Annotated in this window: 59 protein-coding genes, 1 pseudogene and 1 riboswitch (1 of these 61 only partly in view); of the genes and pseudogenes, 56 read left to right on the top strand and 4 right to left on the bottom strand. The window is 40.2% G+C overall.

The annotated features are described in order from the left end of the window. The 42 genes from IE222_RS14200 to IE222_RS13995 form a co-directional block, all read left to right on the top strand. On the top strand, nt 1-573 hold the end of the coding sequence (locus IE222_RS14200) for an amidohydrolase (protein ID WP_191273896.1). 1,080 nt of this gene lie to the left of the window's left edge; 573 of the gene's 1,653 nt are visible here — the last part of the coding sequence; its start codon lies beyond the left edge, outside the window; the stop codon is at nt 571-573. Between the two features lie 33 nt (nt 574-606). Then, entirely contained in the window at nt 607-1,881 is a 1,275-nt protein-coding gene (locus tag IE222_RS14195) for an MFS transporter (protein WP_191273894.1), read from the top strand. Between the two features lie 174 nt (nt 1,882-2,055). Further along, entirely contained in the window at nt 2,056-3,123 is a 1,068-nt protein-coding gene (locus IE222_RS14190; protein WP_191273893.1) for a permease, read from the top strand. A gap of 165 nt (nt 3,124-3,288) precedes the next feature. Next, entirely contained in the window at nt 3,289-4,509 is a 1,221-nt protein-coding gene (locus IE222_RS14185) for a DUF438 domain-containing protein (RefSeq protein WP_191273892.1), read from the top strand. A gap of 147 nt (nt 4,510-4,656) precedes the next feature. After that, on the top strand, nt 4,657-6,087 hold the full coding sequence (locus IE222_RS14180; RefSeq protein WP_191273891.1) for a sensor histidine kinase: 1,431 nt from the start codon (nt 4,657-4,659) through the stop codon (nt 6,085-6,087). After that, nucleotides 6,084-6,656, top strand: a complete 573-nt coding sequence (locus IE222_RS14175; protein WP_191273890.1) for an ANTAR domain-containing response regulator — start codon at nt 6,084-6,086, stop codon at nt 6,654-6,656. The genes IE222_RS14180 and IE222_RS14175 overlap by 4 nt, the downstream gene beginning before the upstream one ends. A gap of 246 nt (nt 6,657-6,902) precedes the next feature. Continuing rightward, a complete protein-coding gene (eutH, locus tag IE222_RS14170) occupies nt 6,903-8,162 on the top strand; it encodes an ethanolamine utilization protein EutH (protein WP_191273889.1) in 1,260 nt (419 codons plus the stop codon). 30 nt (nt 8,163-8,192) lie between these two features. After that, a complete protein-coding gene (gene eutS / locus IE222_RS14165) occupies nt 8,193-8,534 on the top strand; it encodes an ethanolamine utilization microcompartment protein EutS (RefSeq protein ID WP_066383705.1) in 342 nt (113 codons plus the stop codon). Between the two features lie 15 nt (nt 8,535-8,549). Further along, nucleotides 8,550-9,050, top strand: coding sequence for a EutP/PduV family microcompartment system protein (locus tag IE222_RS14160; protein ID WP_191273888.1), 501 nt, complete (start codon nt 8,550-8,552; stop codon nt 9,048-9,050). Nucleotides 9,051-9,200: 150 nt separating this feature from the next. After that, nucleotides 9,201-10,655, top strand: a complete 1,455-nt coding sequence (locus IE222_RS14155) for an ethanolamine ammonia-lyase reactivating factor EutA (protein WP_191273999.1) — start codon at nt 9,201-9,203, stop codon at nt 10,653-10,655. Between the two features lie 17 nt (nt 10,656-10,672). Next, nucleotides 10,673-12,046, top strand: a complete 1,374-nt coding sequence (locus IE222_RS14150; protein WP_191273887.1) for an ethanolamine ammonia-lyase subunit EutB — start codon at nt 10,673-10,675, stop codon at nt 12,044-12,046. A 6-nt stretch (nt 12,047-12,052) separates the two neighbouring features. Continuing rightward, the gene (gene eutC, locus IE222_RS14145) at nt 12,053-13,078 is read left to right on the top strand and encodes an ethanolamine ammonia-lyase subunit EutC (protein ID WP_191273886.1); all 1,026 of its coding nucleotides are present in this window, start codon (nt 12,053-12,055) and stop codon (nt 13,076-13,078) included. A 12-nt stretch (nt 13,079-13,090) separates the two neighbouring features. Beyond that, nucleotides 13,091-13,744, top strand: a complete 654-nt coding sequence (gene eutL, locus IE222_RS14140; protein ID WP_191273885.1) for an ethanolamine utilization microcompartment protein EutL — start codon at nt 13,091-13,093, stop codon at nt 13,742-13,744. Nucleotides 13,745-13,800: 56 nt separating this feature from the next. Beyond that, nucleotides 13,801-15,291, top strand: coding sequence for an aldehyde dehydrogenase family protein (locus IE222_RS14135; RefSeq protein WP_370465051.1), 1,491 nt, complete (start codon nt 13,801-13,803; stop codon nt 15,289-15,291). A gap of 20 nt (nt 15,292-15,311) precedes the next feature. Next, nucleotides 15,312-15,605: a BMC domain-containing protein gene (locus IE222_RS14130; RefSeq protein ID WP_066383679.1), complete on the top strand. Its 294-nt coding sequence runs from the start codon at nt 15,312-15,314 to the stop codon at nt 15,603-15,605. Nucleotides 15,606-15,706: 101 nt separating this feature from the next. Then, complete coding sequence (gene pduL, locus IE222_RS14125) at nt 15,707-16,357, top strand: phosphate propanoyltransferase (RefSeq protein ID WP_191273883.1); 651 nt, start codon at nt 15,707-15,709, stop codon at nt 16,355-16,357. After that, nucleotides 16,354-17,034 carry a hypothetical protein gene (locus IE222_RS14120; RefSeq protein WP_191273882.1) on the top strand — a complete coding sequence of 227 codons (681 nt, stop codon included), beginning with the start codon at nt 16,354-16,356 and terminating at the stop codon, nt 17,032-17,034. Before pduL ends, IE222_RS14120 begins: the two co-directional genes overlap by 4 nt. After that, nucleotides 17,035-17,316 (top strand): EutN/CcmL family microcompartment protein, encoded by a 282-nt coding sequence (locus IE222_RS14115; protein WP_127487619.1) that lies wholly within the window; start codon nt 17,035-17,037, stop codon nt 17,314-17,316. 2 nt (nt 17,317-17,318) lie between these two features. Beyond that, nucleotides 17,319-17,720, top strand: coding sequence for a BMC domain-containing protein (locus IE222_RS14110; RefSeq protein ID WP_191273881.1), 402 nt, complete (start codon nt 17,319-17,321; stop codon nt 17,718-17,720). A gap of 37 nt (nt 17,721-17,757) precedes the next feature. Further along, a complete protein-coding gene (mdh, locus tag IE222_RS14105; RefSeq protein ID WP_191273880.1) occupies nt 17,758-18,705 on the top strand; it encodes a malate dehydrogenase in 948 nt (315 codons plus the stop codon). A 226-nt stretch (nt 18,706-18,931) separates the two neighbouring features. Then, the gene (locus tag IE222_RS14100) at nt 18,932-20,029 is read left to right on the top strand and encodes an ABC transporter substrate-binding protein (protein WP_191273879.1); all 1,098 of its coding nucleotides are present in this window, start codon (nt 18,932-18,934) and stop codon (nt 20,027-20,029) included. Beyond that, nucleotides 20,019-20,852: an alkaline phosphatase family protein gene (locus IE222_RS14095; RefSeq protein WP_191273878.1), complete on the top strand. Its 834-nt coding sequence runs from the start codon at nt 20,019-20,021 to the stop codon at nt 20,850-20,852. The genes IE222_RS14100 and IE222_RS14095 overlap by 11 nt, the downstream gene beginning before the upstream one ends. 86 nt (nt 20,853-20,938) lie before the next feature. Continuing rightward, nucleotides 20,939-21,784, top strand: a complete 846-nt coding sequence (locus IE222_RS14090; protein WP_370465050.1) for an ABC transporter permease — start codon at nt 20,939-20,941, stop codon at nt 21,782-21,784. After that, a complete protein-coding gene (locus IE222_RS14085) occupies nt 21,781-22,560 on the top strand; it encodes an ABC transporter permease (protein ID WP_191273877.1) in 780 nt (259 codons plus the stop codon). Before IE222_RS14090 ends, IE222_RS14085 begins: the two co-directional genes overlap by 4 nt. Then, the gene (locus tag IE222_RS14080) at nt 22,561-23,565 is read left to right on the top strand and encodes an ABC transporter ATP-binding protein (protein WP_191273876.1); all 1,005 of its coding nucleotides are present in this window, start codon (nt 22,561-22,563) and stop codon (nt 23,563-23,565) included. Next, complete coding sequence (locus tag IE222_RS14075) at nt 23,562-24,365, top strand: DeoR/GlpR family DNA-binding transcription regulator (RefSeq protein WP_191273874.1); 804 nt, start codon at nt 23,562-23,564, stop codon at nt 24,363-24,365. Before IE222_RS14080 ends, IE222_RS14075 begins: the two co-directional genes overlap by 4 nt. Beyond that, the gene (locus tag IE222_RS14070) at nt 24,355-25,353 is read left to right on the top strand and encodes a histidinol phosphate phosphatase domain-containing protein (protein ID WP_191273872.1); all 999 of its coding nucleotides are present in this window, start codon (nt 24,355-24,357) and stop codon (nt 25,351-25,353) included. Before IE222_RS14075 ends, IE222_RS14070 begins: the two co-directional genes overlap by 11 nt. A 120-nt stretch (nt 25,354-25,473) precedes the next feature. Continuing rightward, nucleotides 25,474-25,950, top strand: a complete 477-nt coding sequence (locus IE222_RS14065) for an MgtC/SapB family protein (protein ID WP_223282702.1) — start codon at nt 25,474-25,476, stop codon at nt 25,948-25,950. A gap of 201 nt (nt 25,951-26,151) precedes the next feature. Then, nucleotides 26,152-27,531 (top strand): branched-chain amino acid transport system II carrier protein, encoded by a 1,380-nt coding sequence (gene brnQ, locus IE222_RS14060; RefSeq protein WP_191273871.1) that lies wholly within the window; start codon nt 26,152-26,154, stop codon nt 27,529-27,531. A gap of 192 nt (nt 27,532-27,723) precedes the next feature. Next, the gene (locus IE222_RS14055; protein ID WP_191273869.1) at nt 27,724-28,257 is read left to right on the top strand and encodes an NADPH-dependent FMN reductase; all 534 of its coding nucleotides are present in this window, start codon (nt 27,724-27,726) and stop codon (nt 28,255-28,257) included. A 60-nt stretch (nt 28,258-28,317) separates the two neighbouring features. Then, nucleotides 28,318-29,196, top strand: a complete 879-nt coding sequence (locus tag IE222_RS14050) for a LysR family transcriptional regulator (protein ID WP_191273867.1) — start codon at nt 28,318-28,320, stop codon at nt 29,194-29,196. Between the two features lie 97 nt (nt 29,197-29,293). Then, nucleotides 29,294-29,662, top strand: coding sequence for a CidA/LrgA family protein (locus IE222_RS14045; protein WP_191273865.1), 369 nt, complete (start codon nt 29,294-29,296; stop codon nt 29,660-29,662). Further along, entirely contained in the window at nt 29,662-30,354 is a 693-nt protein-coding gene (locus IE222_RS14040; RefSeq protein WP_223282714.1) for an LrgB family protein, read from the top strand. The genes IE222_RS14045 and IE222_RS14040 overlap by 1 nt, the downstream gene beginning before the upstream one ends. Nucleotides 30,355-30,568: 214 nt before the next feature. Beyond that, nucleotides 30,569-32,155 carry a long-chain-fatty-acid--CoA ligase gene (locus IE222_RS14035; protein WP_191273861.1) on the top strand — a complete coding sequence of 529 codons (1,587 nt, stop codon included), beginning with the start codon at nt 30,569-30,571 and terminating at the stop codon, nt 32,153-32,155. 121 nt (nt 32,156-32,276) lie between these two features. Continuing rightward, a complete protein-coding gene (locus IE222_RS14030) occupies nt 32,277-32,762 on the top strand; it encodes a hypothetical protein (protein WP_191273860.1) in 486 nt (161 codons plus the stop codon). 111 nt (nt 32,763-32,873) lie between these two features. Next, nucleotides 32,874-33,017, top strand: coding sequence for a hypothetical protein (locus tag IE222_RS14025; RefSeq protein WP_191273858.1), 144 nt, complete (start codon nt 32,874-32,876; stop codon nt 33,015-33,017). Between the two features lie 120 nt (nt 33,018-33,137). Further along, nucleotides 33,138-34,142 (top strand): LLM class flavin-dependent oxidoreductase, encoded by a 1,005-nt coding sequence (locus tag IE222_RS14020; RefSeq protein ID WP_191273856.1) that lies wholly within the window; start codon nt 33,138-33,140, stop codon nt 34,140-34,142. A gap of 118 nt (nt 34,143-34,260) precedes the next feature. Further along, a riboswitch (TPP riboswitch) is annotated at nt 34,261-34,370 on the top strand. Nucleotides 34,371-34,447: 77 nt separating this feature from the next. Beyond that, nucleotides 34,448-35,059, top strand: coding sequence for a thiazole tautomerase TenI (gene tenI, locus IE222_RS14015; protein ID WP_191273993.1), 612 nt, complete (start codon nt 34,448-34,450; stop codon nt 35,057-35,059). Further along, nucleotides 35,043-36,152, top strand: a complete 1,110-nt coding sequence (gene thiO, locus IE222_RS14010) for a glycine oxidase ThiO (RefSeq protein WP_191273854.1) — start codon at nt 35,043-35,045, stop codon at nt 36,150-36,152. Before tenI ends, thiO begins: the two co-directional genes overlap by 17 nt. Nucleotides 36,153-36,169: 17 nt before the next feature. Continuing rightward, nucleotides 36,170-36,373 (top strand): sulfur carrier protein ThiS, encoded by a 204-nt coding sequence (thiS, locus tag IE222_RS14005; protein WP_191273852.1) that lies wholly within the window; start codon nt 36,170-36,172, stop codon nt 36,371-36,373. Between the two features lie 4 nt (nt 36,374-36,377). Further along, complete coding sequence (locus IE222_RS14000) at nt 36,378-37,145, top strand: thiazole synthase (protein WP_191273850.1); 768 nt, start codon at nt 36,378-36,380, stop codon at nt 37,143-37,145. Next, a complete protein-coding gene (locus IE222_RS13995) occupies nt 37,142-38,158 on the top strand; it encodes a ThiF family adenylyltransferase (protein ID WP_191273848.1) in 1,017 nt (338 codons plus the stop codon). The genes IE222_RS14000 and IE222_RS13995 overlap by 4 nt, the downstream gene beginning before the upstream one ends. 86 nt (nt 38,159-38,244) lie before the next feature. On the opposite strand, the gene IE222_RS13990 is transcribed toward IE222_RS13995, so the two are convergent. Beyond that, nucleotides 38,245-39,129 (bottom strand): LysR family transcriptional regulator, encoded by an 885-nt coding sequence (locus tag IE222_RS13990; protein WP_191273846.1) that lies wholly within the window; start codon nt 39,127-39,129, stop codon nt 38,245-38,247. Between the two features lie 132 nt (nt 39,130-39,261). On the opposite strand from IE222_RS13990, the gene IE222_RS13985 reads away from it, so the two are divergent. From IE222_RS13985 to IE222_RS13930, 12 genes are all read left to right on the top strand, one after another. Continuing rightward, a complete protein-coding gene (locus IE222_RS13985; protein ID WP_191273844.1) occupies nt 39,262-40,353 on the top strand; it encodes an XdhC family protein in 1,092 nt (363 codons plus the stop codon). Nucleotides 40,354-40,608: 255 nt separating this feature from the next. Continuing rightward, nucleotides 40,609-41,058 carry an SRPBCC family protein gene (locus IE222_RS13980; protein WP_191273842.1) on the top strand — a complete coding sequence of 150 codons (450 nt, stop codon included), beginning with the start codon at nt 40,609-40,611 and terminating at the stop codon, nt 41,056-41,058. Between the two features lie 42 nt (nt 41,059-41,100). After that, complete coding sequence (locus tag IE222_RS13975) at nt 41,101-41,973, top strand: FAD binding domain-containing protein (protein WP_191273840.1); 873 nt, start codon at nt 41,101-41,103, stop codon at nt 41,971-41,973. 35 nt (nt 41,974-42,008) lie between these two features. Continuing rightward, a complete protein-coding gene (locus tag IE222_RS13970) occupies nt 42,009-42,560 on the top strand; it encodes a (2Fe-2S)-binding protein (RefSeq protein WP_191273838.1) in 552 nt (183 codons plus the stop codon). Further along, nucleotides 42,557-44,866, top strand: a complete 2,310-nt coding sequence (locus tag IE222_RS13965) for a xanthine dehydrogenase family protein molybdopterin-binding subunit (RefSeq protein WP_191273836.1) — start codon at nt 42,557-42,559, stop codon at nt 44,864-44,866. The genes IE222_RS13970 and IE222_RS13965 overlap by 4 nt, the downstream gene beginning before the upstream one ends. Then, a complete protein-coding gene (locus tag IE222_RS13960) occupies nt 44,863-47,199 on the top strand; it encodes a xanthine dehydrogenase family protein molybdopterin-binding subunit (protein ID WP_191273834.1) in 2,337 nt (778 codons plus the stop codon). Before IE222_RS13965 ends, IE222_RS13960 begins: the two co-directional genes overlap by 4 nt. A gap of 79 nt (nt 47,200-47,278) precedes the next feature. Beyond that, complete coding sequence (locus tag IE222_RS13955; protein ID WP_191273832.1) at nt 47,279-48,583, top strand: FAD-dependent monooxygenase; 1,305 nt, start codon at nt 47,279-47,281, stop codon at nt 48,581-48,583. An 85-nt stretch (nt 48,584-48,668) separates the two neighbouring features. Then, nucleotides 48,669-49,532, top strand: coding sequence for a DUF3891 family protein (locus IE222_RS13950; protein ID WP_191273830.1), 864 nt, complete (start codon nt 48,669-48,671; stop codon nt 49,530-49,532). 28 nt (nt 49,533-49,560) lie between these two features. Further along, the gene (locus IE222_RS13945) at nt 49,561-50,355 is read left to right on the top strand and encodes a maleate cis-trans isomerase family protein (RefSeq protein ID WP_191273828.1); all 795 of its coding nucleotides are present in this window, start codon (nt 49,561-49,563) and stop codon (nt 50,353-50,355) included. A 27-nt stretch (nt 50,356-50,382) separates the two neighbouring features. After that, a complete protein-coding gene (locus tag IE222_RS13940; RefSeq protein WP_191273826.1) occupies nt 50,383-50,754 on the top strand; it encodes a DsrE family protein in 372 nt (123 codons plus the stop codon). A gap of 12 nt (nt 50,755-50,766) precedes the next feature. Further along, nucleotides 50,767-51,468, top strand: a complete 702-nt coding sequence (locus tag IE222_RS13935; RefSeq protein WP_191273824.1) for an isochorismatase family protein — start codon at nt 50,767-50,769, stop codon at nt 51,466-51,468. Nucleotides 51,469-51,571: 103 nt separating this feature from the next. Next, complete coding sequence (locus IE222_RS13930) at nt 51,572-52,285, top strand: GntR family transcriptional regulator (RefSeq protein ID WP_191273822.1); 714 nt, start codon at nt 51,572-51,574, stop codon at nt 52,283-52,285. A gap of 39 nt (nt 52,286-52,324) precedes the next feature. Here the strand turns inward: IE222_RS13930 and IE222_RS13925 are convergent, their stop codons facing one another. Together IE222_RS13925 and IE222_RS13920 are read right to left on the bottom strand one after the other, a co-directional pair. Then, nucleotides 52,325-53,083, bottom strand: coding sequence for an IclR family transcriptional regulator (locus IE222_RS13925; RefSeq protein WP_191273820.1), 759 nt, complete (start codon nt 53,081-53,083; stop codon nt 52,325-52,327). Nucleotides 53,084-53,269: 186 nt separating this feature from the next. Next, nucleotides 53,270-54,519, bottom strand: a pseudogene (locus IE222_RS13920) (MFS transporter). Between the two features lie 300 nt (nt 54,520-54,819). Here IE222_RS13920 and IE222_RS13915 point away from each other — a divergent pair. Together IE222_RS13915 and IE222_RS13910 are read left to right on the top strand one after the other, a co-directional pair. Beyond that, nucleotides 54,820-55,287, top strand: a complete 468-nt coding sequence (locus IE222_RS13915) for a hypothetical protein (protein ID WP_191273819.1) — start codon at nt 54,820-54,822, stop codon at nt 55,285-55,287. 47 nt (nt 55,288-55,334) lie between these two features. After that, on the top strand, nt 55,335-56,459 hold the full coding sequence (locus tag IE222_RS13910; protein WP_191273816.1) for a lipase/acyltransferase domain-containing protein: 1,125 nt from the start codon (nt 55,335-55,337) through the stop codon (nt 56,457-56,459). 42 nt (nt 56,460-56,501) lie between these two features. Here IE222_RS13910 and IE222_RS13905 read toward each other — a convergent pair whose 3' ends face one another. Further along, nucleotides 56,502-57,470, bottom strand: coding sequence for a bile acid:sodium symporter family protein (locus IE222_RS13905; protein ID WP_191273814.1), 969 nt, complete (start codon nt 57,468-57,470; stop codon nt 56,502-56,504). Between the last annotated feature and the right edge of the window lie 201 nt (nt 57,471-57,671).

Here is a 57,671-nt window from a genome sequence, read left to right as displayed (position 1 = left end):
GAAGCTTATGAAAACGCTTTATCTAAGTATCCTCGAAATGATCACCGTCATCGAATTGAACATGTTCAAACAGCGACTACAGAAGACATTTTGAAGATGGCAGAACTCGGTGTGGCCGGCTCCTTTTTTATTAACCATGTATATTTCTGGGGTGACAGACATAAGCAAATCTTCTTAGGACCTGAGCGCGGACGCCGAATAAGTCCATTAGCCGAAGCAGTAGAACACAATGTATTATTCACACTTCATTCTGATTGTCCGATTACTCCAATTTCTCCTTTGTTCTCGGTATGGGCGGCCGTCAATCGAATCACAAGAGATGGTCATATATTAGGCACTGAACAGCGAATTGACGTGATTACGGCATTAAAATCGATGACGATTTATGGAGCAAAATTAAATTTTGACGAAAGTGTTTCCGGCAGTATTGAATTAGGAAAGCAAGCTGATTTTGTAATACTTGAAGCGGACCCAACCTCGGTAAATCCAATGGAAATTAAAGATATTCCAATTCAGGCAACTTTTATTGATGGTAATCCTGTTTATATGAAAGATACAGTTAGAACCGTTTAGAAGATTATACCTATTACTGAGGAGGCAAAACCATTGACCGAAACAAAAATGGCTTATAATTCAAAAGTTATTTTGTTTTTACTCTTTAGCAGTAATCTAATTTCAGCAATGGATCGTTTTATTATCAATTATGGGATCGTACCCATTTCTAAGGAATTTCAACTAGATGCCACCTCTACAGGTTTAATATTAAGTATCTTTTTCTTAGGTTATGCCATTATGCAGATTCCGGGCGGCTGGCTGGCTGATAAATTCGGTGCTCGTATTGTTATTCTTATTTCCGTGTTTAGTTTCTCGATTTTTACTGGTTTAACCGGGGTAGCTTGGTCGTTTGCTATATTAGTCATCATTCGCTTTATTTTTGGTATAGGAGAAGGGAGCTTTTTCCCCGCCGGTGCAAAATTAATTGCTGATGCTATTCCCGAAGAACGGCGCTCCAAAGCAATGTCCATTTTTCTATCCGCTCTTACCGCGGCCGGGATCGCTGCACCGATTCTTGCAACGTCAATGATGGTCAGCATCGGCTGGAGATGGATGTTCGGTGTGATCGGTTTGTTGGGGCTGCTTTTTGGAATGTTAAATTGGTTCTTTTTAAAACCAAAAGCAGGAACGAGCGGGCTGTATCAGGCGAGTTTATCAGCTAGTTCTGTGCAGAAGCCAAAAACAACAAAAGGGTCAATCAAAAAGATGTTAAAAACCCCAATGATTTGGGCACTGATCATTGTGTCCTTCTCTCATGGCTTTATCAGCTGGGGGTTATCAGCCTGGATGCCCACATACTTGGTTAATGAACGGGGGCTTGATCTTTTATCTTTAGGTATGCTTGCCTTGATTCCAGGTGCTACGGGTGTTATTTTCTTCCTATTAGCCGGATATGTCATCGATAAACAAAAAAATGGACGCGAAAAATGGATTGGCGCGATTAGCGGCATCGGTTATGCCATATTAGTTTATTTAATGTTTCATGCCAAAACCGTAACAGGTGTAATTGTTTTCCAATCTTTAATCCCTATGTTTGGCGCTACACTATCTGTCATTATTTTCAGTATGCCTCTTAAACGTTTATCACAAGAAATTGCTGGGACTGCAATCGGAGTCGTTAATTTAGGCATGCAGATTGCTGGATTTCTAGCACCATTAGGGATGGGGTTCATTATCGATTCCTTTAATGGATCCTATAATGGAGCTGTATGGTTATTGACTTCATTTGGGATTGTATGCTTTTTGGCCTTTGTTACCTTATATACTTCAGACAAAAAGGAAAGCATTGTTGAAGAGCATGCCCCGATTGTTCCTGTTACAAAGTAAAATAGGATAGAGGAAGAGGAGACAATATTCATCTCCTCTTTTTGTTATTATAGCATTATTCGTTATTTAGATAGTAATTAGCCAGCATCTATCGATTTTTTAGATACATATTAATCTATCATCGTGATATAATTTTAAAGTTCTAGTTTTTAATATTTGGGGGTTTAAAATTATATGGCTCAAGTAAACAGTTCAGCAATATCACCTCAGCCACATAAAAAGACTGTTGTGTTTGCCATCCTATTTGTACTTATTACGATTATTGGATTGTCTTATGTAAAATGGTATCCGTATTATCATAAAACGTTATTGGCGATGACCACCCACTCTATAGGGACTTCCATATTAGGCGATAAGGCAGACCTGCCGTCGGTTTCTTGGGACAGCGCATGGTCTTACGCACTTACCTATTTCAATGCTGTTTGGAAGGCAGCCGTTTTTGGGGTTATCCTTGGTTCGTTAGTACAGGTATTACTGCCAGCTAACTGGCTGTTAAAAGTATTAGGAAAAACATCTTTTGGCAGTACCGCCGTTGCCGGACTTGCTTCACTTCCAGGGATGATGTGCACCTGCTGTGCGGCACCAATCGCCGTCGGATTACGGAAGAAAAATGTCTCTGTCGGAGCAAGTCTTGCCTTCTGGATTGGCAACCCCACACTTAATCCGGCAACATTAATTTTCATGACCTTCGTTTTATCATGGAAATTCACAGCACTAAGACTAGTGTTTGGGATTATTTTAACCTTTGGGGTTAGTTATTTGGCAAACCGCTTTGCACCGCAGGCAAACTCGGCCGATCTTGAGAAAATGATTGAAAAGACTGAGACCGGAATAAAAGGTTCTTTTGTTTCCAGATGGATGAAAAGTATTGGCAATATGATTTTATATATTGTTCCTACTTATATTTTAGCTGTACTATTGATGGGGGCCGTCCGTGTTTGGTTATTCCCTCAGCTTAGCGATGCAGCTGCCAACAGCTTGATTGCCGTAATCGGTTTTGCCATTGCTGGCATGCTTTTCGTCATTCCAACGGCTGCGGAAATTCCAATTATTCAAACGTTCATGTCCTTTGGTCTTGGCGGGGGTCCTGCTGGAGCACTATTGCTGGCATTGCCATCGGTAAGTTTGCCATCATTATTACTTGTGGCAAAATCGTATCCGAAAAAGGTTTTATTCTTTGTTGCAGGTTCTGTTGTTGTTTTAAGTATCCTAAGCGGGCTTGTTGGCATGTATTTATTGTAGTGAAAATATTTAAGGAGTTCGTCGTTGACGGGCTCCATTTTTAATGTTCACAAGTTGTTAATATTTTATCCCTTACCAATGATATTCATCACAAACCTGAGCTTGCTCCAATGTTATTTTATGAATAAGAAAAAATCAGCTTAAAGTTAGCAAAGGAGAATAGTGATGAGTGAAATCATAAATAATCGTGAACAACAACCCATTCAAAATACAGAACGACTTGAAATGTTGAAACAAATATTTACCGATCTTCATAATGGAAGAAACACAGCTGAGGTGAAAGGCCATTTTGACGCTTATATTGGGAAAATAAGGGTTGAAGAAATTTCCCAGCTCTCTCACGAATTTGTTAATTTTTCTGAAGAGGAATTAAAGCGGATTTACAATCAGCATACAGAAATTTTTAAAGAAGCGGTTGCAGAAGATACCCGTAAGCAACAGCCGGAAGAGCAGCCTGGGCACCCTGTTCATACGTTTAAGCTGGAGAACGAAGAACTTGAAAAACTGGTGAAAACAAAACTTCAAGTCCACTTATGGCACTTTGAAAAAGAGGATACAGCTGAAAATGTGTACAAACTTTTAGAAGACATCCATCTTTTACTCGATATTGATAAGCACTTTAATCGAAAAGAACATCTAATCTTCCCGTTTCTTGAAAAGTACGGGATTTACGGTCCAACGAATAATATGTGGAGAATCGATGATTTCATTCGCGATGCGATCAAAGAGACGAAGCAGCAATTAACGAATTATCAAGGAGACAAGAAAGCGATTATCCAAATCATTAACTATGTAATTGAAGAAGTAAATGCGATGATTTATCGAGAGGAAAACATTTTATTCCCAATGGCACTGAACAATTTTACCGAAGATGATTGGGTGAAAATTGCCCATGAAAGCGATGAAATTGGCTATTGCCTCACGGAACCAGCGGCGGAATGGAGACCTGAACGAAAACAGTTGGATACGAATGCCATTTCGGAAGGTTATATAAGGCTGGAAACGGGTATTTTATCGCTTAAACAATTGGAGCTGATTTTGAATCATTTACCTGTTGACATTACGTTTATTGATCATGAAGATGTCGTTCGTTATTTTTCTCATGGCAAGGAACGCATATTTGCTCGAACGAAGGCAGTCATTGGCCGTACTGTGCAAAACTGCCATCCTCCTAAGAGTGTGCATGTTGTAGAAGAACTGTTAAAAGATTTTAAAGCAGGCAGAAAGGACTCCGAGGATTTCTGGATTAAATTTCAGGATAAATATGTTTATATTCGTTATTTTGCGGTTCGTGATGAGAACGGCAAATATATTGGGACGTTGGAATTCACGCAAAATATTGCTCCGATTCAAGCAATTGATGGGGAGAAGAGGATTCTTTCATAAGAATATTGCCCTTTAAAATAGTCAGGTGCTACCGCCTGACTATTTTTCTGATTTGTATACTGTGTTAACAATATTGACAAAATTCGCAAGGTAACACTATAATGATTTCATGTAATCTGTCTTTCTAGAATATAGGAGAAACTTTATATGAATAACAGTACAGTGACAGAATTATGTTTTCTGCATACGAATCTATTAGAGGAAGACATTAAAAGAATTAAAGAGTTAGTGGCTAATTTACCGTTAATCGCTGACCTTAATAAAGCAAACGTTTTCGTTGATTGTCCAACCAAAGAAGGAAAACATGCCATTGTTGTGGCCGAGGCCGCTCCATCGACCACTAAATCTAATTATAAAAAATCAGTGGTTGGGAAGTTTGCTTATGAAGCGTTTGAACCAGCCGTCTTCTATACATTAAGAACGGGTAAGCCAATGTTCCTTAATCGGGCAGTAACTCAAGAAGGAAAGACTGTCGATCAAAGTGTCGTTCCAATCAAAGGTGCGGATGACAGAGTTCTTGGAGCACTGATTATGGAAAAGGACATAAGTGAACACCTTCAACGTCAGCAGAAAATGGAAGCGTTGTCAGAAGCGACGGAAGCGTTAAGCGGAATTCTTATGGGACTTGCGGAAAACCGCCCTATTATTCCTGAAATGCTTGAGGAGTCCATCTTCTTTCTTGAACAGGACGGAAAGCTTCTTTATTGTAATCCTTCCGGAACCAATCTCATTCAGGAAATTGATGAAGATGGAAGCTGGATTGGCAAATCACTTGTATCCTATTTTCCTGTAATAGAAGCTATTTTGAAAGCCTCTGATGAGCTTATTGTTCAGGAGGTTAAACTCTTAAATAAAGTTTTTCAAGTGAAAAAAATCGAACTCCGGCAGCAGGAAAAAATGACCGGAACGTTTGTCATCTTTAAAAACATTACCGAGCTTAGAGAAAAAGAAAGAGAACTGATTGTTAAATCAGTGGCCATTCGCGAAATCCATCATCGAGTAAAAAACAATCTGCAAACGGTAGCAAGCCTTTTGCGACTGCAAATGAGAAGAGGGCTACCTGAAGAGAGTAAAGTTCACTTTGTGGAAAGTTTGAATCGGATTACTAGTATTGCGTCTGTGTATGAAATCATTCTTTCTGGTTCAAGTGTTGACGATGTTGATCTATTTAAGTTAATAGAGAAAATCGGCAATACGTTAATATTGGAAGCTGAGCATGAAAATAAAAAGATTAGCATTACCTATTCTGGAGCTCACTCGCAAATTCAATCAAATAAAGCTGTTTCTGTTGCATTAGTGGTCAATGAATTAATCCAAAACTGTGTAAAGCATGCTTTTAAGGCGATTCATCATGGTAAGATTGAAGTGTTTTTTCATCAGATAGATGATCAAATGGAAATTCAGGTCATTGACAATGGAGAAGGCTATTCGCCAAAGTCTAAATCCTCACTAGGGCTTGATATCGTCAAAATGATGATCGAGCATGATTTATCGGGTTGCTTTTTGATAGAAAAAGCTGAGACAGGAACAATTGCTACTGTCAAATTCCCATTAACGAGGGGGGAGGTTCAGCTTTGAAAAAAAGAATTTTGGTTGTTGAGGATGAATCAATTGTCCGTTTAGATATAGCGATGATGCTCGAAGAGGCTGGATATGAGGTAGCTGGACAGGCAGGGGATGGTGAACAAGCAATTGAACAAGCTTATACACTTGAACCGGATTTAATTATAATGGATATTAAAATGCCCAAATTAAATGGTTTAAAAGCAAGCGAGATTATTTCTAAAAAATTAAATATCCCGATTCTCATTTTAACGGCATACAGCCAAAGGGAATATATTGATAAAGCAAAACAAGCAAACATTGTTGGGTATCTAGTGAAGCCTATTACCGAAGCTAATTTAATTCCAGCTGTAGAAATTGCCTTAAAACAGGCGGAAACAGCCAATGCCTATCGAGAACAAGTGGAAAACATGAATAAACAGTTAAATGAGAGAAAACTAGTCGAAAAGGCAAAGGGAATTATTATGGAGAAATACAATCTCTCTGAAGATGCTGCCTATAAAAAAATGCGAAAAATCAGCATGAACAAACAGGTAACACTGGAAAATGTAGCAAAGCGGATTATATTAAAATATAACACTTAATTCTTACAAGTGAATAGACCAAGCAAAGGTGCTTTAGCGGTTTCTTCTATTTGGAAATCGCAGGGCACCTTTTTGTCTTCTTGCGGCAATCATCATTTATTTATTCATCGCGAAAAGAAGGACAACAGTCGCTAGCTTGAAGAGTGGGTGATCCTGCCTAAAATGGAATTGGTTTACTTCTAGTAAGGCGCTTACATTTTCCGTTTTAATAGATAGTAAGGAATACGAATGACGGAGGGGTTTTAAATGGAAATGATAGGAAATGTTGTTATCTATATCATTATGACATGTGCCGTACTGGGTGCATTTGCAGCCATTCGTAACAGTGATGATGGATTAGGGGCTCAGTTTATGGAAGGGCTTCATGCAGTTGGTCATATTTTTGTGCCGGCAGCAGGAATTATGGCGTCCATTCCGTATTTATCTTGGTTTATTGATAAAGTATGCGGTCCATTTTTCTCAGCCATTGGGGCGGACCCGGCGATTGCGGCCACTTCGATTCTAGCAACCGATATGGGCGGATATCAACTGGCTGAAGTTTTAAAGCAAACTCAAGAGGGCTGGATTATGGCGATGATTGTTGGCTTCATGGCAGGTGCGACGATTGTCTTCTCCATTCCTATGGGTCTAGCGATGCTTGAAAAACGCGACCATAAATATATGGCACTTGGGGTAATGGCAGGTGTATTAACCATTCCAATTGGTGCGCTAATTTCTAGTACGATTATCTTTCTGTCAAATTCAAAGGTACGTGATTTTATTTCAACCTCTGGGGAAGCAAAATACCAATTTGCCTTAGGGTATGGACATATTCTATTAAATTTACTTCCACTGGTTATTTTTGTTGTGGCGATTGCTTTAGGTTTATATTTCCTTCCTGATTTCATGATTAAAGCTTTCATGTGGTTTGGACGAATTATGGATGCCGGAATTAAACTTGTACTAGTCTTCTCGATCGTTGAAATTTTCACAGGACTATTTTCCACTGTATTTGGCAGCTGGGGTTTCCACCCGATTATGGCAGACAAAGAAGACCAGTTTCGTGCCCTTGAAACGGCCGGTTATATTGGAATTATGCTGGCAGGTGCCTTCCCAATGGTTTACTTACTGCAAAAGTATGCCGGCGGTCCACTTGAAGCCCTTGGACGTAAGATTGGTTTAAGTAAAGAGGGAAGTGCCGGCCTAGTAGCTACCATTGCGAATATCCTTGCAATGTTTAAGCTTGTAAAAACCATGCCGCCTAAAGATAAGGTAATAAACATTGCATTTGCTGTTTGTTCCGCGTTCTTACTTGGTGATCATTTATCGTTTTCTGCAAACTTTCAGCCAACATTGATTTTGCCAATTATGATTGGTAAATTCTCTGCAGGGGTAATTGGAATTGGACTTGCCTACTGGTTATCTGTTCCAAAAGCATTAGAATTAGAAAAGAAAGACCGTGAAGCTGGCATTATTGGTAAGGATGAATATTTACCAAAACAAGAAAAAGATCGAATGGCAGGATAAAAAGTTTGCTGTCAAGGAGGTTGTAAAGTGATGAGTGAAGAGAAAAAACGATTTATCCAGGAATTTGTACCTGGAAAGCAAGTAACGTTAAGCCATTTAATTGCCAATCCTGACCCTGATATGTTCGATAAGTTGGGGATCCAGCAGGCAGGTGCGATGGGAATTTTAACGTTAACGCCAAGTGAAACTGTCATCATCGCCGGGGATTTGGCGACAAAGGCGGCAGATGTTCAAATTGGCTTCTTAGACCGTTTTACCGGCAGTCTTGTGATTGTTGGCAGCGTTTCCTCAGTACAGATGGCGATGGAAGAAATTAACCGCTTTTTGTCAGAAGTATTAAGATATACTCCGGCAGAATTAACAAAGTCATAAGCGGAGGTGCTAGTTGTGGCAAAAAAAAATAGGGCGATGCTTATCGGCTCCATTGGTGCGGGAAAATCTACCTTAACAAACGCTCTTCTTGAGCGGAAGGCAGTGGCCGTTAAAACGCAAACGCTCCATTATTATGATTGGATTGTTGATACACCTGGTGAATATACGGAAAATCCATTATTCTATAAAAATATTATGGCCACCGCATTAGAAGTGACCCATATCTTATTTTTACAGGATGCGACAAAGACAAAAACGATTTTTCCTCCGGGATTCAGCACTGGTTTTACTAAGCTGCCAATTGGAGTGGTTACAAAGTGTGATGCTGAAACGGCCGATATACCTAAAGCGATCGAGCAGTTAAAAAAAGCCCTTCCAAAGGGACCAATTGTAATCTCATCTTCGGTGTCCGGACAGGGTTTACAGGAAATACGTGATTTAGTTAAATGTAATTCTTTTCAAGAAATGCAGGAAGCGATGGAATCTGTATCTGACGATGTAGTAATTTTCGTCTGAAACCCTTTACAAAAGTGAAAAAATAGACTATATTTCTAGTATAAAAATGAATTTATGAAGGCAAAGGCGCCTTATATGTAACTATCCTAGCCGGGATGGTTCATATAAGGTGCCTTTTTTTATTGCACGTGCAGGAACGAGGTGATCTCCATCAAAAAATATGAGCTGCAGCAAGAGGAAATCTTGAGTGCTGGTATTGATATTGGGACGAGTACAACCAAGCTGGTCATTAGTAAATTTTCGCTGATGAACATGGCAGGCGGAATGCATATGCCGCGGATTGAAATTATTCATAAAGAGGTATTGTACCGGAGTCCCATCTACCGCACACCTTTGTTGTCACAGACAGCAATTGATATGGAATCAGTTGACGAACTTGTAAAAAAAGAATATGCCAACGCTCAAATTAGTCCAAATGATATTCAAACAGGGGCGGTCATTATTACCGGCGAGACAGCTACTAAGCAGAATGCCCAAGAGATGGTCCATCATTTATCAAACCATGCAGGTGAATTCTTGGTTGCGACAGCCGGACCAGACCTAGAGGGAATCATTGCGGCAAAGGGATCAGGAGCTTATGAATATTCGAAAAAAACAGGGAAAGTGATTGCCAATATTGATATCGGCGGGGGGACGGCTAATGCTGCTGTCTATAAATCCGGAAAGCTTTGTGGCACCTGTACATTACATATTGGCGGGAGATTAATAGAATTCACCGGGAACCAAATAAAAAGTATTTCACCTCCGATAAAACAATTATTTCGCCAATGGGGATTACCTTTTAGTGAAATAACAGCAGGTAGCATCGGATATCGAAACGAAATGAAGAGGCTCACTGATTTTATGGCAGCGGTAATCGCAAGAATGCTGAAGCGTGATTTGTCAGCAGCCGACCAGCCGTTACTCCTCGGTCATGAACCAAATTGGCAGGAAGACATAGATGAAATCATGATTTCAGGCGGTATCAGTGAATGCCTTTACCAATATGAAACTGGTGCACCCCGAATCGTAAAATATGATGACATCGGAGAAATACTGGCGGCTTCTCTCCAGGAGTGTAAAGAGCTAGCAGAATGGAAATGGGTTAAACCGGATGAAACTGTTCGGGCAACTGTCCTAGGGGCCGGCACTCAGACGACTGAAATCAGCGGTGCTACGATACACGTAGAAAATAGGGATTTGCCGATTCGCAACCTGCCAGTTTTTCAAGTCCCTTTTGGACATGAATTAAAAAAGGGTTTAAACAGGATGCGGGAGGCTGTGGGGCAAGCGCTTGATATGTTTGACCCACAGGGTGAAGGCCAGAATTTTGCACTATATATAACGGAGCTTCCTTATTTAGGCTTTCGCGATGTACAAGAACTGGCAGCAATGATTTTGGAAGCAATCAAAGTAAAACCAAATCCAGCGCAGCCTTTGGTCATTGTTTTAGAAAGCGATCATGCCAAGGTTCTTGGTCAGACGATAAACGTCCAGAACCAAGAACAAAGTATTATTTGTATCGATCAAATCCGTGTGGAACACGGTGATTATATTGATATCGGACCCCTGCTGCAAACGGGCGTGGTCCCTGTCGTAATCAAAACATTAACATTCCATCATTAAGAAAGGGGGAATTCTCTATGAAACTGCAAACGACCTATTTAGGAACCGTTTATCAGTTTTCTTCCTTAAAGGAATTATTTGCAAAAGCGAATGAAGAGAAATCCGGTGATCGCTTGGCAGGCCTGGCTGCGGAGACGGTTCAGGAGCGGATCGCAGCGAAACAAGTACTTAGCTATTTGACATTGGGTGAAATTCGCGAAAATCCGATGCTTCCAGCAGAAAAGGATGAAGTATCACGAATTATAGAAAGCCAGTTGAACGAACCGGTTTATCAATCGATTAAAAACTGGTCCGTTGCTGAACTACGAGAATATATTTTAAGCGACACGACTACCGGTGAAGATTTAAAACGATTAAGCCGCGGGTTAAATAGTGAAATGATTGCTGCCGTGGCCAAACTTATGTCAAATCTTGACCTCGTACACGCTGCAAATAAAATTGAAATTTTAACCAAATGTAATATAACGATTGGGTATAAAGGGACGCTTGCATCCCGCCTGCAGCCCAATCATCCAACCGACAATGTGGAAGGCATGATTGCTTCCCTAAAGGAAGGGTTGTCATATGGGATGGGGGATGCAGTTATTGGAATTAATCCCGTCGATGATTCCGTTGAAAGTGTGAAACGATTGCTGCATGCCACTCATGATTTTATTCAAGAATGGGAAATTCCGACACAAAACTGTGTCCTTGCACACGTCACTGCGCAAATGAAGGCAATTGAGCAGGGGGCACCTGCCGATATGATATTCCAAAGCATTGCTGGAACTGAAGCAGCAAACCGATCATTTGGGATTACAGCTTCTTTATTAGAGGAAGCCAATGATATGGCAAGAACATTAGGAACCGGAACAGGTCCGCAGCGGCTATACTTTGAAACCGGCCAAGGTTCGGAATTGTCGGCAGAAGCTCATTTTGGAATCGATCAAATGACACTGGAGTCTAGAAATTACGGTTTTGCCCGCTATTACGATCCATATATCGTTAACACAGTGGTCGGCTTTATTGGACCAGAGTATTTGTATAACAATAAGCAGGTCATCCGTGCTGGATTGGAAGACCATTTTATGGGAAAAATGCACGGAATTCCGATGGGGGTAGACATTTGCTATACCAACCATATTAAGGCAGATCAAAATGACATTGAAGATTTAGGGGTGCTTTTAACCGCTGCCGGTGTTAATTTCATTATCGCAACACCGATGGGTGATGATTGTATGTTAAATTATCAATCCATGAGCTACCATGATGTGGCGACATTAAGACAAACGATGAACAAGCGTCCATCCCCAATCTTTGCTGAATGGCTGGAAAAAATGGGCATCCTTGAAAACGGCAAGTTAAGTAAAATTGCCGGAGATCCGACCATTTTTTCTAAAGGGAGGAATTAACTAAATATGAATCCTGAGCTTATAGAGAAAGTCACAAAACTCATTGTGGAAAAATTACAGATCCAAAATGGGTCGGAGCATAATGCTGAGATGTTAAGTAAAACACCTCGGCCTGAGGTGAAATTTTGGGATCATACTTCAGGCTCACCGTTACCTAGTAACGGTCATCAAGCGGTTATGGAACCTAGCAAGTCGGCGAAAGCAACTAAAGATAACGACCTGATCCCGTTTGGCAGCTATTCTGAAACAAAGGTGTCAGGCAGCTTTGTTGAATCACAAAGGAAAGACGTGATTCACCCAACCTCCGGAATTGAGAATCCCTTTAATCCTGAGGAATTACAAGAGCTAATGAGTAAAACGCCGGCCCGAATTGGAATTGGCCGGGCTGGACTTAGGCCAAAAACGGATTCATGGTTAAAATTCCGCTTTGACCATGCTGCAGCTGTGGATGCCGTGTATGGGGATGTTAATGAAGAACTATTAAAACGACTGGATCTTTTTAAGGTTAGCACAAGGGTAAGCGACAAAGAAGTATATATCCGCCGTCCTGATTATGGACGAAAGCTTTCTGATGAAGCGAAGCAACTAATCAGCGAAAAATGCCGGAAAGCTCCAACCGTTCAAATCATCGTTTCGGATGGTTTAAGTTCAAGTGCGGTGGAAGAAAATGTCGAGGACGTTTACCTTTCCCTCCAGCAATCACTAAAAAGCCTAGACCTTGAAACCGGTACACCTTTCTATATCGAAAAGGGCCGGGTAGCCGTTATGGATGATGTTGGTGAATTGCTGCAGCCAAAGGTAGTGGTTCTGCTGATTGGCGAGCGCCCAGGACTTGTCAGCGCAGAAAGCCTGAGTGCCTATTTATGCTATATGCCTAGAGCAGGAACAATTGAAGCAGATCGAATGGTCATTTCCAATATCCATAAAGGCGGCATTCCTCCTGTTGAGGCAGGCGCCTATATCGGAACGATTATACAAAAAATATTAAAATATGAAGCTAGCGGAGTGTCGCTTGTTCAAAAGGAAAGCTAGGGGGGAAAGAATTTGGCTTTAGAACGTATTTATGCTGATATCTTAGCTGTTCGAATTATTCCAAATGTTGACCCTGATTTAGCTAAGCAATTTAATTTGGAAGACCATCATCGCAGCCTAGCCATTTTTACATCAACCGTTGATGACATTGGCTATACGGCACTTGATGAGGCAACCAAACGAGCTGATGTTGACGTTGTCTATGCCCGTTCATTTTATGCCGGCTCCGGGCATGCCTCTGGTCCATTGTCAGGAGAGATGATTGGCATCCTTGCTGGCCCGTCGCCTGATGAAGTCCAAAGCGGGATTGATGCAGTGCGGCAAACAGCGGAAACCTCCGCCTATTTTGAAGCGTTAAATCCTGAAAAAACACATGCCCTTTATGCCCATGTTGTTTCAAGCACCGGCTCCTATTTGTCTAAGGAAGCGGGAATTAGACAAGGCGAGGCGCTGGCGTATTTGATTGCGCCGCCATTAGAAGCGGTTTATGGCTTAGATGCAGCCTTAAAGGCAGCTGATGTCAAGCTGGTTAAGTTTTTCGGACCACCATCCGAAACCAACTTCGGCGGCGGATTATTAAACGGGTCGCAATCTGCATGCCAGGCAGCGGCGGATGCCTTTCGCGATGCGATTATCGATATCGCCGAAAAACCAATCAAGTATTAATTTTAAGGGAGTGTGTAATAGTGCAATTTGATCACGATCTCCAATCGATACAAGAAATGCGTGATGCTGTGAAGCGTGCGAAAGAGGCGCAATTAAAATACTTGTCTTTTTCACAGGAACGGGTAGATGAGATTGTAAAGAGAGTGGCCGAGGCTGCTTATGCTAAATCGCTTGAGCTTGCTCAGATGGCAGTAGAAGAAACCGGAATGGGTGTCGTGGAGCATAAGAAAATGAAAAACGAAGTTGGTTCCATGGTAGTCTACGAATCCATTAAGGATGAAAAGACAGTAGGTATCATTCGTGAAGACCGAGTCAATAAAGTAACGGAGGTTGCTTATCCATACGGGCTTGTTGCCGGCATCATCCCAACTACCAACCCAACTTCAACAGCAATTTTTAAAACATTGATTTCTTTAAAAACTAGAAATGCCATTGTTGTCAGTCCGCATCCCCGTGCGGTCAAGTGTACAGTGGAAGCATTAAAAATCTGCCAGGAGGCAGCTGTTAAAGCGGGTGCGCCTGATGGGTTGATTGGCTGGATTTCCAAGCCATCGATGGCAGCCACTAATGAATTGATGAAACATAGGGATGTAAATGTCATTTTAGCAACAGGCGGGGGTGCATTAGTTAGAGCTGCCTATAGCTCTGGGAAACCTGCTTATGGTGTAGGGCCGGGAAATGTTCCTTGCTATATTGAAAAAACGGCTAATGTTTCTAAATCAGTTTCAATGATTGTGGATAGTAAATCGTTTGATAACGGGACGATTTGTGCAACAGAGCAAGCTCTAGTTGTTGACCGCAATATCAAGGAAATGGTCATCCGTGAGTTTAAAAATAATGGCGCATATTTCCTAAATGCAGATGAGAAAGCGTTATTGGAAAAGGTTATTACCCTATCACCTGGGCATTTAAATCCGGCAATTGTTGGACAATCAGCGGTTAAAATCGCCGCAATGGCTGGAGTCGCTGTTCCTCAAGACACTCGTGTTTTAATTGCGGAAGAGACAAGGGTAGGCAAGGATGTTCCGTTTTCTATTGAAAAATTATCACCCGTCTTTCCGCTTTATACAGCAGAAAGCTATGAGGAAGCTAAAGAGGTTTGTTTGAAACTATTAAATCTTGGAGGAAGAGGACATAGCTTATCCCTTCATACAAATGATGATGCAGTTGCAAACGGATTTGCCCTCGAAATGCCTGTGTCAAGGTTGATGGTCAATACGCTTTCATCTATCGGTGCTGTAGGGGCAACAACCGGCCTAACTCCTTCCTTAACACTGGGCTGTGGTTCCTTTGGCGGCAATATTACCGGTGATAACGTGACAGCACGTCATTTAATCAATATTAAGAGAATGGCCTATGGTATCAAAGATGTTTCCGTTCCAAAGCCATCCATACCTTCAATGACGAATAAAAAGGCAGAACAAGAAACACTCAATGTAGAAGATATCGTCGATCAGGTTTTGAACCAAGCAGGTTCAAATGCTGAAGTTGACCCAAAAGTAATCGCTGAAATGGTTAATCAAGTTATTCAAAAAATATCAAACTAACATTCTAGGAGGAAATAAAAATGAGTAGAGAATTAACAGCATTAGGAATGATTGAAACAAAAGGTTTAGTAGCATCTGTTGAGGCAGCTGACGCAATGGTAAAGGCAGCAAATGTACATTTAATTGGTAAGGTACATGTTGGTGGCGGGATTGTTACTGTATTAGTACGCGGTGATGTTGGTGCTGTAAAGGCAGCAACCGATGCAGGTGCAGCTGCAGCTCAGCGTGTTGGAGAACTGAAATCTGTCCATGTAATCCCACGCCCGCACAACGAACTAGAAAGCATTTTACCAAAATTAGAAATTCAAGAATAATAGAAGAAAAGTGTAAGCGCCTTGGCGCTTACGCTGGGCATTTCTCAAAGTCATAAACATATAAATCTTTATATAATTTATATAAGTGAGGAGCATGAAACATGGATCAACAAGCCATTGAAGCAATAGTGGCAGAGGTAGTATCCCGTTTAAACGGTGCTGCGAAGAATGATTCGATCCCTATCGCTGTTTCTGCTCGGCATTGTCATTTAAGTCAAAGCGACCTTGAAGCCCTTTTCGGTGAGGGGTACGAATTAACGAAAAAGGCGGATTTATCACAGCCTGGTCAATTCGCTGCAAATGAAACGATTACCATTGTGGGACCAAGAGGGAGCATTGAAAAAGTGCGCATTCTTGGTCCTGCACGTAATATGACTCAGGTCGAAGTGAGCCAGACAGATTCTATTAAATTAGGAAGCAAGCCGCCGCTCCGAGAATCTGGTGATATTAAAGGTTCAGCCCCCATCACATTAGTTGGACCCAATGGGAGCCTTTATAAAAAAGAAGGATTAATTATTGCTCAGGCTCATATTCATATGAACCCCGATGATGCGGCCCGTTTTGACGTAAAGAATGGGGAATATGTCAAAGTAGAGGTCGGCGGAATCCGTCCTGCCACATTAGGGAAGGTATTAATTCGTGTATCTCCAAGATATAAGCTTGAAATGCATGTCGATACAGATGAGGCCAATGCCGGCTTTATAACAGGAAAAACAAAAGGAAAACTCATTAAAGACGAGGCAGCACTATGATGGATCGAAATATAATAGAGCAAATTGTTCTTGAAGTGATGAAGCAATTAGCCTTAAAGGATCAAATTCCTTCTATTAATATACAAAAGCCGAAACTGCTTATTGTCGGCGATACATCATTTGTGGAACCTAGCTATTTATCAAGGCTGGAAACAAAATGGGATTCCATTAAGGACAATGAATCTGAAAAGATAAAGTTAGATCAAATCAACCAAGTGGTCTTTTTACATGCGACACAGGATTTGCTGGCGAAGGGTGCGCTTGGAATTTTTGACACGAAAGAGAGTAAACTTCTTTCAAAGTGTTTATTAGAATCTGTACCTGTGTCGATCATCCCGACAGTTTATCTACAGGAACACCTTTTTAACGAAAATCCAAAAAATAAGCCATATGTATCACAACTGCAGGAATATAAGCAACGGTTATTAACATTTGGCGCGAAAGTCGAAACAATCGAAAGCTTTATCGCTAAATCAGGAAACGCTGCTGAGGCCATTACAGCAAAAACTTCCATAACAAAAAAGAAAAAGCTATTAACACAAAGAGATGTTCAGGATTGTCGTGACATTGAACTTGTGGTTGATGACCAAACCATCATTACTCCTCTTGCACGTGATACAGCACGTGAAATGGGGAAGATCATTAAGGTAATTGAAACAAAAGGGGCGAAAAGATAAATGCAAATGGGCACTGTAATTGGAAATGTCTGGGCTACAAGGAAAGAGGATGAATTAACGGGATTGAAATTTTTAATTGTTCAGCCGGAAATGCCCGATCGAACTTCTGCCGGCACGCCATTTATTGCCGTTGACAGGATTGGCGCTGGTTTTGGCGATCAGGTCCTCGTTACCCGAGGGAGCGCAGCAAGTAATATGTCCAATGATAAACAACTGCCCATTGATGCCCTCATTATAGGAATTATTGATTCGGTTGATGTTGAGACGAAGAGAGGTGAATAATCATGGGTAGAGCATTAGGAATGATCGAAACAAGAGGTCTCATTGGTTCCATTGTAGCAGGTGATGCGATGTTAAAATCTGCGGATGTAACCTTAGTAAAGCAGGAAAAAGTGGATGCTGCACTTGTAACGATTCTTGTACAAGGCGATGTCAGTGCTGTTCAGGCTGCGGTTGATGCTGGAAAAGAAGCAGCAGCAAGAGTTGGGGAGCTTATTTCTGCTCATGTCATCCCACATCCGGATGAATCTATTAGGGATGTATTATTAAAAAAAAACACTAAAGTGAGTGAACCTAGTAAGAAAACAGAAAATATCCTTGAAGTAAAGGGCTCAACGAAAAAGAAGTCAGAGTCTTCGCAAACAGCAAAAAATAAACCGGCAGTTAAACCAGAGGAAGGAAACTAATCTCCTATTTTGATTTAGCTATGAATGGAGGAGAAAGATGACTTTTAAGCGCAGAAAAATTGTCGTTATAGGAGCCGGTTTTACCGGAGCAACTGCCGCTCTGATGCTGGCTCAAAAAGAACTTGGCGATGTAGTGATTGTTGACATCCCGTCGCAAACCAATCCGACAAAGGGGAAAGCCTTAGATATGCTCCAGGCTAGTCCCGTTCAAGGCTTTAATGCCAATATTACCGGTACCTCCAATTATGAAGATATCCAGGATGCTGACGTAGTGTTAATCACTGCCGGGCTGCCAAGGAAGCCAGGAATGAGCCGTGATGACTTAGTTGCAACCAATGAGAAAATCATGATTGAGGTTTCTAAGAATATCAAAAAATATGCTCCAAACAGCTATATTATCGTATTAAGCAACCCAGTGGATGCGATGACATATGTTTGCTATAAGACAACCGGGTTTCCTAAAAACCGTGTGATTGGCCAATCAGGTGTATTGGATACAGCACGATTTAATACATTTGTAGCCCAGGAATTAAATGTTTCAATCGAAGACATTTCCGGTTTTGTATTAGGCGGCCATGGTGACGATATGGTTCCGTTGGTACGCTATTCCTATGCAGGAGGGATCCCGCTTGAAAAAATCCTTCCGCAAGAAAGAATAGATGCCATTGTAGAAAGAACCCGAAAAGGCGGCGGAGAAATTGTAAACCTGCTAGGACAAGGAAGCGCCTATTATGCTCCGGCAGCATCTATGGTCCAAATGGCTGAAGCTATTTTAAAAGATAAGAAACGAATTTTACCTTCGATTGCTTATCTTGAAGGCGAATACGGCTATTATGACCTTTATTTAGGTGTGCCTACAATCTTAGGCGGTAACGGTATTGAAAGCATCATCGAAATTCCATTAACCCCTGAAGAAAAGGCTGCACTGGACAAATCGGTTCAATCCGTCCAAAATGTCATGACTATATTAACAACTGCAAATTAATATGTTACTAGAATCCCAGGCACCTTCCAAACATTGGAAGGTGCTTTTGTTATATTAAGCTAGTGTAAATCTATTGTTAATATTTGAAGGATTGATTTACATGCATGAGAATATGATATAACATGAAATTAATATTTGTTTGGTATTGTTTTATATTTGTTATTCTTATTTTTTATAACCAAACAAATACAAACAAACATTCAATGATATTAGGAGGAAACACATTATGAAAAAAGGCTCATTTTTGAAAATGGCCGCAGTAGGGGTTCTATCAGTTTCATTGTTTGCAGGTTGTTCCAATACTTCTAAAACAGAATCAAAAAAGGTAGATACTAGCAACCTCTCCCTTGAAGAAATCACTAAAAAGGCGAAGGAAGAAGGAAATCTTAATTCAGTCGGAATGCCTGACCATTGGGCAAACTGGAAACAAACGTGGGATGATTTAAAGACAAAATACAATATTGAACATACTGACACGGATATGTCTAGTGCGGAAGAATTGGCAAAGTTTGAATCTGAAAAAGAAAATGCGTCTGCTGATATTGGGGATGTTGGAATTAATTTCGGGCCACTTGCAAAAGAAAAAGGGTTAACCCTCCCATATAAAACTTCCTACTGGGATGATGTGCCTAAATGGGCAAAAGACGATGAGGGTCATTGGATGGTAGGCTATACAGGAACAATTGCTTTTATTACAGATAAAACGAAAGTAAAGAACCCGCCAAAATCATGGAAAGAGCTAGAAGATGGTGACTTTAAGGTTACAGTTGGGGATGTTTTAAAGGCGAGCCAAGCCCAATTTTCCGTATTGGCGGCTGCTTTTGCCGAAGGTGGAGATGAGGCGAATATCGAGCCAGGAATTGACTTCTTTGAAAAATTAGCAAAGGAGGGGCGCCTAGTGACAACTGATCCAAAAGTAACAACATTAGAAAAAGGGGAAGAAGATGTTGCCCTAATATGGGACTTTAATGGACTGGGATATCGCGACAAAATCGATGCAAGCCGTTTTGATGTCACCATCCCAGCAGAAGTATCCGTTGTATCTGGATATGCATCAGTCATTAATAAATATGCAAAAAATCCTCATGCTGCGATGCTGGCAAGAGAATATATTTTTTCGGATGAAGGACAGGCAAACTTAGCTCGCGGTTATGCAAGACCTATTCGTGAAAATGTTAAACTTCCAGAAGACGCAAAAGCAAAGCTTCTGCCAGACGAATTGTACAAAAATGTTAGACCGGTTAAAGATATGAAAGCATGGGAACAAACGATTCCAAAAATGCTGGAACTATGGGAAAGCAAGGTGTTAATCAATGTCAAATAAGCTGATTTTTATCATGTTAGATGGTCTGCGATATGATACGGCTGTTAGCCAAATGGGGTATTTGCATCATTTAGTGGAAAAGGGGAAAGCCTCACGCTTTAAAGTAAAGTCGGAATTGCCAAGTCTATCTCGGCCGTTATATGAAGTATTATTAACAGGAACGCCAGTGTATAAAAACGGAATTACTACGAATAAAACAGTCCGATTATCTTATGAAGAGAGTTTATTTCATTTAACAAAGCAGCATGGATTAAAAAATGCCGCTGCAGCTTATTATTGGGTAAGCGAGCTATATAATTCGGCGCCATTTAATCCAAGTACAGACAGGATCCAACTTGACGGGCAAAAACCAATTGAGAGAGGTATCTTTTATTGGGAGGACCATTACCCAGACAACCATTTATTTGCGGATGCCAATTTCCTATTAAATACATATGTACCGGATTTCCTTTATGTTCACTCGATGAATATTGATGATGATGGGCATAAATTCACAGCTGATTCTATGGAATATCGAAACCGTGTCATTGGAGTAGATATGATTTTAGCCAGTGTTCTTCCGAGCTGGATGGAAGCAGGTTATCAAATTATAGTAACAGCTGACCATGGCATGAATGATGATGGAAACCACGGCGGGACAACCGCCGATGATCGAGATGTCCCGCTATTTATTATTAGTGACCGGATCAAACCGGGGATATACGAAGAGGAAATCGCACAACTGCAAATCGCGCCTTTAGCATGCGAATTATTAAATATTCAACAGTCTCAACCCATGCAGCAGCTCTCCATTCCTGTTATAAAAGGGGCGCCTTCTATTTAAGAAGGCGTTTGTGTTTAAAAATGGTTAAAAATATCATGTTGTAACAGGATATTTTCGCCTTAGTAATTCAAAAGGGGTTGTTCATATTGAAGCGTATGAATGGAATGCTTCTCATCAGCATTATTCCGTTTATCATTTTTGTTCTATTATTTTTATTTGTCCCGCTGTTTTTCATGCTTTATAGCAGTTTCCAAGAGAATGGCGGTACGGGGTTTACTTTCAGCCAATATATGGAGGTATTTCGAAATACCTACTACCACCAGGCGTTTAAAAATAGTATGCTTATTAGCTTTTTCTCAAGTTTAATAGCTATAACCCTTGCAGTTTTCGCTGCTTACTCAATTACTCTATTTTCAAAAAAAGTACAGGACAGGATCCTCGTATTTGCAAACCTTACTGCAAATTTCGCTGGAATTCCTCTAGCGTTTGCTTTTATTGTAATCTTAGGAAACAGCGGTTTGTTTACATTATTATTCAAACACTTTGGCTGGGATTTATTAAATTCATTTAATTTATACTCCTGGTCAGGATTAGTACTTATTTATGTTTATTTTCAGCTGCCGCTGGCGGTAATGCTAATTTATCCTGTATATCAAGGGATTCAAGCACAATGGAAGGAGGCAGCAGCCCTTCTAGGAGCGTCACCATCACAGTTTTGGCTGAAAATTGGAGTTCCGATCATTATGCCTAGCATTGCTGGTACGTTTAGTATTCTTTTTGCCAATGCAATGGGAGCTTATGCTTCAGCATTTGCTTTGACAGGAAGTGCATATAACCTTGTTACTATTCGAATCGGTGCCATTACAACCGGAGACATTTTTGCTAGACCTGAGTTAGGAAGTGCGATTGCAACTCTGCTAGGTTTAACAATGGTACTTGCCTTACTTATAAATGAATGGTTGACCCGCAGGATTCGGAGGGATTTATCATGAAAAAATCATTCTATCATTATATAACAATTGGAATTGTAGTTTTGTACTTATTGATTCCATTATTAGGTACCTTCCTTTATTCCTTTGCTACTTCCTGGCATAAAACCATTTTACCGGAAGGCTTAACATTCAAATGGTATATTGAATTATTTGGCGATATAAGGTTCCTGGAGTCTTTAGGCCGATCACTGATTTTATCACTAGGTGCGACTATTTTAACACTGATTATTATGGTTCCCGCCATATTTTCCATTATCTTATATGCACCAAAGCTGGAGAAAATAGTTCAATCTCTCGTCGTCATGACTTATGCCATGCCGGGAATTATCCTTGCTGTTGGCTTAATTAGAGCTTATTCGACAAGTGGGGTTTCAATGGTGTTAATTACAATCGGTGCTTATTTTGTTGGCATCCTCCCTTATATGTATCAAGGAACGCGTAACTCTTTAAGAAATATAAATGCGGAGACATTGATGGAAGCAGCGGAAATATTGGGAGCGAGCCGCTATACAGCCTTCATAAAAGTGATTGTCCCAAATATTATGTCAGGAATTCTCGTTTCCTCTTTACTTTCTTTTTCTATTTTATTTGGAGAATTCGTCCTCATCAATTTATTAGTTGGCGGACACTTCGAAACCGTTCAAATTTACTTATATCAAAAGTTAAGCCAGAGTGGTCATATCGCAAGTGCGATTGTTGTGTGCTACTTTATCCTTATTAGTATTCTTTCGGCCGTTATGATAAAAATGACCCGCCAAAAAAAGGAGACCATATAAATGAGTTTTTTAACAATAGAGAAAATCAAAAAGTCCTTTAACAATGAAACCGTCTTGCACCATTTGAATCTTTCGATTAAGGAAGGGGAATTTGTTACATTGTTGGGACCGAGCGGTTGTGGGAAAAGTACACTGTTACGGACTATTGCGGGTCTAATCCATCCGGATGAGGGTACAATTCATATTGATGGAAAAAACGTTACGGAGGTAAAGCCTAAAGACCGCCAAGTGGGCATGGTATTTCAATCGTATGCGCTTTTTCCAAACATGACCGTTCAAGAGAATATTGAATTTGGCTTGAAAATGAAAAAGCTCGACAAGGAGAGCATTAAACAAAACGTAGCCCGGGTAATCGAACTAGTTGAATTGACAGGGAAAGAAAGGTCTTATCCGCGTGAGCTGTCAGGCGGTCAGCAGCAGCGTGTTGCATTAGCCCGTTCACTGGTAACACAACCTAAAGTTTTATTGCTTGACGAACCTCTTAGTGCTCTAGATGCTCAAATTCGTAAAAATTTGCAAAAGCAGCTTCGCAGCATTCAGCAGGAACTGAATATGACAACCATTCTGGTGACACATGATCAGGAAGAGGCAATGGCGGTTAGTGACTATATTTATATTATGAATAAGGGACATATTGCTCAAAGTGGGTCGCCGCATGAAATTTATACTCGTCCCGCTAGCGAATTTGTAGCTCGATTTATTGGAAACTATAATGTTTTGAGTAGAAAGGAAATATCAAATTTATTTAATGACGATAATGGTTATACGAGGGATATATATGCAATTAGACCTGAAGCCTTCAGTGAAGCACCTGTTAAAGATGGTTACGAAATAACAGGGAAAATTCAAAAAATGACCATGCTTGGTAATATAACTCGATATGAATTAGAGGTAAATAACGTTTGTTTTATTGCAGATCATTTGCACAAAATAGAGGAAGATTCCCAAAAACGCGAGACAATAACTTTATATCTTAACCGTAAGGACGTGATTTCACTAACATGAATGTTCTGTTAAATGAGCGACAGCTCTTCATCTTAGAACAATTGGAAAAAGAAAAGAAGGTTTTAGTAGCTTCTCTAGCACAAGAATTAGGAGTTGCTCCGGAAACGATTCGCCGTGATTTAGATACATTAGAAAAGGAAAAAAAACTAAAAAGAGTCCATGGCGGTGCCGTTAGATATCTCCAAACCAATAACGAGCCGCATTTTATCAAAAAAATGAATGTGCAAGCGGAAGCAAAAGAAGCGATTGGAAGGAAAGCTGCAGAGTTTATTCAAGACGGGGATACCGTTATGATTGATGTCGGGACGACAACAATTCATATTGCCAAGGCTATAACTGGTGTCAAGGATTTGACAATTGTAACAAATTCGCTCGCTGTTGCAGAAGAATTAAATAACCGGTTAGAAAGTCAGGAGTTTGATGGGAGAATTATTGTCCTTGGCGGCACCACCAATCCGGCACAAAAATCAATCGTAGGAGCTTTAACCTGCAAAATGCTCGAATCATTTCGGTTTGATAAACTATTCCTCTCCTGTGGTGGGATAACCACAAACAATGTCAGTGATTACGACTTTGAAGAATGTATGGTTTCAACCGTCATGATTGAAAGAGCCAATCAAGTATTTGTACTGGCGGACTCCTCGAAAATTGACCATGAGTCTTTTTATAGGATTTGCTCCTTATCTGCGGTGGATTATATTATTTGTGATGGGGAAATGCCATTATCTTGGAAACAAAAGGAGTTAGATACAATGATACAATGGATTTCGCCAGGAGGGGAGGAGCATCATGAAGGTTGATTATCATTTACATTTAGAAGAGGGTCCGTATTCATTCCGATGGCTAGATAGAACGAATAAGGCATTAGATTATTTTACCCCCCTGACTGAAAAAGCTCATTCGATTGAATGGATGCATAAAAGTATGTCCCGGCTTAGTGACCGTGTACAAAAGGGTTCCTATGATGCGTCTTGGATTGACCTTTATTTAATAGAGGCTAAACGAAAGGGACTGCGTGAAGTGGGAATTGTCGATCATCTTTATCGCTTTAAAGAAACCCAAGCCTATTTTGAAAAATATATCGACACAAGCAATACTGATCTTGGGAATAAACAGCGAAAATGGCTAAGCCAAGTAATGACAGAATCAATGAGCGATTTTGTTTCTGCAATATCAGAAGCCAAACAACGCTGGGAAAAAGAAGGAATCATTCTTAAACTGGGAATTGAAGCAGATTATTTTCCAGGCGGGGAGGAAGAATTAAGTAAGCTGCTTGGACAATTTGAATGGGATTATGCAATTGGTTCCGTCCATTTTATTCATGGATGGGGGTTCGATAACCCGGATACACAAGAGTTATTTAACGAATATAATTTAGAAGGTTTATATGAGGATTTTTTTAATGTTGTTGAAAAAGCTATTCGCAGTAAGTTGTTTAACTTTGTAGCACACTTGGATAATTTGAAGGTATTCAATTACCGTCCAGATGAAAGTCTTCTTCTCCCATATTACGAAAAGATTGCCAAAGCTTTAATTGAAACCGATACAGCAACGGAAATAAATGCCGGTTTATATTATCGCTATCCAGTTCAAGAAATGTGCCCAAGTCCTAGATTTCTAGATGTATTAGTAGATAACGGAGTGGCCTTAACCACCTCCTCTGACTCTCATTTTCCAGATGACATCGGAGCATACATTGATTTAAATACTACAACATTACTAAATAAAGGGGTTACCAGTATAGCAACCTTTGAAAAACGAAAACGAATTATGAAACCATTAGGTTAGTTTATTTGGTGTCAGGCATCAAAATGTATTAATAGACTCTCTGGATGAAAGACAAAAAAGATTGTCAATAAAGGGAGGCAATAGGATGGATCATTTTGGTTTTTTTATGAAGAACATTTTTTGAAAAATATCGAGATCTATCTACGGTTAGTTATAAGTGCTTTATTGGGGATGGTTATTGGCTGGGACCGCAGTGCAAAAAATAAACCTGCAGGATTAAAAACTTTAACCTATGTATCAGTTTCATGTACATTGATAACCATTGTTTCGATTTATAGTGCTGAGTTTTTTGGTAATTCTAATATGAATAATCGGATGGACCCTATGCGCCCTGCTGCCCAAATAGTTTCCGGACTTGGTTTTTTAGGTGCGGGTCTAATTTTAAAAAACGGATTACGTGTAAAAGGTTTAACATCCGCTGCTATGGTGTTTTTTGCAGGAGGTGTTGGGATCGGAATTGGAGCTGGATTTTACGGCATCGTTTTTGCTTCTGTCTTTATAACATTTATCTTAGCTAAAATCAGTCTTTGGATTGAAGAAAAACATAATGTACCTAAAGAAAAAAAACATGAAGCTTTTAGAAATATGGGATCATGAAAAGCCAGGCAGGAATACTTGGCTTTTTTTATTGAAAAAATCAATTGAACAAAAAAATAATTCGACAAGAATATACATATTTCTCCAATATCTAAATTATCTAAATAATCCTTATAATAGGTTGATTTTTATGAAATAGAGTAGTATTATTGTTTTTGCACAATAATAGTTTTTGGTTATTTTTTAGGAGGATTTTTTTTAATGCAAAACAAATTACCGTTTTCGAAATATTTTGTCATAGGTGTTATGTTGTTTGCCTTGTTTTTCGGGGCAGGGAACTTAATTTTTCCAGCCTCACTCGGGCAGCAGGCAGGTTCAAACATTTGGCCGGCTGTAGCAGGTTTCTTAGTAACAGGAATCGGCTTACCGTTTTTAGGAATATTAGCTATGGGGGTTTCCGGAAGCAGGAACTTACAGGAACTCGCCGGCAGAGTTCATCCGCTTTATGGGATTATCTTTACGGCACTACTATATTTGACAATTGGCCCGTTTTTTGCCGCACCAAGAACAGGAGCGGTTGCCTATGATATTGGTATTGCACCATTTGTTGGCGAAGGCTTTGGTCAAATCGGTTTATTCGTTTTCACCCTTATATTTTTTATCGTAACGATGTGGTTCTCTTTGAACCCTGCGAAGATTGTTGATAATGTTGGGAAAATTTTATCCCCAGCCATTATTGTATTGCTTTTAGTCTTATTAGTCATGGTTTTTGTTAAACCGATTGGTGCGATTGAAGCGCCGCAAGCATCTTATTCAAATGGGGCCTTCATCAAAGGATTCATGGAAGGGTATAACACAATGGACGCGCTTGCGTCACTGGTATTTGGAATTATTGTCATCAATGCCATTCGTTCAATGGGGGTAACCTCAGCACGTGGCATTCTATTTACTTCTGCAAAATCTGGAATCGTAGCAATACTGTTCTTAGGTATTATTTATGTAGGGATTGCTTATTTGGGAGCAACCACAACAGGAACATTTGGTCTATTTGATAATGGAGGTCCAGTCCTAGGAAAAGCAGCTTCTTATTATTTTGGCTCATTAGGAACAGTTATGTTATCCATAGTCATTATTCTAGCTTGTTTGACCACGAGTATTGGTCTAGTAACAGCATGTGGTGAGTATTTCCATACTTTATTTCCAAAAGTAAGCTATAAAAAATTTGTCTTGCTGTTTTCAACTGTATGTTTTATAATTGCAAATTTTGGTTTATCGAATATTATTAACTTCTCTATTCCGGTTTTAATGTTCTTATATCCACTAGCGGTTGCATTAATGATTTTGACATTTTTATCAAAATTGTTCAATCATTCACGATTTGTATATACTTCAGCAATTGTGGTCACCTTTTTAATTAGTATTATTGACGGCTTTAAAACATTCTGTCAGCTGTTTAAGATTGATTATTTTGGCTGGTTAGCAGCTGTTATTGATTTTTATGAGCGGGCTCTGCCGTTATATAATCAAGGACTTGGGTGGGTAATTCCTGTTTTAATTACTATTTTTATCACAGGCTTCATTGCACGGCTTGGAAACTTATCCGGAGCAGGGGCTAAGAACAAATCAGAAGGTACTGTCTAACTTTGTGAACATCTTCACCATAGTGGAGGTGTTTTTTTATGCTCTTATCAGCTTCTTCATAATTGGGAAAAATAATAAATAGAAGATTGATTCCGTCATTCACATAGAGCACATCAATTGAATTTCCCTTCCTTGGTTTACTATAATCAAGTTATTGTCATAAAAACGATCAGAAGAGGTGTGAGAAATAGCATGAAAATTGTTGCAATTGTTGGTAGTTTAAGAAAAGACTCCTATAACAAGCAGTTGGCCGCTACTATTCAAGAACGAAACATGATTAAATTTGATATGGAGATCCTTGATTTGAGTGTTCTGCCATTTTATAACCAAGATGAAGAAAACAATCCGTCTGAAGCTGTTATTGTTTTTAAGAAAAAAGTCAAAGAAGCTGATGGGGTAATTATCGTAACTCCTGAATATAACTGGTCGATCCCTGGTGTTTTAAAAAATGCACTCGACTGGCTATCCCGTGTGGATAAGGTGCTAATTGGCAAGCCGGTGATGACAGCCGGTGCAGCTACCGGATTAGCGGGTACACTTCGTGCTCAGCTGCATATTCGCCAAATCTTGACAGCGATGCAGGTTAAACTTTTACCGCCTGCTGGAAATGAAATTCTCGTGAGTCAAGCTGCTGCTAAATTTGCAGAAGGAAAGTTAGCTGACGAAGCAACGAATAAAACTGTGGATGAAATTGTAGACCGCTTCGTTCAATTTATTTCTGAATAAATTTTTAACTGCCCTTTTTGAATTGAAAGGGCAGTTTTTAAAAGAAGGAGGGTTTATTGCTTGGAGCTTAGACAACTAAGAGTTTTCATGGAGGTTGCAAAGTACAAAAGTATGACAAAGGCTGCCGAAAGCCTGCATATTTCACAGCCGGCCCTAAGTAAATCAATTATGACGTTAGAAGAAGAGCTTGGTATGAAGCTTCTTATTCGTACAAATAAGACAAGTGATGTCACAGATGCAGGGAAAGTTGTCCTTGAATATGCTCAGAAAATGAATGTACTTATGGACGAAATGAGTACAACCTTAAATGATATGACCAACTTGAAAAGGGGACAGATTAATATTGGACTTCCTCCAATTATCGGCAGTTTGTTTTTTCCGAAAGTAATGGCAAAGTTTCATCATGCATATCCAAATGTTGAATTGAATATTACCGAATACGGTGGAGCGAGAGTAGTGAAAAGTGTTGAGGAAGGGGAATTTGAACTTGGTGTAGCTGTTATGCCCATAGATGAACAGGAGTTTCAAGTTTACCCGATTGTGGAGGAGGAGATGAAACTATTAGTTTATAAAGATCATCCATTAGCGGACCGGAAACTTGTTGACTTAAAAGATCTAAAGGAAGAGGAATTTATTTTTTATCATGAAGAATTTGCTTTGAACAAAATTATGAAGAAACATTGTATAGCGGCGGGGTTTGAGCCCAAAATATTATTTAAAAGTTCGCAGTGGGATCTAATGACCGAAATGGTAGCGGCAAATTTAGGAGTAACGATTCTGCCTGATTCGATTTGTAATCGAGCCGCTAATTCTGATATTAAGATTATTAATTTGCAGCAGGAAATCATGTGGAGTTTAGCTGTCATTACGAAAAAAGAACGATATATTTCTAATGCCGGCCGGACATTTCTTGATTTTATTTTAAAAGATCCATTATAACTTTTAGTTATGGATCCTATTCTGAATATGTATTTTACGAATAGCAATAACCGAAGTAATATTACTCTATAGTTGAAATCAAGAAAGGATATTTGCGATGAAACTTGGAGTAATTATCTTACAGGTATTAATTATACATGTCTTTTTATTTTTAGGGGCGGCTATGAAAGCGGTCCTTCCTCTGCCAATTCCTGCATCGATGTTTGGTTTATGTCTGCTGTTCCTGGCACTTTATTTGAAAATCATAAAACTGGAATGGGTAGAAAAAGGGGCGAATTGGCTGATGGCGGAGCTGTTGCTTTTCTTTATTCCTTCAGCTGTCGGAATCGTCAATTATGATGAAATTATTAGCATTCAGGGAGCCGAAATTGTAATCTTGATTGGCATCAGCACGATAATTGTTGTCGGAATGACAGCTTTTATTGCTGAAAAAATGACAAAAGGAAAAGGAAGTGAACAGCCTTGATGATGATCCTGTTTACTGCTATTACGTATCTTGTCTACCGTTTTGCCAAAAAAGTTTATAGTAAATGGGGCCTACCGTTTTTTCATCCTTTATTAATCGTTCCCATTGTCTTAATCCTTATTATTTCGATTACCCATGTGTCAGCAAATCAATATCTAGAAGCTACTAAATGGCTTTCCCATATGTTAGGACCGGCTACTGTTGCCTTTGCGGTTCCTATTTATAGACACTTAACGACTATTAAAAAATATCTTGGTACCATTATTATTAGTATCACTTCTGGAACGCTGGTGGCGATATTCTCAACCTTTGGTTTATCAAAATTACTTCATTTGAAATATGATTTTGTCACTTCGATTCTGCCAAGGTCGATTACTACTCCGATTGCCATTGAAGTATCAAAAGAGATTGGCGGCCTGCCTGCATTAACAACCGTTTTCGTAATTTTAACGGGTGTAATTGGCGGTGTAGTAGGTCCAACGGTACTCAAATGGTTGTCCATTAGAACGCCAATTGCCAAGGGACTGGCATTAGGAATGGCTGCGCATGGGGCTGGTACGAATAAGGCATTGGATTATGGCGAACAGGCAGCGACATTTTCATCGTTGGCAATGATATTTGCGGCAATGATTACACTGATTTGGGGTGTCTTATTGATTCCACCGTTAATGCATTTTCATCATATTTTCTAAGTAAAACGCAAATAACCTGCGATCACTGCAGATTACTTGCGTTTTTATTTTTTGCCAAGGTTTTATAGAAGGAGTTTTGCTGGTTTTACTTTAGGGTGACTGGAGCAGAAACCAACTGGCAAAGAATTTTATTTTAAGTCGGAAAATGAAGGAAAATTCGTAACTTTCGGTGAAATTAATATATGATAAAAATTTTTAATAGGAGCTGATTGACATGTTTTCACCGTTAACACCACTGGATTGGAAACGCAGAGCGATAAAATATTATCCGCAAAAAACAGCTGTTATTGATGGAGAGAAGGAATTTACATATCAGGAATTTGGTCAGCGTGTTGACCGGCTTTCTGCTGCATTAAACCAAGCAGGTATTAGTCAAGGTGACCATGTTGCAGTGATGCTGCCAAATACACATTATATGCTGGAATGTTTTTATGGGATCAGCCAGCTGGGTGCTGTTACGGTTCCATTGAATTATCGGCTGTCTGCCAATGATCTAGAGTACATCATTCGCCATAGCGATGCGAAATTGTTAATTCTTGATGAAGAATTCAGCAAACCGATTGAAGAAATCGCAGACAATCTGTCTTTAGAGCAAATTGTAATTGTGCCAGTATCAGGCCATGCAACCACATTAAATGGTGTTTACTATGAGGACTTCCTTGAACATGCTGGGGACAGCTTTCCGGTGGTGGAAATTGATGAGAATCAGCTTCTTACATTAAATTATACAAGCGGGACGACATCAAAACCAAAAGGAGTCATGTTAACACATAGAAGCAACTATCTAAATGCAGCTAATTTCCTGTACCATTTGAATGTAAAACATGATGATGTCTATCTTCATACATTACCAATGTTCCATGCCAATGGCTGGGGCGGAGTATGGGCGATAACGGCAGCGGGCGCAACGCACGTTTGCTTACGAAAAGTGGATCCGCCGTTAATTCTTGAGTTGTTTGAACGTAAAAATATTTCATTGTTATGCGGGGCCCCGACCGTTGTAAATATGCTTGTTAATAACCCTAAAGCGAAGGAAATAAGCATCAAGACTAGCCCGCGCATGGCAACTGCCGGAGCGCCGCCAGCATCCGCGCTGATTCAGCGGGCGCAGGAAATACTTGGGTTAAATATGATTCATGTATACGGATTGACGGAAACATCACCTTTCATTTTATACTGTGAATGGAAAAATGAGTTTGATGGGAAATCGGCGGATGATCAAGCGACAATTAAAGCAAGACAAGGGATTGAGCTTGCCTTTAATGGTGAAACAAAGGTTGTCCATCAAGATGGACAAGAAGTCGCCTGGAACGGGAAGGAATTAGGGGAAATCGTAACTCGAGGCAATGTGGTCATGGCAGGATATTACAAGGACCCGGAAACAACGGCTGCCGCGATTAGGGACGGCTGGTTCCATACCGGTGACTTGGCAGTAACCTATCCGGATGGATACATTGAAATTCAAGACCGAGCAAAAGATTTGATTATATCCGGCGGTGAAAATATTTCTTCAACTGAGGTAGAAGGTGTGCTGTATAAGCATCCAGCTGTGTTGGAGACTGCGGTAATTGCGATTCCGGATGAAAAATGGGGCGAGGTGCCAAAAGCTATTATCGTACTTCAGCTTGGGGCCACGGCGACAGAAAAGGAAATCATCGAGTTTTGCCGTTCAAATATGGCACATTTCAAAGCACCGAAAGCAGTTGAGTTTGTCGAAGCCTTACCAAAAACTGCAACTGGTAAATTGCAAAAATACCGCTTAAGAGAGATGCATTGGAAAGGACCGAAAAAGGTGAATTAAAGAAGGGGGCAGTGATAATCCAATCACTGTCCTTCTTTATGTATTTTTCTTTCAAGTCTGTTACGGAAATAGTATGATATGTGTAGTCTAAAATCTAAAATATATTCCGGAGAGATAGATTATGGGTACAAAAAATATAGAAGAACTAAAATTAGAAGTAGCCAATTTAATTGGAGTGAATCAAGAATTACTTGAAGAGAATGTCTTGCCTGCTATAAACGTGAAGATGAAGGAGTTCTTGGATACCTTTGAAGCCTTTTTCAGAGAAAGAGGCTTTGTAGTCAGGAGAAAAAATGATTCCGTTAGAGTGTCATTCGATATTTTGCATTTTAGAGCCGTTTTTAATGAAAAAAGGGAAATTTTGATCACAAGAGGAAAAGACCAAATCGCCTTAATACCAGTTAAATTTCAGGGAGAAAGTGAGCTAAAATATAACTTTGAATCAGACTCTGCGTCTCAGCTTGTAACGGAAATTGGAAAACAACAAATGTTGTCGAACGACCTGAAAAATCCTGACGTATATTACACTGGCGGAGAAAGCGGACCACGCTTTGACGACCCTTTAACCATTTTAAATAGTATTTTTAATGGATTGGATAATGTATGATGAATAATTTTTGCAATATTTAGGGTCCCACAATGTTTGGATTGTGGTTCCTTTATAATTTTAACCGTTTTGGGGACAATAATGGAAATCAGTTGGTGGGAGGTGTTTACTATGGAAAATCAAAGACCGATTGAGTATACTGGAAAGGTTCTAGACCAAAGAAATACTCTCACAGGACCTGATGATGCCGGGAAAAGCGATTATCCAAAAAGACCAAAAAATGTAAAAATAAAAGAATCAAATAATAATGGTTAGTATGATGGCTGCCTTCTCGGCGGCTCTTTTTTGATTTTTTCTAAAAGCATTAAACTTTCATTCCTTATTCGAGATTGATACTATTGTTTTGTAAGACGCTTATGAAAGGACTAATGTTTAATGACAAATATTCATATACCTGTATCGGTATTAAATCTAGCGCCAATTCGTGAAGGGCAGGACGCTAAACAGGCAATAGATGCCATGGTGGACCTTGCGCAGGCAGTAGAAGACATGGGATATAAACGTTATTGGATTGCTGAGCATCATAATACTCCGACACTCGTCAGTTCAGCAACGTCCATTTTAATCAAACATACATTGGAACATACGAAGCAAATTCGGGTAGGTTCTGGCGGCGTGATGCTTCCGAATCATTCTCCATTAGTTGTAGCAGAACAATTCGGTACTATGGCCACGATCTATCCTGATCGAGTTGATTTAGGATTGGGCCGTGCTCCTGGAACCGATATGATGACTGCAAGTGCGTTAAGACGCTCAAAAAATGATCCTGTTTTTACCTTTCCGAGTGATGTTGAGGCACTTTTAACCTATTTAGGGCCAGAAGAGCAGCAAGGTTATGTAAGAGCATATCCTGGAGTCGGTACTAATATCCCGATTTATATTCTTGGTTCATCGACAGATTCTGCGTATTTGGCTGCGAGTTTAGGGCTTCCATATGTTTTTGCGTCACACTTCGCACCGCGTTTTATGGAAGAGGCCATTTCCATTTATAGAAGCCGGTTCCAGCCGTCGAAATATCTAGATAAACCGTACATGATGGTTTGTTTAAACGTCATTGCAGCTGAGACAGATAAAGAAGCGGAATTTTTATCGACAACGGCACAGCAATTTTTCTTAAATGTAGTTCGAAATTCCCGTATGCCATTACAGCCTCCGGTTGAAGATTTGGATAAAGTATGGAACGCAATGGAGAAGGAAGCAGCAGCGTCGATGTCAAGATTGACCTTTATTGGAAGCAAGGACACGGTTCGCGAGCAGCTGACCCGTTTTCAGGAAAAATATGATGTTAATGAGATCATGGTTGTTTCTTATATTTTCGAACCTCAAAAACAAAAACGGTCTTATGAAATATTCAAGGAAATAGTAGACGGCCGGGATTAATAAGTTCCGTAAAGGGTAAAGGACATCGATTTTAAAATATAATTATTGTTATAAAAAATTTTCATTTTTATCTTGATTCAAATGTAATTTGTGTTATAATTCAGATAAATTAATTAATTTTTTTCACTAGGGGATCCCTTGATAAGGGCTGAGAGCAGAGTAGTTACTTTGAAACCCTCAAAACCTGAACAGGTTCGTACCTGCGTAGGGAAGTGGCGTGTTATTTTTGGTATGAAAATTAACATGACAAACCCACTTTCCTGATGGAGAGTGGGTTTTTTTGTTGAAAAAGGGTGGGGATGCTTCTGGAAATTTTAGCAATCACTGACGATCAATATCATGTAAAAGAATTAGCTTCAAAGATTATGCAAATTCAAAACTATGTAGATTATATTCATATTCGCGAAAAATCGAAAACAGCTCGTGAACTGCTCACATTACTAGAGTTATTGCAAGAGAGCGGCGTTCCTAAAAGAAAAATCGTAGTCCATGACCGTTTAGATGTTGCGCTAGTGACAGGGATTGAGAATATCCACCTTCCTGGGCATGGACTGACTATTAATAGAGTAAGAGAAAAATTTCCGTTCATGAGGATTGGCTGCTCGGTTCATTCCTATGAGGAAGCTAGGAAGTCAGAACAAGATGGTGTCGACTACGTGATGTATGGCCATGTTTTTGAAACAAATTGTAAAGCGGGACTTGCACCAAGAGGATTAGAGGAACTTCACAAAATAAAAGAAAGGCTTTCTATTCCTGTATTTGCTATCGGAGGAATCACACCTGATAGGATGAATGAAATCAAGGTGGACGGCATTGCTGTAATGTCTGGCATCTTTTCGGCTGAAAATCCAGCGGAAGCTGCAAGGGACTATTCTGAAAAATGTAAGGAGATGACCACCCATGGAAAAATTCTATGATGTAGCAGTCATTGGCGGTGGGATTATTGGCTCTGCTATTGCTTATTATTTAGCCAAAGAAAAAATTTCGATAGCTGTATTTGATAGCGGGCAGATTAGCGGAAAAACAACGAGTGCGGCTGCCGGAATGCTTGGAGCCCATTCAGAGTGCGATGACCTTGAAGTCTTTTATCCTTTTGCAAGAAGAAGCCAGCAATCCTATTCAATCCTTGAGCAGGAATTAAAAGAGTTAACAGGGATTGATATAAGGAGAACACCTGGAGGAATCTATAAACTAGCATTTAATGAAACAGAGAAACAGGAGCTTGGACCATTATGCGGTTTAACAACAGTAGAATGGCAGGATAGCAGGTATATCAGGCAAACAGAATCAGCTATTTCCAACGATATTATTGGGGCTGCCTACATAGAGGATGATGTCCATGTTTTACCGCAAGCCGTTTCCCGCGGGTTTAGCCAAGGTGCTCAAATGTATGGTGCAGCGGTACACGAATATACACATGTATATGATATTCAAAAAAATGGAATCGGTTATATCCTCAAAACCCAGGCTGGTGAATTTGCGGTGCAGCAGGTTATTATCGCCAGCGGTGTTTGGAGCAATTCTTTTTTTCAACAATTGGGGTTAGAAAATCGAATTGTCCCTGTTAAGGGTGAATGTCTTTCTGTTTGGAAGGATGGGATCAGTCTTCAGCACACCTTGTTTCATGAGCATTGTTATATTGTACCGCGAAATGATGGCACACTCGTTATTGGGGCGACTATGGTGGAGAATGATTGGAGCGAACAGCCAACAATTGGCGGCATAGAGCAAATGATTTCGAAGGCCAAAACCATGCTGCCATCAGTTGGGGGCATGAAAGTAGCGTCATTCTGGGCTGGACTCAGACCACAAACTTTTGACGGCAGACCATTTATCGGCTTTCATCCTGAGGATAATGGGATTTTGTTTGCTGCGGGCCACTTCCGAAATGGCATCCTGCTGGCTCCAGCTACAGGGCAAATGATGAGAGATTTTGTTTTACAAAGAGAAGTAGATGAAAAGTGGGTGGAGGCCTTCAAAATTGATCGTAAAAACTATTGCTTGGTGTAAAGGAGAATAGAAGGGAAATGACCATTCAACTAAATGGACTGCACGTAGAGATTCCGGAAAATATCAGGAATGTAGATGATTTACTGAAACATTACCAGTTAGAAAATCGAATTGTAATTATCGAGCTGAACAATGAAATTGCTGATAAAAGCAAGTACACAGAGCTGCCAATCGCTGATGGTGACAAAGTAGAAATGATTCATTTTGTTGGAGGAGGATGAAATAATGTTGAAAATTGGAGATCAGTTGTTTAATTCGAGATTATTGCTAGGTACAGGGAAATATCCATCATTTGAGGTGCAGAAGGAGGCGGTCCGGGTATCAGAGTCAGAGATTTTAACCTTTGCGGTTCGCCGGATGAATATTTTCGAACCTACGCAGCCTAATTTCTTAGAACAATTAGATTTAAGCAAATATAAACTTTTGCCAAATACAGCCGGAGCAAAAACCGCAGAAGAAGCAGTCCGTATCGCTAAGCTTGCCAAAGCATCGGGCTTATGCGACATGATTAAGGTTGAAGTAATCGGCTGCAACAAGTCGTTATTGCCTGACCCTGTAGAAACGTTGAAAGCATCGGAAATGCTTTTAGAAGAAGGATTCATTGTCCTGCCATATACTTCGGATGATGTAGTGTTAGCGAGAAGACTGGAAGAATTGGGGGTTCATGCCATTATGCCGGGTGCATCGCCAATCGGGTCTGGTAAAGGGATTGTCAACCCGTTAAATCTTAAGTTTATTATTGAACAGTCATCTGTCCCCGTTATTGTCGACGCTGGCATTGGTTCGCCAAAGGATGCAGCGTATGCGATGGAGCTTGGAGCTGACGGTGTCTTATTAAACACAGCCGTTTCGGGAGCAAAGGATCCGGTGAAAATGGCCTTAGCAATGAAAATGGCTGTGGAAGCGGGGCGCCTTGGATTTGAAGCGGGGAGAATTGAAGAGAAGGAATATGCCGTTGCAAGCAGTCCGAAAGAAGGGATGGTGACTTCTTGAGCACCACACGCTATTCTAGACAAGAATTATTCCCGCCGATTGGTAAAGCCGGCCAGGAAAAGCTGAAAAATGCCCGAGTGCTCATTATCGGTGCTGGGGCACTTGGCACCTCAAGTGCTGAAATGCTCGTACGGGCAGGGGTTGGCCGCATCACGATGGTGGACCGGGATTATGTGGAATGGAGTAATCTGCAAAGACAACAGCTATATACCGAAAAGGATGTGCAGGATAAGCTTCCGAAAGCGATTGCTGCTGAAAAACGCCTAAGAGAGGTAAACAGTGAGGTTGTCATCGAAGGCATTGTGGCCGATGTAAATGGGATGAATATTGAAGAACTAGTGAAAAATCAACATGTAATCCTTGATGCCACCGATAATTTTGAAACGCGGCTGGTGGTGAATGACGCGGCTGTAAAGCATGAGATTCCTTTTATTTTTGGTGCCTGTGTTGCCAGCTATGGGATGACATTTCCAATGATTCCGGGGAAAACTCCTTGTCTTCATTGCTTAATTAACCATCTGCCGTCGCAAAATCAAACATGTGATACGGTCGGAGTCATTAGTCCGATTGTTCAGCTGGTAACCGCCTATCAGGTTACGTCGGCATTAAAAGTGTTAACCGGGAATGAGATTGTACCACGGCTGCAATCGTTTGATATTTGGAAAAGTGAAAAGGCGGAAATAGATGTTTGGCCATTGAAAAATAAGGATTGCCCGACGTGTGGAAGCAGTTCGACATTTCCTTTTTTGGCCTACGAAAATCAAACGAAAGCTGCTGTTTTGTGTGGCAGGAATACGGTCCAGCTGCGGCCAGGATTTGAGCGAACGATAACACTTGACCAGTTAGCAATTCGCTTAAAAGAACTCACGAGCGAATTTATCCAAAATCCTTATTTGCTATCCTGCACCTATGAGGAATTTCGCCTTGTATTTTTTAAAGATGGCCGGGCGCTAATCCATGGTACGAGTGAAATAGCCCAAGCTAAGGCTATTTATCATAGATTAATCGGATAATATTTTGCATTATTACTCTATTTAAAAAGCAGAAGATCCAAAGATTCCAAGGGTCTCCTGCTTTTTTACATTTTAAATATGTAAAATTAGATAGTTAACGTCTCCGGCTCTAATTCTTGAAGAAAGATGTCTTCATAAAAGAGCTCGTTTTTTCGGTAAACAAGAAAATATTGAATATCACAAACCAGTAAATCTTTATGAATGGGAACATAGGCTAGTTTTCCACGTTGGATTTCATTATTTAAAGAATGAGACGGAAGAAAAGAAACAGCGTTCTGGTTTTGAATTAAGTCATTCACTAGTTCGACTTGGTTAGTTGTAATCCACTTTTCACATTTTATATTGCGAAAAAATGTTTGGTCTTTCAAAAAAGATTTATAGAAAATTAAATATTGGTCCTCTAAATCCTCAAGGTTGTCTAAACATTTTTTCCTCGCAAGCGGGTGCTTGGCGGATACGATTAATCCATAATTTTCTTTATAGATGGGCTGAGATTCTAGCTGCTTGTTAATAATTGGCTCTGTGACAAAAGCCATATCAACGACACCTTCTAATAGTGATTTTGCGATTAAGGAGTGGTCCATAATAAGAAGATTAATATTTTTGTTGTGGACATTATTTAGCATATTTATTTTTCCATAAATATACGGATGTGTAAGGGCAATTGAGCTGCCTAATGTAATGAAGGTATCATTTACATTCTGATGTATCTCGCTCTTCGCGGTATTAATCGTTTCAATAACCTGTTCCGCATACGGAAGAAAAACCTTGCCTGCTCTTGTTAATTCCACACTTCGTTTGCCTTTTTTTCCTCTGACAAATAATTCTTGACCCAATTCCTCCTCCAAGCTGCTAATTCTATTAGAAATGGTTGGCTGCGGAACATATAGTCTTTTCGCTGCTTCCGTAAAATTCCCTGTATGACAAACGGTTAGAAAGGTTTCTAAATAAAGTAAGTTAATAATAACCATCCCTTTCAAAGTAAAAATTATTCAGAATATTGATAATTTGGTAATTTTATTATATCATTTGTTTAAAATATGTAAATACAAATTCACAAATAGTAAATGGATTTCATAAATTATGTAAAGGAGTGTTCAATTGTGAATGATATTTGCCGATTATTAAAAAGTTTAAAAGCAAAGAAAGACAATTTGTTTGCTATGGCTACGATTTGCCGTGTTGATGGCTCAGCTTATAGACGAGAAGGGGCTAAAATGTTAATTTGTGGGGATGGCAGTTACTACGGCACAATAAGTGCAGGTTGTTTAGAGCAGGATTTAATCTATCAGGCAGAGGATGTTATTAGTACTTTGGTCCCGAAAACGGTGCAATATGACCTAAGGTCCGTGGATGACCTTTCATGGGGACAAAGTGCCGGTTGTGATGGAAACATAGAAGTTTACGTTGAACCAATAGGCTGGAACCTTAACAAATTAAAAGAGGATTTACTATTATGGCCACATATTGATGAACAGCTGAATAAAGGGTTTACGGTAGTGTCAATAAAATGCTTGACACCAGAAGCAATGCACAATCCTGTGATTTTATCCTTCGATCACGAAATGATGGATGTAAAGTTTAACGACATTGATATTCCTCCTATTTTTACTCCCTTAGTTAATCAATTTCTACAGGAAAGGGTGAAGGTAAAATTCATTCGTTTGAATGAGCTGCAGGCTGATTTTCTCTTTGAATTATATGAACCAAAAGAGCAATTATTTGTATTTGGAGCGGGTCCAGATGCGGAGCCTCTAGTTGAATTAGCTTCACGAACAGATTTTTCGGTTGTAGTTATTGATCCGAGAGAGAGCCGCTGTAATGAAACTTATTTTCCGCAAGCTGATAAAAGAATTGTCGAGCATCCAGCCACTTTTTTTGCGAACAGAACTATTCCTGAAAATGTTTATGTACTTGTTATGACTCATAACTTTAATCGAGACCGAGAAATATTGCAGCATCTGCTGCAAAATCCTCCTAAGTACATAGGGGTTTTAGGACCAAAAAGACGGACGGAACGGTTAATAAACGATAAAGAGGCATTGTCACACATATACTCACCGATTGGATTGGATATTTTCGCGGAGGGACCTGAGGAGATTAGTATTAGTGTAGTAGCCCAGTTAATACAAATTAGGAACCAAACATTGAAACAACAGAGGATACAACGTGCAGTTGAATGCTGGAGCCATTAGTTTACACCTTAAAAGGGCGGTCTTTTTAACTAAAGATCAGCTCTTTTTTTATTTATTGGGATGTAATTTCTAATGTAAACAATATGAAAATACAAAAAACTTATTATTTCATAAGATTTAGGTATTTCACAATTATATATAATATATTTTATTATTTCTCTAACAGGTAGAAAATTCTGATAATTGGTTCCGTTTACTTTTTTAATAAAAACAGCCAATTAGTTGATAAAAAATAAGATAAAGGTGGTTTTCTAAATGAATGTAAAAGGTGAAGTAATTGTTGATGCAACTCAAGAAGAGGTTTGGAATGCGTTGAATGATCCTGAAGTACTTAAAAGTGCCACTCCCGGCTGCAAGGTGCTGACTGAGGTTGAAAAAGATTCATATAAAGCTGAAATTGCTCTAGGCATAGCAGCGGTTAGAGGAGAATATGAAGCTGAAATTAAAATTTTGGATAAGGTTGCGCCCAATCAATATCGATTAATCATGAAGGCTGACAGCAAAATGGGCTTTATTGAAGGGAATGCCGTTGTGGAACTTGATTTTAATGAGCCAAAAACAACGATCCGATATAACGGTGAAGCACAAGTGGGCGGTTTGATTGCAGGAGTAGGACAACGGATTTTATCAGGAATTGCGAAAATGATTGTTAAGGATTTCTTTAAGAAAATCGCTAAGGAAATTAGTACAAGAACTGCAATTTAAGTGGATATAGGGAAACAATTTTTCCAGGAAAGAGGGAATAACGTGAAACCAGCGGTATTTGACTATCATTCTCCAGCCGATCTTGAAGAGGCGTTAAGATTATTGGATGAATTTGGTTATGATGCAAAAATCATGTCGGGAGGTCAAAGTCTCATCCCAATGATGAATATGCGTTTAGCCCGACCTCAAGTCATCATCGATATTAATAACATTTCAGAGTTGAGTTATATTCAGGTAACTGATTCAGTTATTAAAATTGGCGGACTGACACGCCACTATCAAGTAGAAGAATCTAAGGAAATTGAGCGGGTTTGCCCGCTCTTGACAGAGGGGATGAAGTTAATTGGTCATTCCCAGATACGTTCCCGTGGAACCATCGGCGGCAGTATCGTCCATGCAGACCCAACAGCCGAACTGCCGGTGATGATGACATTGCTTGGAGCAGAATTTACACTAGCTTCGCCTGATGGGAAGCGGACGGTTACAACGGATGAGTTCTTTTTGACTTATTTGACGACAACTATTGATATGAATGAAATTTTAGTATCTATAGATATTCCGATTCCTTCGACGAGGACTGGTTATGCCATTGACGAGTTTACACTTCGTAAAGGTGATTTTGCCATCGTTTTAGCTGCTGCCTCGGTTACCTTGAGTGAAGATGGAACAATAGCGTCTGCTTCCCTTTGTTTAGGTGGAGTTGATGGTGTCCCTGTGCTGCTGGAGGAAGTAACAGAGGGAATGATTGGTCAAGTGCCAAGCACTGAGCTCATCGCGGAAAGCTGTGAACAAATTGCCGATTTAGTCGAACCAGAGCCTGATATTCATGCTAGCAGCGAATATCGAAAGGATTTATGTATCACATATGCGAAACGTGTACTTGAACGCGCAGCTGAAAGAGCCGCTCTTTTATAATAGGATTCTTTAACATTTTCAGGAGGTGGAAACACATGACGCAATCTAACTCAAAAGAAATCACTTTAACCGTAAATGGAAAGCAATATACAACTTCTGTTGAACCTCGAATGTTACTATCCGATGTTTTACGTGACGAACTCGGATTAACTGGAACACATGTAGGCTGTGAACATGGAATATGCGGGGCGTGTACGATTACGATGGATGGCCGGCCAGTGAGGTCCTGTTTAGTTTTTGGAGTACAGGCAAATCAAGCAGAAATTCGTACGGTAGAAGGATTGGCAGAACCTGATGGCAGTCTTCATCCATTGCAGGAAGCATTCTGGGAAAAACACGGCCTTCAGTGCGGCTTTTGTACACCAGGAGTCCTAATGTCTGCCTGTCATTTTTTAGAACAGAACCCTAATCCGAGCCGTGAGGAAATTAGGGAAGGGATCTCGGGTAATTTGTGCCGCTGTACGGGTTATCAAAATATTGTCGATGCCGTCGAGATGGCAGCAGAAATGCTCAATAAAAATAAAAAGAGTGAGGAAGAAACCAGTGATCTTGAAATCGTACACTCTGGAAGGAAAGTGGAAGTATGACTATCGGCTCCAGTGTGAAACGAATCGAGGACCCAAGGCTCATAACGGGGCAAGGACAATATGTCGGTGATATTAAGCTGCCTGGTCAATGTGAGGCTGTCATTGTCCGCAGCCCGCATGCACACGCCAATATTCTGCAGATCAATACTGAGAAAGCGAAAAATCTTCCGGGTGTATGTTTCGTTATGACTGGAGAGGATCTTCCGACAGATCTTGACCCTATTCCAATGCGTTTGGCACCAAACGAGGCACTAACGAAAGCATTGCAGTACCCGTTGGCGAAAGGTAAAGTCCGTTATGTGGGGGAACCAGTGGCACTTGTCATAGCATCTTCAAGATACATTGCAGAAGATGCTGCGGATTTAATCGACATTGCCTACGAACCTTTAACTCCAATTACAGATGTACATAAATCCATACTGCCTGAAACGAGTTTATTGCATCCCGAAATTGGAAGCAACGATCTGTTTATCATTCATTCCAAGAAGGGAAATGTCGATGAATTAGTAGAAAAGTGCCCTTACGTACTTGAAGAAGATTTATATGTCCAGAGGCACTCGGGTATTCCAATGGAGACAAGAGGACTGCTCGCAACCATAGAAGAAAACGGGCGGCTTACCGTTTATGGACCTACAAAGGTAGTCCATTTTAATATTCAGATCCTTGCTAAGCTATTGAAAAAGAATATTAAAGATATTCATTTTATTGAAACAGATGTCGGCGGCGGTTTTGGACCGAGGGGTGAATTTTATCCTGAAGACTATTTGATTCCCTATGCAGCCTTAAAGCTGGGCCGCCCAGTCAAGTGGATTGAAGACCGGCTTGAACATATGAAAGCGACAAACCATTCTCGTGAACAAAAACACCATGTAGTAGTTGGTTTTGATGAAACAGGGAAAATCCATGCGTTAAAAGATGAGATTTTTGTCGACACAGGCGCTTATATTCGAACACACGGAGTAACGGTCCCTGTGTTAACCCAAGGGATGTTTGCCGGCCCATATGATTTCGAGGCACTTGAATTTATAACCCATGTCGTTGCAACCAATAAAACCCCTACCGGCACCTATCGCGGCCCCGGCCGATTTGAAGGAACGTTCGTCCGCGAGCGAGTGATTGATATGGTTGCAAAGAAGTTAAACATGGACCCGACAATCGTAAGGGAAAGAAATTTAATTCAACCTGAACAAATGCCGTATTCAAACGGTATTTCTGCTCTTGGCCAGGTAGTCGAGTATGACAGCGGGGATTATCCACAGATCCTAGAAAGAGCGCGTTTGGCAATGAAGTGGGAAGAATTTGCCGATAAAAAGCTGCAAGCTCGGCGAGATGGAAAAATAATCGGTTTGGGCTTTGCGATGTTTGTTGAGAAATCAGGGTTAGGGCCGTGGGAATTCTGTGAAGTGGAATTTGCTGAAAACGGCCGTCTTATCTGTAAAACAGGTTTGGCTGATATCGGCCAGGGTGTTGAAACAGCCTTGGCACAAATTTGCGCAGAGCAATTAGGGATTCCATATTCTAATGTCACTGTGCTCCATGGGGATACGGATGAAATTGAAAAAGGGAATGGCTCCTTTGCCACCCGAGGGACTGTCGTCGGCGGCTCTGCTGCTTGGTATGCAGCAGAAGCTCTAAAGCAAAAACTACTTTCATTTTCTTCAGAACTACATGGGTTTACGAAGGATGAGTTAGATATCAAGGATGAATGGATTATTCAGGTTTCTGGTGGTCAGAAAATCTGTCCTTTGGCACAAATTATCGTTGAATGCCAAAAACAAGGGATAGAGCTTCGGGAAAAATATACATTTTCGATTGATCATATGTCCTATCCATACGGAATCCATGCAGCCGAGGTGGCGGTCGATTCCGAAACGGGCAAGGTGAAAATTGAAAAGTATTATATTGCCTATGACGTAGGTCGGGCGATTAATCCGATGCTCGTACACGGTCAGCTTGTCGGAGGCATGGCCCAAGGATTGGGCGGTGCGATATACGAAGAGTTGAAATACGATGAAACCGGTCAGCTTATTACGGGTTCCTTTATGGATTATTTGCTCCCTAGTTCAATGGAAGTACCGGAAATCGATATCGAGATTTTAGAAAATTCACCATCCCCTTTGAATCCACTTGGTGTAAAAGGAGCCGGTGAAGGTGGAACAGTCGCGGTAGCCCCAGCTGTTGCGAATGCGATTGTCAATGCATTGGATCAATATCCTATTCACATAACTTCTTTGCCTATTCGGCCTGAACAGATAAGAGATGCGATTAAAAAAGGCATTGTTACAAACGAGGTGGAGCCATTATGAACTACATCGGGAAAGAAATAAAACGGAAAATTGATCCCCGTTTAATAAGGGGAGATGGGCGTTATATTGCTGACTTAAATATCCCAGGAACATTAAGTGCGGCTTTTCTTAGAAGTCCCCATGCCCATGCCCGGATTAAGGAGATCAATTTAGAGCAAGCACGGAAGCTGTCTGGGGTAACAGCAGTGTTTGGCCCTGGAGATGGAAAGGATTTTCCTTTCCTGCCAGTCCTTTTCCCGCATCCAAAACTCGTACCAGTTACACAGCGCCCTTTGGATTTTATTGTTCATCATGTAGGGGAACCAGTTGCAATGGTCATTGCGGAGAATCGTTATATTGCAGAGGATGCGCTTGATTTAATTACAGTTGAATATGAACAGCTGCCGGCAGTTGCTCATCTTGACGACGCTATTAAAGAGGACGCCCCCCTTGCCCATCAACAGTTAGAGTCTAATATTGCGGCCCATTTCCAGCAATCTATTGGAGATGCAAAGGAAGCAATGAAAGATGCACCGATTGTGGTAAATCATCGCTTTAAAATTGGCCGCGTCAGCTGTCTGCCAATTGAAACGAGAGGATTGTTGGCAAAATGGGACTTTAAAGGACCTGAGCCGGAGCTTGAGGTATATGCTGCCACTCAGAGTCAGCATGAAATGCGATCCATACTGTCCAAATTATTAAAGACACCGGAACACAATATTAGGGTTGCAGCGCCTGATGTGGGCGGTGCGTTTGGCGCAAAAGCAATCTTCTATGTGGAAGATTTCCTTGTTGTCTGGGCAGCAAAGCAGGTAAAAGCACCAGTCCGCTGGATTGAGGACCGGATGGAGCATATGATGAGCTGTATTCATGAAAGGGAGCAATATCATGAAGCTACCCTAGGTGTATCCGAGGACGGAAAAATTATTGCGGTCATTGATAAAATGCTTGCGAATAATGGGGCATATGTTCCATGGGGTATTATTGTGCCAATCATGACTTCGACACTAATTCCGGGACCATATAAAGTACCGAATTATTTTTGCGATGCTAAAGTCCTCTATACGAACACGGTGCCGATGGCTCCATTCCGCGGAGCTGGCCGTCCGCAGGCAGCATTAATTTTAAATAGGCTGCTTGATCAGGCGGCTGCAAAACTGAATATAGATCCAGTAGAGATTCGCCGGAGAAACCTTATTCAGGAGAATGAGTTTCCATATCGAACAGGGCTGCTTTCAAGGGATGGAAGCCCACAAATTTATGACAGCGGTGACTATCCAAAAGTATTGGATGAGGCTGTTAAACTGTCAGACTATTATGAATGGCGAAAGAAGCAGAAAGAATATCGCCAAAATGGCAAATATATCGGTATTGGTGTTGCGACAGCCATTGAAAATACAGGTTTTGGTTCGTTTGAAGGGGCTACTGTAAGGATTGAAGAGACCGGTGAAATTACCGTTCTTACGAGTGCTGCCACACAAGGGCAGGGTCATGAGACAACATTTGCTCAAATTGCTGCAGAAGTTTTTGATATGCCAATCGAAAAAGTAACCGTTCGTGAAGGGGATACGAAACTCATCACATATGGTACAGGTACATTTGCCAGCCGGATGGGGGTTATTGTAGGAACTTCCGTTTTCAAAGCAGCAGAAAAAATAAAGGAAAAGGCTTTACAAATAGCCGGAGAAAAATTCAATGTAAAACGTGAAGAGTTACAAGTAAAAAACGGTTATGTATTTAAAACAGATGAACCAGCAATACGAATTTCTTTAGGGGAACTGGCACATGAAGCCAAAGGGATTTTTCCAGGGACAACATATCCATATAATGTGCAGCCAGGACTTGAGGTCACAGAATATTTTGCACCTAAAGCAGCTTCTATAACAGGGATGACAGATATTGCTGTTGTGGAAGTGGATCCAGATTCCTGCGCAATTAAAGTCCTTGAATATACGTCAATCCATGATAATGGAAAGCTTCTGAATCCTTTGGTTGTTAAGGGCCAGGTTCATGGGGGTATTTCTAACGGGATTGGGAACGCGCTGTATGAAGAGATTGTGTACGACAATCAAGGTCAGCTGCTAACCAGTACTTTAATGGATTATCTGGTTCCATCATCCTGCGAGGTTCCGGAAATGAAGATTGGCCATGTGGAGACACCGTCCCCATTAAATCCATTAGGGGCAAAAGGCGCAGGTGAAAGTGGAACCATTCCAGTTCCAGCTGTTATTCAATCTGCCGTAGAAGATGCCTTACGTGCATGGAATATAAAAGTAGAAAATATCCCGGTTAAACCAGCACATCTTAAAGATCTTATGCGAAAGGCAAAAGAGCCAGCGGAAATAATTTTGTAATGAATATGGAGACGCTACCCAATACCTTTTCGGGGAATGGAATTGGGTCAAATTTAATAAGAAAAAAGGTGGGATCGTAATGGAGATTAGAAGAAATGTCCTGAATTCGGATGTATGTATCGTCGGAGCAGGACCAGCTGGAATGTTATTAGGTCTCCTATTGGCCAAACAGGGATTAGAAATAATTGTCCTGGAACAAAATCAAGATTTTCATAGAGAGTATCGTGGTGAAATTACTCAGCCTCGTTTTGTGCAGCTGATGAAACAATTGAATTTACTTGATTTTATTGAATCTCTAGACCATGTCAAAATTCCAGAAGTAACAGTTTTTCATGACCATAAGGCAATTATGAACCTTAAATTTAATACCCTCATTGATGAAGAAAGTTATTGTGCGAGACTGACCCAGCCAACACTTCTTGCTGCCTTGCTTGATAAAGCAAAGCAATTTCCGAATTTTAAATTATTATTCAATACAAAGGTGAAGGACCTGTTAAAAGACGGGGAAAAAGTGGTTGGTGTTGAGGCGCAGGTTAAGCACGGGGACCAAATTAACTTTGACAATCCTGTCAATGAAGGTGAATGGATCATCAATACCCGTGTTACGGTGGGTGTTGACGGAAGAAATTCAACGATTGAAAAATTAGGTGATTTCGAGCTGGATCTTGAATATCACGACAATGACCTGCTCTGGTTCTCCTTTGAGAAGCCTGAAAATTGGGACTATAATATTTATCATTTCTATTTTCAAAAAAACTATAACTATTTATTCTTACCGAAGCTTGGCGGATATATTCAGTGCGGAATATCTTTGACAAAAGGCGAGTATCAGAAAATCAAGAAGGAAGGCATAGAAGCATTCAAGGGGAAAATCCTTGAAGATATGCCGATTCTTGCAGACTATTTTGAGCAAGTAAACGACTTCAAATCCTTTGTATTGCTGCTGTGCAGAATGCGCTATGTCAGGGAATGGGCAAAAGACGGACTTCTCTTGATTGGGGATGCGGCCCATTGTGTAACCCCTTGGGGAGCAGTGGGAAGTACGTTGGCAATGGGAACAGCCGTCATAACGGCAGATGTTCTTTACAAAGGCTTTAAGAATAATGATTTATCACTTGGAACACTGAAACAAGTCCAAAGAAGACGCCACGAAGAGGTGAAATTGATTCAAAATCTTCAATTAACATTGGAGAAGTTTTTAACAAGACAGCCAATTAAGAAAGAATTAGCACCGCTAATGTTTGGTGTTGCAACTAAATTACCGGACGTGACACAGGTTTATAAGGATTTATTTACGAGAGAAAAACCACTGGATATTGATGAGGCATTTATTTTTCAAGATGAGAAAGCGGGTAGTAATAGTCCCGAACATAGCATAGCTTAAAGTGCCGTGAGGTTAGATTACTAGATGGCAGCATAGAGGAACCTCCAAGTAATCTAACACTCTCGTATAAAAGGAGTGGTAAGGAATGTTTATTACAAAACATGATGATGGATATTTATATATTGTCAATCAATACGATCATTCAATCCAGGCCGGTGAAGTGGCGAGGCATTGGGGAAATGAGCAATTTAACACCCCGGACTTTTTTGAATCACTCTGCCTGGCAGTTGAGAAACACGACATCGGCTGGGTGGAGTCTGATGAAAAAGTGCTATTTAATGAAGAAACACGTCAGCCAGTTCCATTCTTAAGTGTTAACCTTTTACAGCATGTTGACTTTTATGGCAGGGGCTATGAAAAGGTAAAAGAAGAAGACCCATATGCAGGGCTTTTGGTTGGGATGCATTGGATGGGCTTATATACAAGCCGCTTCGGCTATGACCCTTCCTTTACGTTTAAAATTCCTGCGGAGTTAGCGCCTAAAATTGATGAAACGATTATCAACATGCAAAAGGAATGGGTCGAATTAAAGATGGACTTGTGGAAAAAATCAGGTCCAAGAAACAACTTTGAAAATAATCTGTGGATGAACTATGAGATCGTTCAATTTATGGATCGTTTATCGCAATATGTATCGATGCATAAGCCAGAAACGACCAATAAATTAGTGATGGGACCGGTTCGTGAAACGCTAGAAAGCAAAGGAAGGATGATTACAGTTCAGGGACAGGGCAACGGAACTGTTGTGGTTGAACCATTTCCTTTTGCCGGTGAAGTCGAAACGACGGTTGTGCTGCGTAAAATTCCTGATATCGAATACGACTCTCATGATGATGTCTATAGGGCGATGGAAAAAGCAGAGTATGAACGCATTACGTGGAAATTTGTACCGCCAGCTGATGAAAATCGCTTAAACCCAGCAGCAGAGGAAGGCGTTACATCACCATAATTTTAAAAAAGAAATTGGAGGTTGAATCATGAAAAAGGATTACCGCCTTGGGCTGATTGTCCCAAGTTCAAATACCACAATGGAAAGAGAAATTCCTGCAATGCTGCAGGCACGTCAGCAAATAATCCCGGAAGAAACATTTACATTTCATTCCAGCAGGATGCGCATGATGCATGTCACCAAGGAAGAATTAGCCAAGATGGATACAGAAAGCGACCGCTGTGCATTGGAGCTGTCGGATGCACGCTGTGATGCCCTTGCCTATGCCTGCCTGGTAGCGATTATGTCTCAGGGTGCCGGTTATCATTGTTTGTCTGAAAACAGGCTTTCTGGGATTGCGAAAGAAAACGGAACGGATGTGCCAGTGATCAGCAGTGCTGGGGCTTTAATTGATGGAATCCAGGCGATAAATGCAAAGAAAGTGGCTATTGTTACTCCATATATGAAGCCGTTAACGAAAATGGTTGTCGATTATATCGAGTCTGCCGGAATTCAAGTAGTAGATTCTATTAGCTTAGAAGTATCCGATAATTTAGCAGTAGGAAGGCTTGATCCATTAAACTTAATAAATATTGTGGATAACTTAAATATTACAAATGCGGATGCTGTTGTATTGTCTGCGTGTGTACAAATGCAGTCATTGCCTGCGATTCAAAAGGTTCAGGAAAAGCTGAACGTACCGGTTCTTTCCGCAGCAACCTCGACGGTCTACAAACTATTAACTAGTTTAGATTTGAAACCAGTTGTTCCAAATGCCGGTTATCTTTTATCAGAAGAGTTCTACGCAAAACAACAATTGGATAAAAGCAGTTCTATTGTCTAACGAATCATTAACAGGAGGAATAAATAAATGGCTAAAATCCTTATACATTTGACCCATGGTCCTGAGGCACCAACCCAGGCAGACCGGGCATTTTTAATTGCAAAAACCGCAGTGAAGGAAGGTCACAAGGTTTCTATGTTTTTGGCAGGAAGCGCGGTACAGCTGCTGCGCGATGATGTGTTGGATAGTGTAATTGGTATTGGTGATGGAGTTACGTCTTTACGGGAGTCCTACGATCAGATTGTTTCAGGCGGCGGCGATATCTATTTATCAAGGATTTCATGCGGTGCCCGGGGAATGACGGAAAAAGAATTGGACGGGAAAAAAGTAGAATTGGCAGAGCCAAATGTACTAGTCCAGCTCACAGTGGACCATGACCGTGTGATTACGTATGGATAAGGAGAGAACAGAATGAGCCGAATATGGGAACAATATTTGGATGAACGGGATCAACAGGTTTATAAGAAAGCCGGATTAGGAAGTAAGATGGGAATAGGACAAAAACCGGCACTTGTTATCGTAGACGTCCAATACGGATTTACGGGTGACAAATTTGAAAATATTGAGGAATCAATTAAACAATATCCTACAAGCTGCGGGGAAAGCAGCTGGAGGGCGATTCCCCATATTAAAAATCTATTGGAAACGGCGAGAGAAGCGGACATTCCTGTCTACTTTACCATCATTGAGGGAAGTAAAACATCCTCGAACGACCGAGTTGCCATTAAGGGAAATATCTTTGATCACCCATCACTGTTAGAAGGGGAAAAGGGCACCCAAGTGGTAGAAGAGCTGAAGCCTCAAAAAGGCGAGATTGTTATTTCTAAGAAGAAGCCAAGCGCATTCTATGGTACTCCTTTAGTGTCTTACTTAACAGCCAATCAAGTGGATACGGTAATTGTAACAGGCTGTACCACGAGTGGTTGTGTGCGGGCAACGGTAGTAGATGCCTTCTCTCATAATTATCGTGTAGTGGTCCCAGAAGAATGCGCGTTTGACCGCGGCATTACCTCCCATGCTATTAATCTGTTTGATATGCAACAGAAATATGCCGATGTCGTCCCAGTAGAAGAAGTGATTAAGGAAATACAAGGATTAAAAATCCACTTATAATGTTTAAATATGAATAGTTAAATAAGAGGAAGACGGGGGAGAAGGCCGCTCTTGTCTTCCTTTTTTATATTTTGATCAAAATCGTTAGGAATGGAGGGATAACTTGGATACATTCCAAAAGCTTCAGAAGGAAACAACATCAATGGCTGTGTATAAACATTTATACAGTCTCATCGTTACCGGGGCTTTTCAGCCGGGGGAATGGATACGTGAAAGGCAAATCAAAGAAATGCTCGGAGTCAGCAGTACACCAATCCGGGAAGCGTTAAAAATGTTGACCCAGGAACGTTTATTGGAGGCTGTTCCCCATCACGGTGTTCGGGTTAAGCATCTTTCCACAAAAGAAATAGAGGATATTTATGAACTTAGGGTTGAATTAGAAGGGTTAGCAGCAGAGTTAGCAGCGAAACGGGGTACACATGATCAGTTTCAAAAAATGGATGAACTTCTACATATGATTGAAAGAAAAATGGAAGAAAACAGTGGTATTCAAGATTCAGAGTTTCTAAAGTTAAATAATGATTTTCATGACTTAATTATAGAGGTAAGCGGCAATCATGCCCTTAAGAATGCCGTAAGCCAGATTCGTGCAAGTATTGATTTAATACGAATCATTTCCTTGAAAAATAATAAAGGTCGGTTCGACGAGACATTAAGACAGCATCGGTTGATTTTATATGCAATTAAAACGAGAGATCCGCAGCTCGCTCGATTGAGAATCCAAGAACATATTTGGGATTCTGTAAAAATGATGCTGAAAGCGGCAAAAGAGTCCAATGAAAGGATCTTTGAAAATAAAGATGCAATCATGACATAGAAAAAAACTCCTCTTCAGCATAGAGGAGTTTTTTTCTTTCTAATGCTTGGAGCGCAACAGATGACTCAATTCCATACATTCATTTTTAAGGAATTTTATTAATTCAGATTGGCTGGATAAATCCAATATGCCCTTTATCCCGACGATCGAGATGGTTGCGGTGATTTTTCCATCCTTTCCAAATACAGGGCATCCAACGGCCACAATGCCTGGAATTAACGATTCTTCTGTAACAGAATAACCTGTATCCTTAATAGCTGAAAGTTCCTTTTGAAAGTCATCAATACTTAAACGATGCTCAAGAAGTTCTTTATGTAAATAATAGCTAGTTTCTTGTTCAGGCAAATAAGCTGCGAACAGTCGCCCTGATGTGGTTAAAACCATACTTGTTTTACTCCCGACTTGAATCCCGATATTTATCGCCCGTCTGCTCTCTTCGATTTCAATCGGATAGGGCCCATTTCCACCCCAAATCGACAGGAACACGGTTTCATTGAACATTTCCCGTAATTTGATTAATGTCGGCCGTGCAATATCTTTAATATCGGATGGTCCAACCGCATTATTTCCAATTTGAATTAAAGCAGGTCCAATAAAGTATTGCAGAGATTCATTTCTTTGAAGAAATCCAGTACGGTATAAACTGGTTAAGTATCGATGCAATTTACTTTTTGATATCTCACAGAGTTCGGAAATTTCAGTTATTGAAAGTGGGGTATTCTCTTCAGCGATTTTTTTTAGAATCTGAATCCCGAGCTCTAATGATTGAATACCATGTCCGCTCATTTCTGTATCCATGATGAAATCTCCTTTTACAAATGATAAAGACTGGACTATTTTTAATATTAGTATATATAAATATTCTAAGCAATAAATAGTTTCCTGTGTAGTCATCGATAAAAAAACATGTACTGAAGGATCCTTAATTGACTAAAAAGGATTTTCAGTACATGTAGGAGTTAATAAATAGGATGAAAAATTATTTTAATAAAAATTTTGTGCTGCTTCTTTAATAATGGCTTCTTCTTGCTCGTTTGGTTTAACTCGTGTTTCTTTTCCAAGAAATAGGACGTTTAAAGCTGCTAAGAAACAAGCCACAAAGAACATAATAAAGATAATCCCAAAGGGCACTTTCATTTGAATCAAGATGCCTACTAATAATGGACCAATAATCGCACCAACTCGTCCGGCTGCATTGGCAAAACCGGCACCAGTAGCACGAATACTAGCATCATAATGATCCGTGGTATAAGCATAGGTTGTACCAGTTACGCCTAAATAGAAAAAGGACAGGGCCATTCCGCCTCCAATCAGCATGGGCAAAGAGTTTGCGTTTCCAAAAATAATCGCACTAATTGCAGCACATGCAGGAACGTAATGAGAACAAATTTCCTGCCAACTTTTTCAACAAGCCACGCAGCAGTGAAAAACCCAGGTAATTGTGTAAGCGTCATCAATAAAACGTAACCGAAACTTTTAATTAATGTGAATCCCTTTAAGACCATAACGGAAGGGAGCCATAAGAACATTCCATGGTAGGAGAACATGACGAAAAACCATAAAATCCATAACATGGTAGTTTCACGTCTATATTTACGGGACCAGACACTTTTAATATTTTGCAAAATGGTTGTTTTTTCCTTAGATACTGATTTAAATTGTGGAGAATCAGGAAGCCCTTTGCGCATGTAAATGGCTAACAATGCTGGTAACGCCCCAATGATAAGGGCAGAACGCCAGCCCCAGATTGGCATAATAAAGTAGGCAATGACGGCAGATAAAATCCAGCCTACAGCCCAGAAGCTTTCAAGCAGCACAACCATACGCCCGCGCTTATGCTCTGGAACATTTTCTGCTACCAGGGTTGAAGCCACTGGAAGTTCGCCGCCTAAACCGAGACCAATAAAGAACCTTAGGACCAGGAAAATAGCAAATCCAGTTGCAAGTGCAGACAATCCGCTGGCTATAGAAAATAATAAAACTGTATACATAAGAATTTTGTTTCTGCCCATCCGGTCTGCAAGGGTACCCGCAACAATTGCGCCTATTAACATCCCGATAGCGTTTACACTGCCAAGTAATCCGGCTTCTTGAGGAGATAAATTCCATTCCAGTATAAGGGCTGCAGCAATAAACGAAATTAAACCAACGTCCATTGCATCAAAAATCCAGCTAAAACCTGAAATGACGAAGATTCTCCTAAAGGAAACTTTTTTTTCTTTTTTTTCTCCCATTTTCGATCACTCCCAATTCTAATTAAGACCAACAAAATAAACCAGATTACCATTTTTCATAAGACGGAGTCGACAATTTGAAATATTCTGTTTTTATAAATAATAATCTATAAACACTTGCAAGTTAAATATCAAAAATTTATAATCATATAAATCTTTTACATATTTACAATATTATCACTGTATATAACTTGTTTTCTATAAAAAAATGTTTGCATAAATATATTATGTAAACAATTTTAACGGAATCACGACTCCCATCCCCTCATATTATTTAGTATCTAATACGGGGGTGATCGATTGACAAGATGGTTAAAAGCCGTCATTCTAACCTATCTTTCTCTCTTATTTTTTGGCAGTTTTTTAGCCATAGGGATGCTTTGGACCGGAACTATAGAAAAATCGCTGCCCATTGTTTCTGATATCAAAATCTTTCTATATTATTTTTTCGCTGGTGCAATCGGTGGTTCCCTAAGGCATCTCTACATGTTTTGCACACACTACATGGAAGGAGAGTTAACCGATTATCGGAAGTGGATTATGTACATCTTTTATCCGATTTTTGCCACGGGAACAGCGGTGATTGCCGTTACGTTAATTAAAAGTGGAATTTTGTTAATTGAGTTTACCGATTACAATGATACTCCGTATGCACCGATCGGTATTGCTTTCTTTGTAGGGTTCGGATTTAACCGGTTTGTAAATAAACTGAATGCTGTTTCGAAAAATATATTTCAAGCAAATAATAACGATAACAAAAGCACTTGATAAAATAAAAGAAGGCAATCTCAACTTAACATTTAGGAGGAATAGGCTTGTCTCGCGCCACTATCTTAATCCCAGGTATTCAAGGAACAAAGCTTGTTAATTCGAACACCCTAAACTTTGATACAATTTGGTCAGGAATTCAAAGCAAATATGAAACCATTTATGATTTGGCATTAAAGCAGGACAGTCGATTTGAGGAAATGCCAAGATCAATCGTTGAACGGAGCGATATTGAGGATTTACCATATAGGGAAGCAGTTTACGTTCTGGAGCATAAAACAAAAATACCTGTATATATTTTTGGTTATGATTGGAGAAAATCATCCGCTGAAACAGCCAAACGTTTAGCGGATTATATTGAATATCTTAAAGTGAAACTGGATGTTTCATCCTTTAATATTATTGCCCATAGCATGGGGGCTGCCATATTCAATTGCTATTTAAAGCTGATACAGGGAAATTATGATGTAATTGACCATGCCGTTTTATTAGCATGTCCCTTTAAAGGCTCAGTCAGGGCTTTAATTTCGTTAATCGCAGGGGAAGGGGGCTTTAGATTTCCTCTGTTCAATTCAAATGATGAATTTCGTAAAATTGCCCGGACCTTTCCTTCTGTCTATGAGTTGTGTCCTGTTTATAAAGATGCAGTTGTCTTCGAAAATGGTGCTGATTTCGATCTATTTAACCCCAATCATTGGCAGTCCAATATTGGTGATGATATTCCAGGAATGTTTCGCGATCGAATTCAGCATATGAAGACTTTCTGGGAAAAGCAAAATCCGGCCATGCTTAATTTAGCAGATTTACCTGATGAGGTTAGGAAAAGGATCCTCATTATTGCGGGGGAGGGTGAAGAGACGAAGAATAAAGTGATTGTTCAGCCACTAAGCCCAGATGGAAGAGCAAAAAATTTCTTTCATTTTGATTCTCCAAATTCAGAGAGTGATGGGGATGGGGTGGTTTCATTAGATAGTGCCGCGATTTATAAGAATGAAGTTTTAACGCTGGCTGTAAAGAAGAAATGGACGAATCTTGCTATGCACGCGCTTTTCATGAATGATGGGCGGGTACAAACCCTCATAACTAGGTTTTTGTTGACTAACACATTAGATAGCTCTTCAGGAATCCCTTGGTGGTCTGTTCTTGATGGATCAGTTAGGCAGGTAAAATAATAGAAAACACCTTTGGCTTTATTCAACCAAAGGTGTTTTTTGTTATTTTGATATCGTTTTTCCAGTCGCTGCAGTTGTTGCTTTCTCATCCTTCATGCGATTGAAAATCGTTGCAAGGATTGGGCCTGAGATATTATGCCATACGCTGAAGATGGCACTTGGTACAGCAGATAACGGAGAAAAGTGAGCAGCAGCAAGTGCAGCACCTAAGCCTGAGTTTTGCATCCCAACCTCAATAGCAACAGCTTTTTTCTTTGATAAGTCCATCTTAAATAGCTTTCCAAATAGGTAGCCAATCAAGTAACCAAGAACGTTGTGTAAGATAACCACTGCAAAAATGAGCAATCCTGTTTTAGCGATATTTTGCTGGTTAACAGAGACAACAGCTGTTACGATCGCAACAATGGCAATAATTGAAATTAACGGAAGAACCTTTACACTAGCCTGTGCTTGTTTATTAAATAGCTTCTTAACAACGACACCTAAGACAATTGGTACAATAACAATTTGAACGATGGATATCAATAGGCTGCTTGGATCAACCGGAATCCATTCACTCGCCAATAACAAAATTAACGCAGGCGTTACGATCGGTGCGAGAATGGTTGTACAGGATGTAATCGTAACACTTAATGGTACATCACCTTTTGCTAAAAATGTCATGACGTTAGACGATGTACCGCCAGGGCAGCATCCTACTAAAATAACACCTACAGCAATTTCAGGCGGCAGCTGTAAGCCTTTCGCTAATAAGAAAGCGAGCGCCGGCATGATTAAAAATTGCCCCAAAACGCCGATCGCAACATCTTTCGGACGTTTTAATACTTCTTTAAAGTCATTAGCGGATAATGTTAGCCCCATCCCAAACATAATAATTCCTAATAATAGAGAAATATGTGGTGCAATCCAGGTAAACCCGGATGGTGCATAGAAAGCTAAAAAGGCAAATACCAGCACCCAAAGGGCAAACGTATTGCCAGCAAATTGACTGATACGTTCTAATGTTTTCATGTTGTGATCCCCTCTTTATCTATCTTTTTAGTAATGTAAAGTATTATAGAATAATATTCCAATAAACTCAATAGTGGGAAAATTATTTTTTTCAAAAAATAAATTCAATTCAAATTGATTGGATGCCCGAAAGATATTGATGACGTTTTCACATACTTTCATAAAAAATATCCTCCATACTAAGATGAAGGACATTGTTTC

This window comes from Neobacillus kokaensis (genome assembly GCF_014656545.1).
Classification (GTDB): Bacteria; Bacillota; Bacilli; order Bacillales; family Cytobacillaceae; genus Neobacillus; species Neobacillus kokaensis.
This window is presented reverse-complemented; position numbering and strand designations above follow the sequence as displayed.

Excerpts from the sequence above, each read along its gene's own strand:
- IE222_RS13960 (WP_191273834.1), top strand. The coding sequence starts at position 44,863 with ATGAACTACATCGGGAAAGAAATAAAACGGAAAATTGATCCCCGTTTA.
- IE222_RS13990 (WP_191273846.1), bottom strand. The coding sequence starts at position 39,129 with ATGGTTATTATTAACTTACTTTATTTAGAAACCTTTCTAACCGTTTGT.
- IE222_RS14135 (WP_370465051.1), top strand. The coding sequence starts at position 13,801 with ATGCGTGATGCTGTGAAGCGTGCGAAAGAGGCGCAATTAAAATACTTG.
- IE222_RS13925 (WP_191273820.1), bottom strand. The coding sequence starts at position 53,083 with ATGGATACAGAAATGAGCGGACATGGTATTCAATCATTAGAGCTCGGG.
- IE222_RS13905 (WP_191273814.1), bottom strand. The coding sequence starts at position 57,470 with ATGAAAACATTAGAACGTATCAGTCAATTTGCTGGCAATACGTTTGCC.
- IE222_RS14035 (WP_191273861.1), top strand. The coding sequence starts at position 30,569 with ATGTTTTCACCGTTAACACCACTGGATTGGAAACGCAGAGCGATAAAA.
- IE222_RS14095 (WP_191273878.1), top strand. The coding sequence starts at position 20,019 with ATGTCAAATAAGCTGATTTTTATCATGTTAGATGGTCTGCGATATGAT.
- mdh (WP_191273880.1), top strand. The coding sequence starts at position 17,758 with ATGACTTTTAAGCGCAGAAAAATTGTCGTTATAGGAGCCGGTTTTACC.
- IE222_RS14150 (WP_191273887.1), top strand. The coding sequence starts at position 10,673 with ATGAAACTGCAAACGACCTATTTAGGAACCGTTTATCAGTTTTCTTCC.
- IE222_RS14130 (WP_066383679.1), top strand. The coding sequence starts at position 15,312 with ATGAGTAGAGAATTAACAGCATTAGGAATGATTGAAACAAAAGGTTTA.
- IE222_RS14100 (WP_191273879.1), top strand. The coding sequence starts at position 18,932 with ATGAAAAAAGGCTCATTTTTGAAAATGGCCGCAGTAGGGGTTCTATCA.
- IE222_RS14180 (WP_191273891.1), top strand. The coding sequence starts at position 4,657 with ATGAATAACAGTACAGTGACAGAATTATGTTTTCTGCATACGAATCTA.
- IE222_RS14055 (WP_191273869.1), top strand. The coding sequence starts at position 27,724 with ATGAAAATTGTTGCAATTGTTGGTAGTTTAAGAAAAGACTCCTATAAC.
- IE222_RS14185 (WP_191273892.1), top strand. The coding sequence starts at position 3,289 with ATGAGTGAAATCATAAATAATCGTGAACAACAACCCATTCAAAATACA.
- IE222_RS13955 (WP_191273832.1), top strand. The coding sequence starts at position 47,279 with ATGGAGATTAGAAGAAATGTCCTGAATTCGGATGTATGTATCGTCGGA.
- IE222_RS13950 (WP_191273830.1), top strand. The coding sequence starts at position 48,669 with ATGTTTATTACAAAACATGATGATGGATATTTATATATTGTCAATCAA.
- IE222_RS14115 (WP_127487619.1), top strand. The coding sequence starts at position 17,035 with ATGCAAATGGGCACTGTAATTGGAAATGTCTGGGCTACAAGGAAAGAG.
- IE222_RS14120 (WP_191273882.1), top strand. The coding sequence starts at position 16,354 with ATGATGGATCGAAATATAATAGAGCAAATTGTTCTTGAAGTGATGAAG.
- IE222_RS14030 (WP_191273860.1), top strand. The coding sequence starts at position 32,277 with ATGGGTACAAAAAATATAGAAGAACTAAAATTAGAAGTAGCCAATTTA.
- IE222_RS14080 (WP_191273876.1), top strand. The coding sequence starts at position 22,561 with ATGAGTTTTTTAACAATAGAGAAAATCAAAAAGTCCTTTAACAATGAA.
- IE222_RS14085 (WP_191273877.1), top strand. The coding sequence starts at position 21,781 with ATGAAAAAATCATTCTATCATTATATAACAATTGGAATTGTAGTTTTG.
- IE222_RS14040 (WP_223282714.1), top strand. The coding sequence starts at position 29,662 with ATGATGATCCTGTTTACTGCTATTACGTATCTTGTCTACCGTTTTGCC.
- eutS (WP_066383705.1), top strand. The coding sequence starts at position 8,193 with ATGAGTGAAGAGAAAAAACGATTTATCCAGGAATTTGTACCTGGAAAG.
- IE222_RS14000 (WP_191273850.1), top strand. The coding sequence starts at position 36,378 with ATGTTGAAAATTGGAGATCAGTTGTTTAATTCGAGATTATTGCTAGGT.
- IE222_RS14110 (WP_191273881.1), top strand. The coding sequence starts at position 17,319 with ATGGGTAGAGCATTAGGAATGATCGAAACAAGAGGTCTCATTGGTTCC.
- IE222_RS14190 (WP_191273893.1), top strand. The coding sequence starts at position 2,056 with ATGGCTCAAGTAAACAGTTCAGCAATATCACCTCAGCCACATAAAAAG.
- IE222_RS13980 (WP_191273842.1), top strand. The coding sequence starts at position 40,609 with ATGAATGTAAAAGGTGAAGTAATTGTTGATGCAACTCAAGAAGAGGTT.
- pduL (WP_191273883.1), top strand. The coding sequence starts at position 15,707 with ATGGATCAACAAGCCATTGAAGCAATAGTGGCAGAGGTAGTATCCCGT.
- IE222_RS14045 (WP_191273865.1), top strand. The coding sequence starts at position 29,294 with ATGAAACTTGGAGTAATTATCTTACAGGTATTAATTATACATGTCTTT.
- IE222_RS13945 (WP_191273828.1), top strand. The coding sequence starts at position 49,561 with ATGAAAAAGGATTACCGCCTTGGGCTGATTGTCCCAAGTTCAAATACC.
- thiO (WP_191273854.1), top strand. The coding sequence starts at position 35,043 with ATGGAAAAATTCTATGATGTAGCAGTCATTGGCGGTGGGATTATTGGC.
- IE222_RS13940 (WP_191273826.1), top strand. The coding sequence starts at position 50,383 with ATGGCTAAAATCCTTATACATTTGACCCATGGTCCTGAGGCACCAACC.
- IE222_RS14070 (WP_191273872.1), top strand. The coding sequence starts at position 24,355 with ATGAAGGTTGATTATCATTTACATTTAGAAGAGGGTCCGTATTCATTC.
- IE222_RS14075 (WP_191273874.1), top strand. The coding sequence starts at position 23,562 with ATGAATGTTCTGTTAAATGAGCGACAGCTCTTCATCTTAGAACAATTG.
- IE222_RS13965 (WP_191273836.1), top strand. The coding sequence starts at position 42,557 with ATGACTATCGGCTCCAGTGTGAAACGAATCGAGGACCCAAGGCTCATA.
- eutC (WP_191273886.1), top strand. The coding sequence starts at position 12,053 with ATGAATCCTGAGCTTATAGAGAAAGTCACAAAACTCATTGTGGAAAAA.
- eutH (WP_191273889.1), top strand. The coding sequence starts at position 6,903 with ATGGAAATGATAGGAAATGTTGTTATCTATATCATTATGACATGTGCC.
- IE222_RS13970 (WP_191273838.1), top strand. The coding sequence starts at position 42,009 with ATGACGCAATCTAACTCAAAAGAAATCACTTTAACCGTAAATGGAAAG.
- IE222_RS14025 (WP_191273858.1), top strand. The coding sequence starts at position 32,874 with ATGGAAAATCAAAGACCGATTGAGTATACTGGAAAGGTTCTAGACCAA.
- thiS (WP_191273852.1), top strand. The coding sequence starts at position 36,170 with ATGACCATTCAACTAAATGGACTGCACGTAGAGATTCCGGAAAATATC.
- IE222_RS14020 (WP_191273856.1), top strand. The coding sequence starts at position 33,138 with ATGACAAATATTCATATACCTGTATCGGTATTAAATCTAGCGCCAATT.
- brnQ (WP_191273871.1), top strand. The coding sequence starts at position 26,152 with ATGCAAAACAAATTACCGTTTTCGAAATATTTTGTCATAGGTGTTATG.
- IE222_RS13935 (WP_191273824.1), top strand. The coding sequence starts at position 50,767 with ATGAGCCGAATATGGGAACAATATTTGGATGAACGGGATCAACAGGTT.